Origin of the sequence: Erwinia pyrifoliae DSM 12163, assembly GCF_000026985.1 — a bacterium.
Lineage (GTDB): Bacteria > Pseudomonadota > Gammaproteobacteria > Enterobacterales > Enterobacteriaceae > Erwinia > Erwinia pyrifoliae.
This window is the reverse complement of sequence record NC_017390.1, coordinates 287260-344930: the sequence shown is the minus strand read 5'-3', so window position 1 is coordinate 344930 and position 57671 is coordinate 287260. Positions and strand designations below refer to the sequence as shown.

43 protein-coding genes, 3 tRNA genes, 4 rRNA genes, 1 pseudogene and 1 riboswitch (2 of these 52 only partly in view) are annotated in these 57671 nt (G+C 53.1%); of the genes and pseudogenes, 23 read left to right on the top strand and 28 right to left on the bottom strand.

All coding sequences use genetic code 11. The features are described 5' to 3' along the window. On the bottom strand, positions 1–1868 hold the 5' portion of the coding sequence (csrD, locus tag EPYR_RS01595) for an RNase E specificity factor CsrD (protein WP_012666665.1). Its footprint begins 82 nt before the window's first position; only the first 1868 of its 1950 coding nucleotides appear in the window; its start codon is at positions 1866–1868; the stop codon falls past the left edge of the window. A gap of 224 nt (positions 1869–2092) precedes the next feature. On the opposite strand from csrD, the gene acuI reads away from it, so the two are divergent. From acuI to EPYR_RS01510, 16 genes and pseudogenes are all read left to right on the top strand, one after another. Continuing rightward, positions 2093–3070 (top strand): acrylyl-CoA reductase (NADPH), encoded by a 978-nt coding sequence (acuI, locus tag EPYR_RS01590; protein WP_012666664.1) that lies wholly within the window; start codon positions 2093–2095, stop codon positions 3068–3070. Positions 3071–3121: 51 nt separating this feature from the next. Continuing rightward, positions 3122–4126, top strand: a complete 1005-nt coding sequence (msrP, locus tag EPYR_RS01585; RefSeq protein WP_012666663.1) for a protein-methionine-sulfoxide reductase catalytic subunit MsrP — start codon at positions 3122–3124, stop codon at positions 4124–4126. 4 nt (positions 4127–4130) lie between these two features. Beyond that, positions 4131–4733, top strand: coding sequence for a protein-methionine-sulfoxide reductase heme-binding subunit MsrQ (gene msrQ / locus EPYR_RS01580; protein ID WP_041474077.1), 603 nt, complete (start codon positions 4131–4133; stop codon positions 4731–4733). 222 nt (positions 4734–4955) lie between these two features. Further along, a complete protein-coding gene (gene aroQ / locus EPYR_RS01575; protein WP_012666661.1) occupies positions 4956–5408 on the top strand; it encodes a type II 3-dehydroquinate dehydratase in 453 nt (150 codons plus the stop codon). A gap of 21 nt (positions 5409–5429) precedes the next feature. Beyond that, complete coding sequence (gene accB / locus EPYR_RS01570) at positions 5430–5900, top strand: acetyl-CoA carboxylase biotin carboxyl carrier protein (protein ID WP_012666660.1); 471 nt, start codon at positions 5430–5432, stop codon at positions 5898–5900. Between the two features lie 11 nt (positions 5901–5911). Continuing rightward, the gene (accC, locus tag EPYR_RS01565) at positions 5912–7261 is read left to right on the top strand and encodes an acetyl-CoA carboxylase biotin carboxylase subunit (RefSeq protein ID WP_012666659.1); all 1350 of its coding nucleotides are present in this window, start codon (positions 5912–5914) and stop codon (positions 7259–7261) included. An 82-nt stretch (positions 7262–7343) separates the two neighbouring features. Continuing rightward, complete coding sequence (locus EPYR_RS01560; RefSeq protein ID WP_012666658.1) at positions 7344–7586, top strand: YhdT family protein; 243 nt, start codon at positions 7344–7346, stop codon at positions 7584–7586. After that, a complete protein-coding gene (gene panF, locus EPYR_RS01555; RefSeq protein ID WP_012666657.1) occupies positions 7576–9030 on the top strand; it encodes a sodium/pantothenate symporter in 1455 nt (484 codons plus the stop codon). Before EPYR_RS01560 ends, panF begins: the two co-directional genes overlap by 11 nt. Before the next feature lie 11 nt (positions 9031–9041). Next, a complete protein-coding gene (gene prmA, locus EPYR_RS01550; protein ID WP_012666656.1) occupies positions 9042–9923 on the top strand; it encodes a 50S ribosomal protein L11 methyltransferase in 882 nt (293 codons plus the stop codon). Positions 9924–10229: 306 nt separating this feature from the next. Then, positions 10230–11190 (top strand): annotated as a pseudogene (gene dusB, locus EPYR_RS01540) (tRNA dihydrouridine synthase DusB). Positions 11191–11215: 25 nt separating this feature from the next. Continuing rightward, a complete protein-coding gene (gene fis, locus EPYR_RS01535; RefSeq protein ID WP_000462905.1) occupies positions 11216–11512 on the top strand; it encodes a DNA-binding transcriptional regulator Fis in 297 nt (98 codons plus the stop codon). A gap of 390 nt (positions 11513–11902) precedes the next feature. Then, entirely contained in the window at positions 11903–12823 is a 921-nt protein-coding gene (gene lpxP, locus EPYR_RS01530; protein ID WP_012666653.1) for a kdo(2)-lipid IV(A) palmitoleoyltransferase, read from the top strand. A 341-nt stretch (positions 12824–13164) separates the two neighbouring features. Then, complete coding sequence (locus EPYR_RS01525; protein ID WP_012666652.1) at positions 13165–14190, top strand: amino acid ABC transporter substrate-binding protein; 1026 nt, start codon at positions 13165–13167, stop codon at positions 14188–14190. Between the two features lie 67 nt (positions 14191–14257). Continuing rightward, entirely contained in the window at positions 14258–15436 is a 1179-nt protein-coding gene (locus EPYR_RS01520) for an amino acid ABC transporter permease (RefSeq protein WP_012666651.1), read from the top strand. Between the two features lie 13 nt (positions 15437–15449). After that, positions 15450–16550 carry an amino acid ABC transporter permease gene (locus EPYR_RS01515; RefSeq protein ID WP_012666650.1) on the top strand — a complete coding sequence of 367 codons (1101 nt, stop codon included), beginning with the start codon at positions 15450–15452 and terminating at the stop codon, positions 16548–16550. An 11-nt stretch (positions 16551–16561) separates the two neighbouring features. Further along, complete coding sequence (locus EPYR_RS01510) at positions 16562–17323, top strand: amino acid ABC transporter ATP-binding protein (protein ID WP_014538455.1); 762 nt, start codon at positions 16562–16564, stop codon at positions 17321–17323. A 180-nt stretch (positions 17324–17503) separates the two neighbouring features. Here the strand turns inward: EPYR_RS01510 and rrf (EPYR_RS01505) are convergent. From rrf (EPYR_RS01505) to EPYR_RS01475, 7 genes are all read right to left on the bottom strand, one after another. Further along, positions 17504–17619: ribosomal RNA gene (rrf, locus tag EPYR_RS01505) — 5S ribosomal RNA — on the bottom strand. Between the two features lie 35 nt (positions 17620–17654). Continuing rightward, positions 17655–17730 (bottom strand) — tRNA-Thr (locus EPYR_RS01500). A 48-nt stretch (positions 17731–17778) separates the two neighbouring features. Next, positions 17779–17894 (bottom strand): 5S ribosomal RNA (gene rrf / locus EPYR_RS01495). 233 nt (positions 17895–18127) lie between these two features. Further along, a 23S ribosomal RNA gene (locus EPYR_RS01490) occupies positions 18128–21123 on the bottom strand. A gap of 206 nt (positions 21124–21329) precedes the next feature. Continuing rightward, positions 21330–21405: transfer RNA gene (locus EPYR_RS01485), tRNA-Ala, on the bottom strand. Between the two features lie 151 nt (positions 21406–21556). After that, positions 21557–21633, bottom strand: a tRNA-Ile gene (locus EPYR_RS01480). Positions 21634–21706: 73 nt separating this feature from the next. Then, positions 21707–23246, bottom strand: a 16S ribosomal RNA gene (locus tag EPYR_RS01475). Together the 16S, 23S and 5S rRNA genes with 3 tRNA genes alongside form the textbook arrangement of a ribosomal RNA operon. Before the next feature lie 634 nt (positions 23247–23880). Between EPYR_RS01475 and purH the strand changes: the two genes are divergently transcribed. Next, the gene (purH, locus tag EPYR_RS01470; protein ID WP_012666648.1) at positions 23881–25470 is read left to right on the top strand and encodes a bifunctional phosphoribosylaminoimidazolecarboxamide formyltransferase/IMP cyclohydrolase; all 1590 of its coding nucleotides are present in this window, start codon (positions 23881–23883) and stop codon (positions 25468–25470) included. 14 nt (positions 25471–25484) lie between these two features. Then, complete coding sequence (purD, locus tag EPYR_RS01465) at positions 25485–26765, top strand: phosphoribosylamine--glycine ligase (RefSeq protein ID WP_012666647.1); 1281 nt, start codon at positions 25485–25487, stop codon at positions 26763–26765. 75 nt (positions 26766–26840) lie between these two features. Here purD and EPYR_RS01460 read toward each other — a convergent pair whose 3' ends face one another. From EPYR_RS01460 to nudC, 6 genes are all read right to left on the bottom strand, one after another. After that, a complete protein-coding gene (locus tag EPYR_RS01460; RefSeq protein WP_014538454.1) occupies positions 26841–27509 on the bottom strand; it encodes a DUF1481 domain-containing protein in 669 nt (222 codons plus the stop codon). A gap of 133 nt (positions 27510–27642) precedes the next feature. After that, positions 27643–27915 (bottom strand): nucleoid-associated protein HU-alpha, encoded by a 273-nt coding sequence (gene hupA / locus EPYR_RS01455; protein ID WP_012666645.1) that lies wholly within the window; start codon positions 27913–27915, stop codon positions 27643–27645. Between the two features lie 188 nt (positions 27916–28103). Beyond that, positions 28104–28694 carry a YjaG family protein gene (locus EPYR_RS01450; protein ID WP_012666644.1) on the bottom strand — a complete coding sequence of 197 codons (591 nt, stop codon included), beginning with the start codon at positions 28692–28694 and terminating at the stop codon, positions 28104–28106. Between the two features lie 66 nt (positions 28695–28760). Continuing rightward, positions 28761–29426 carry a deoxyribonuclease V gene (gene nfi / locus EPYR_RS01445; RefSeq protein ID WP_012666643.1) on the bottom strand — a complete coding sequence of 222 codons (666 nt, stop codon included), beginning with the start codon at positions 29424–29426 and terminating at the stop codon, positions 28761–28763. 36 nt (positions 29427–29462) lie between these two features. After that, positions 29463–30530 (bottom strand): uroporphyrinogen decarboxylase, encoded by a 1068-nt coding sequence (gene hemE / locus EPYR_RS01440; protein ID WP_012666642.1) that lies wholly within the window; start codon positions 30528–30530, stop codon positions 29463–29465. Positions 30531–30751: 221 nt separating this feature from the next. Further along, positions 30752–31525 (bottom strand): NAD(+) diphosphatase, encoded by a 774-nt coding sequence (gene nudC, locus EPYR_RS01435; protein WP_012666641.1) that lies wholly within the window; start codon positions 31523–31525, stop codon positions 30752–30754. Positions 31526–31597: 72 nt separating this feature from the next. Here nudC and EPYR_RS01430 point away from each other — a divergent pair, with 72 nt between their 5' ends. The 4 genes from EPYR_RS01430 (at position 31598) to EPYR_RS01415 (ending at position 36722) form a co-directional block, all read left to right on the top strand. Next, positions 31598–32104 (top strand): Rsd/AlgQ family anti-sigma factor, encoded by a 507-nt coding sequence (locus EPYR_RS01430; RefSeq protein WP_012666640.1) that lies wholly within the window; start codon positions 31598–31600, stop codon positions 32102–32104. Positions 32105–32227: 123 nt separating this feature from the next. Then, positions 32228–32328, top strand: a riboswitch (TPP riboswitch). 90 nt (positions 32329–32418) lie between these two features. Continuing rightward, positions 32419–34353 (top strand): phosphomethylpyrimidine synthase ThiC, encoded by a 1935-nt coding sequence (thiC, locus tag EPYR_RS01425; protein ID WP_012666639.1) that lies wholly within the window; start codon positions 32419–32421, stop codon positions 34351–34353. Next, the gene (gene thiE, locus EPYR_RS01420; RefSeq protein WP_012666638.1) at positions 34350–34994 is read left to right on the top strand and encodes a thiamine phosphate synthase; all 645 of its coding nucleotides are present in this window, start codon (positions 34350–34352) and stop codon (positions 34992–34994) included. The genes thiC and thiE overlap by 4 nt, the downstream gene beginning before the upstream one ends. 786 nt (positions 34995–35780) lie before the next feature. After that, positions 35781–36722 carry an omptin family outer membrane protease gene (locus EPYR_RS01415; protein WP_012666637.1) on the top strand — a complete coding sequence of 314 codons (942 nt, stop codon included), beginning with the start codon at positions 35781–35783 and terminating at the stop codon, positions 36720–36722. 149 nt (positions 36723–36871) lie between these two features. Here the strand turns inward: EPYR_RS01415 and EPYR_RS01410 are convergent, their stop codons facing one another. From EPYR_RS01410 to EPYR_RS01375, 8 genes are all read right to left on the bottom strand, one after another. Beyond that, the gene (locus EPYR_RS01410) at positions 36872–37633 is read right to left on the bottom strand and encodes a F4 family fimbrial subunit (protein WP_012666636.1); all 762 of its coding nucleotides are present in this window, start codon (positions 37631–37633) and stop codon (positions 36872–36874) included. A gap of 24 nt (positions 37634–37657) precedes the next feature. Further along, a complete protein-coding gene (locus EPYR_RS01405; RefSeq protein ID WP_012666635.1) occupies positions 37658–38446 on the bottom strand; it encodes a F4 family fimbrial subunit in 789 nt (262 codons plus the stop codon). Between the two features lie 244 nt (positions 38447–38690). After that, positions 38691–39476 (bottom strand): F4 family fimbrial subunit, encoded by a 786-nt coding sequence (locus EPYR_RS01400; protein ID WP_012666634.1) that lies wholly within the window; start codon positions 39474–39476, stop codon positions 38691–38693. 408 nt (positions 39477–39884) lie between these two features. After that, positions 39885–40664, bottom strand: coding sequence for a F4 family fimbrial subunit (locus EPYR_RS01395; RefSeq protein WP_012666633.1), 780 nt, complete (start codon positions 40662–40664; stop codon positions 39885–39887). Between the two features lie 195 nt (positions 40665–40859). After that, positions 40860–41372 carry a DUF5462 family protein gene (locus EPYR_RS01390; RefSeq protein WP_012666632.1) on the bottom strand — a complete coding sequence of 171 codons (513 nt, stop codon included), beginning with the start codon at positions 41370–41372 and terminating at the stop codon, positions 40860–40862. 11 nt (positions 41373–41383) lie between these two features. Beyond that, positions 41384–42154: a fimbria/pilus periplasmic chaperone gene (locus EPYR_RS01385; RefSeq protein ID WP_012666631.1), complete on the bottom strand. Its 771-nt coding sequence runs from the start codon at positions 42152–42154 to the stop codon at positions 41384–41386. Beyond that, a complete protein-coding gene (faeD, locus tag EPYR_RS01380; RefSeq protein WP_231839708.1) occupies positions 42147–44501 on the bottom strand; it encodes a F4 (K88) fimbrial usher FaeD in 2355 nt (784 codons plus the stop codon). The genes EPYR_RS01385 and faeD overlap by 8 nt, the downstream gene beginning before the upstream one ends. Before the next feature lie 83 nt (positions 44502–44584). Next, a complete protein-coding gene (locus EPYR_RS01375; protein ID WP_012666629.1) occupies positions 44585–45139 on the bottom strand; it encodes a fimbrial protein in 555 nt (184 codons plus the stop codon). Positions 45140–46072: 933 nt separating this feature from the next. Here EPYR_RS01375 and EPYR_RS01370 point away from each other — a divergent pair. Next, on the top strand, positions 46073–46672 hold the full coding sequence (locus EPYR_RS01370; protein WP_012666628.1) for a pentapeptide repeat-containing protein: 600 nt from the start codon (positions 46073–46075) through the stop codon (positions 46670–46672). Between the two features lie 202 nt (positions 46673–46874). On the opposite strand, the gene rpoC is transcribed toward EPYR_RS01370, so the two are convergent. The 6 genes from rpoC to rplK form a co-directional block, all read right to left on the bottom strand. Then, positions 46875–51098, bottom strand: a complete 4224-nt coding sequence (rpoC, locus tag EPYR_RS01365; protein ID WP_012666627.1) for a DNA-directed RNA polymerase subunit beta' — start codon at positions 51096–51098, stop codon at positions 46875–46877. Positions 51099–51183: 85 nt separating this feature from the next. Then, entirely contained in the window at positions 51184–55212 is a 4029-nt protein-coding gene (gene rpoB, locus EPYR_RS01360; protein ID WP_012666626.1) for a DNA-directed RNA polymerase subunit beta, read from the bottom strand. 334 nt (positions 55213–55546) lie between these two features. Beyond that, a complete protein-coding gene (rplL, locus tag EPYR_RS01355; protein ID WP_004154989.1) occupies positions 55547–55912 on the bottom strand; it encodes a 50S ribosomal protein L7/L12 in 366 nt (121 codons plus the stop codon). A gap of 67 nt (positions 55913–55979) precedes the next feature. After that, on the bottom strand, positions 55980–56483 hold the full coding sequence (rplJ, locus tag EPYR_RS01350) for a 50S ribosomal protein L10 (protein ID WP_012439923.1): 504 nt from the start codon (positions 56481–56483) through the stop codon (positions 55980–55982). A gap of 359 nt (positions 56484–56842) precedes the next feature. Further along, positions 56843–57547, bottom strand: coding sequence for a 50S ribosomal protein L1 (rplA, locus tag EPYR_RS01345; protein WP_012666625.1), 705 nt, complete (start codon positions 57545–57547; stop codon positions 56843–56845). A gap of 3 nt (positions 57548–57550) precedes the next feature. Beyond that, a protein-coding gene (rplK, locus tag EPYR_RS01340) for a 50S ribosomal protein L11 (protein WP_012666624.1) crosses the window boundary here: on the bottom strand, positions 57551–57671 show its final stretch. 308 nt of this gene lie beyond the right edge of the window; only the last 121 of its 429 coding nucleotides appear in the window; its start codon lies off the right edge, out of view; the stop codon is at positions 57551–57553.

The following is a 57671-nucleotide window of genomic DNA, read 5'->3' as shown; positions in this document are numbered from 1 at the left end:
GTAACGCCCAGCTCTGCCAGCGTTTGCCACTCTTCCCTTGAATGGACTCCTGCAGCAAAAACCTCAGCGCCCGTTTGCCGGCAGCTCTCAAGAAGGCTTTGGACAAACAGCTGATTTTCGGTGCGCTTGTCAATACTGCGCACCAGGCCCGGATGCAGTTTAATCAGCCGAATCTGGAACTGTTTGATATAGGCAGTGCTCACGACCGTCAGACCCGCCTGATTGACCGCCACGCTACAACCAAAACCGTAAAGCAAACGAAAGACGGGAGCCAGGCGATTGATGTGTTGACACACATCGGCTTCCGCAAGTTCAAACAAAATACGTTTTCTTTGCGATTGAGTGCATTGCAACAGGCTATCCCGCAGCCAGCGCAGGAAAGAGCGTTGCAACAGGGAGTCAAGAGTCAGTGGAATGGCCAGCGTTTCTTCCGGCCACCATTCAGTCAGCGTGACGACGCGTTTTACCAGCAGGCGGTCATAGCGTTCTGCCAGACCGAGTTGCTGCACCATAGGCAGATATTCGGCCGACAGCAGCTCTTTTTCTCCGTCATAGATACGCGGCAAAATTTCACGATGATGGACTTCACCCAGGCCATTAACGGCCGGCTTCTGGTACAGGCGCGGGCCGCCCTGATTGACGGTATTCTCCAGCAAAGTGCGCCATTTAACGCTACCGCGCGTCAGATCCTGTTGGCCGCCCTCACCGACTGACCAGTTATTACCGCCCTGCAGCATGGCCTGGCGCGTCGCCAGTTCGACGTTTTCCATCACCTGTTGCGTACTTTGCCCGCTGTGCCAGCCGCTGATACCAATATAGATAATGTCATCACGATCCACCATCCGCGTCGACGGCAGGCTGTCTACTGCGGTGATCAACTGTGAGGCGATGCTATCCGCGTCTTTCACGCTGCGATGCGGCAGCAGGACGGCAAAGTCGCTGCGGAAATAGCGCGCCAGAAGCGCACCGGGGTAACGCAAAACAAAGGTTGACAGCATGTTGACCAGGGCAAACAGATATTCCTGTACCTCGGCATGCCCCCAGCGTTCGCGCAGGGTGTCAAAATCCGGCAGTCGGATCATCATCACCATCCCGTGCGTGCCTACCGCTTCCGGGTCTTCTAACAGGGTAGTCAGTTGATTATCAAAAAACAGGCGGTTATTCAGGCCGGTACGCGCATCTTGCGCGGCGAAGGCCCGGATTAGCGTGTCGATGCGGTTATGCTGCTCTCCCGCCTCTTTTAAATCCGACAGCAGCAAATCGATGGCGCTACTGGCTTTTGGCGGCCATTCATGTACCGAACCCGGCCTGACGGTGGCTCTGTCACCGTTGATCACCGCCCCGGCGCGCGCTTCCAGACGCTCCATTCCCTGCAATTGTCGGTAGAGCCAGCGATGCGCCTGCAACAGCAGCAGCATCATAATCACCACCACGCCGATAATCGCCGACAGACTGGAGGCACCAATCAAAGAGGTAAACCAGGTACGGGTGGAATCGACCCACTGGATACGTAAAGCCATATCCGTATGTTGAGTCAGCGGCAGCACGGTTTGACGATAACGATTAGGCTCATCCTGCAACAGCGGGCGCTGATGGCGAGTGACCTTAAGCAGCGGCCGGTTATCCTGGGATAGTTCGATATGTTCTATGCGCAACGGATTCATCACCTGGCGCAGCCAGGATTCGATCTGTGCGGGCGTCTGAGCAAATAATGCGCTATCAACTTCATCAGCCATCAGCTGAACCCGATACTCTGCCCGCTGGTTGCTAAGATAGAAGAAGCTCAGCACGCAGCCGACCAACATCAACAACATCGCCAGTGAACTGAGCAGGGTAACAATTGCAGAAAGCTTGGTGGTTAATCGCATTCTTATGCCAGTGAAATGCCGTAATGGCCAATGTCATTAACTCAGCATCGCGAGCTGGTTGTTAACGATCGAAAACAACAGGATGCCAGAGTACAGCGCCAGAGGAAAATAACACATCGTGTCCAACAAATGCCGATCTGAGATCGGATCAATGTTCATTTTAGCGCGTATAGTCATGGCCGACCGCTCTCAGAGAATAAATATTCATATTTCAGGAGATCCTTATGCAGGCACTGGTGCTTGAACAGCCAGCAGATAAAACTACCGCAGCCATCAAACATCTGCCTGACGACAGTCTGCCCCAGGGCGATGTCACGGTGGATATTGACTGGTCGGGTATTAATTACAAGGATGCGCTGGCGATAACCGGCAAGGGAAAAATTATTCGCCAATTCCCGATGGTACCCGGCATTGACTTCGCCGGTAAAGTGCACAGCAGCAGCGATGCGCGCTTTCACCACGGCCAGCCGGTACTGCTGACCGGCTGGGGCGTTGGCGAAAACCATTGGGGTGGTCTGGCTGAACGGGCGCGGGTAAAAGCAGACTGGCTGGTGCCGATGCCGCAAGGCATGGATGGCCGTCAGGCAATGATCATCGGCACGGCCGGTTTCACCGCCATGCTGTGCGTCATGGCGCTGGAGGAAGGCGGCGTGACGCCAGACGACGGTGACGTTCTGGTAACGGGTGCCAGCGGCGGGGTCGGCAGTACCGCCGTGGCGCTGCTCAACGCGCTCGGTTACCGGGTGGTCGCCGTTAGCGGGCGCGAATCAACCCACGATTATCTGCATCAGCTGGGGGCCAGTGAGGTGCTGCCGCGCAGCGCGTTCAGCGAACGATCTCGCCCGCTGGAAAAACAGCGCTGGGCCGGAGCGATAGATACCTCTGGCGGAGAGGTGCTGGCCACGGTACTGGCGCAAATCCACTATAATGGCGTGGTTGCCGCGTGCGGGCTGGCGGGGGGCGCCGCTCTGCCCACCAGCGTTATGCCGTTTATCTTGCGCAACGTACGCCTGCAGGGCGTCGATTCGGTGATGACTCCCGTAGCGCGCCGTCATCTCGCCTGGCAGCGTTTGCAGCAGGTGCTGCCCGCGACATTTTATCAGCAGGCGACCAGCGAAGTCGCGCTGACTGAAGCGGTGGCAGCGGCAGAAAAACTGCTGAATAATCAGATGACCGGCCGCACGCTGGTGCGTATCCGTTAACCGTTTGCCCACGCAAAGCGCCATAATTCACTACCAGAGACAGGGCCACAGATGAAAGCCGTTAACCAACTGACAGAAAATGACGTTACGCCAGAGAACCTGTTTCATGCTCGCCGCCGCACGGTGTTGAAAATACTGGGTTTGAGCGCGGCGGCGCTGTCCCTGCCCGGCGCTGCGCATGCCGACCTGCTTTCATGGTTTAAAGGCAACGAGCGTCCGCGTATGGCATCGGGCCGACCGCTGGATTTCAGTCAACCACCGCAGTTCCAGGCCAACCTCCCGCTGACGCCGGAAGATAAGGTGACGGGTTACAATAACTTCTATGAGTTCGGGCTGGATAAAGCCGACCCGGCCGCCCATGCCGGCACGTTGAAAACCGCCGACTGGACGCTTGAGATAGAGGGTGAAGTAGCGAAACCGCTGACGCTAAATATGGATGACATTTTTAAACGCTTTGCGCAAGAACAACGGATTTACCGCATGCGTTGTGTGGAAGGCTGGTCGATGGTGGTTCCCTGGGTTGGCTTCGCGCTGGGCAAACTGCTGCAAGCCGCAGAACCGAGCAGCAATGCCCGCTTTGTGGCTTTCCACACGCTGTACGCCCCGGATCAGATGCCGGGCCAGCAGGATCGCTTTATCGGCGGCGGGCTGGATTATCCTTACGTGGAAGGTCTGCGGCTGGATGAAGCCATGCATCCTCTGACGATGCTAACCACCGGCGTTTATGGTAAAGCCCTGCCGCCGCAAAATGGCGCACCGATCCGTCTGACCGTGCCGTGGAAATACGGCTTTAAGGGCATCAAATCCATCGTGAAAATCAGCCTGGTCAAGGAGATGCCGCCGACCACATGGAACCTGTCCGCCCCGCATGAGTATGGTTTCTACGCTAACGTTAACCCCCACGTCGACCACCCGCGCTGGTCGCAGGCAACTGAACGCTTTATTGGCTCCGGCGGTATTCTTGATGTGCAGCGCCAGCCGACGCTGCTGTTCAATGGTTATGCCGACCGGGTGGCCGCCCTGTATCGCGGTCTCGACCTGCGGGAAAACTTCTGAGATGGTGCGGCTGACCTTAATCCAGATAACCTGGCTGAAGGTGCTGTTGCATCTGGCGGGTTTTCTACCGCTGCTGTGGCTGCTGCTCACCCTCAATCAGGGCGGATTCAGCGCCGATCCGGCGAAAGATATCCAGCATCTTACCGGCAGGATGGCGCTCAAGTTCCTGCTTGCCACGCTGGCGGTGACGCCGCTGGCGCGTTATGGCAAGCAGCCGTTGCTGATCCGCGTACGGCGTCTGCTGGGGCTGTGGAGTTTCGCCTGGGCAACGCTGCATCTGGTGAGCTATTCTCTGCTTGAACTCGGCATCAATCATCTTGGCCTGCTGGGTTCGGAACTGGTTTCGCGCCCTTATCTGACGCTGGGCATCGTCAGTTGGATGATGTTGCTGTCACTGGCGCTGACCTCATTCCAGCGTGCTCAACGCAAACTCGGTAAGCGTTGGCAAACGCTGCATAACGCCATCTACCTGGTGGCGATACTCGCGCCGGTTCACTATCTGTGGTCGGTAAAAACGTACTCGCCCCAGCCGTGGATTTACGCGCTAAGCGCGGCGATCCTGCTGGCATGGCGCTATAAAAAGCTGCGTAAGTGGCTGGCGCGGTAGTCGCGAATCGGGCTTTACTTAAGGCTTCTTCCTGCCAGTCCCTGGTCGCTGATAATCATCTTCGCTGATACGACCGTGACTTACAGGCTAAATGCATTGATATGGGGGCAATCCCCGCCTTTCCCGGATCCCTTATGCCAATTTTCATTTGAAAAGGTGACAAACTGGCTTTAGCCATGTATTTTGTGCGATGCCTAAATTATCGCGGGAGATGGCAGCAAAATGAGCGGCAAGTTGCATGTACTGCTTTTGAACGGCCCCAATCTGAATCTGCTGGGTACGCGTGAGCCGGAAAAGTACGGCCATACCTCGCTGGAAGAGATTGTCAGTGGGCTGACATTGCAGGCCAATGCGCTGGGCGTCACGCTCAGCCATCTCCAGTCCAATGCGGAACATGCGTTGATCGACCGCATTCATCAGGCGAAAGGCAACGTCGATTATATCGTCATTAATCCGGCGGCGTTCACCCATACCAGCGTGGCGCTGCGTGATGCGCTACTGGCCGTCAGCATTCCGTTTATTGAAGTTCACTTGTCAAACGTGCATGCTCGCGAGCCTTTTCGTCATCATTCATATCTTTCTGATATTTCTGCCGGCGTGATCTGTGGACTTGGCGTCGACGGTTATTCCTGGGCATTACAGACGGCAGTTAAACGCCTGTCACCATCTCATTAAACAGAGTACGGAACCACACTCATGGATATTCGTAAGATTAAAAAACTGATCGAACTGGTTGAAGAATCAGGCATTGCTGAACTGGAAATTTCTGAAGGCGAAGAGTCCGTTCGTATCAGCCGTGCACCGGTCAATACCGGCTACCCAATGATGCAGCAGGCTTATGCCGCACCAATGATGCAGCAGCCTGCTCTGGCAGCGGCCGTGGCTTCGGCTACCGCTCCGGCGATGGAAGCGCCTGCTGCTGCCGAGATCGGTGGCCATATCGTGCGTTCTCCTATGGTCGGTACTTTCTACCGTACCCCAAGCCCTGACGCGAAAGCGTTTGTGGAAATCGGTCAGAAAGTCAACGCCGGTGACACTCTGTGCATCGTTGAAGCAATGAAAATGATGAACCAGATCGAAGCCGATAAGTCCGGCATCGTGAAAGCGATTCTGGTCGAAAGCGGTCAGCCAGTTGAGTTTGACGAGCCGCTGGTCGTCATCGAATAACGGGGCAAACCATGCTGGATAAAATTGTAATTGCTAACCGTGGTGAAATTGCGCTGCGTATTCTGCGCGCCTGTAAAGAACTGGGTATTAAAACGGTTGCGGTGCACTCCACGGCGGATCGCGACCTGAAGCATGTGCTGCTGGCCGACGAGACCGTCTGTATTGGCCCGCCTCCGTCAGTGAAAAGCTACCTGAATATCCCGGCGCTGATTTCTGCTGCCGAGATCACCGGCGCGGTGGCTATCCACCCAGGCTACGGCTTCCTCTCCGAGAATGCGGACTTCGCCGAGCAGGTCGAGCGCTCAGGCTTTATCTTTATCGGGCCGAAAGCGGACACCATCCGCCTGATGGGCGATAAAGTGTCGGCGATCACCGCGATGAAGAAAGCGGGCGTGCCTACGGTGCCAGGCTCTGACGGCCCACTGACCGAGGATATGGATAAGAACCGCGCCTTTGCGAAACGCATCGGCTACCCGGTGATTATCAAGGCCTCCGGCGGCGGCGGCGGTCGCGGCATGCGCGTGGTACGCAGCGACAAAGAGCTGGAACAGTCGATAAACATGACGAAAGCGGAAGCCAAAGCGGCTTTCAACAACGACATGGTTTATATGGAAAAGTACCTGGAAAACCCGCGCCATATCGAAATTCAGGTATTGGCAGACGGCCAGGGCAACGCCATCTATCTGGCCGAACGCGACTGCTCCATGCAGCGTCGTCACCAGAAGGTGGTGGAAGAAGCACCAGCACCGGGCATTACCGAAGAGATGCGTCGCTATATCGGCGAACGCTGCTCGAAAGCCTGTATCGACATCGGCTATCGCGGCGCAGGCACCTTCGAGTTCCTGTATGAAAACGGTGAGTTCTATTTCATTGAGATGAACACCCGTATTCAGGTTGAGCACCCGGTTACCGAGATGATCACCGGCGTTGACCTGATCAAAGAGCAGCTGCGCATTGCCGCCGGCCAGCCGTTGTCGATCAAACAGGAAGAAGTGGTTATTCGCGGTCACGCGGTGGAATGCCGTATCAACGCCGAAGATGCGAATACTTTCCTGCCAAGCCCTGGCAAAATCACCCGCTTCCACGCGCCCGGTGGTTTTGGCGTGCGTTGGGAATCCCATATCTACGCCGGTTACACCGTACCGCCGTACTATGACTCCATGATTGGTAAGTTGATTACCTTTGGCGAAAACCGTGATGTGGCGATTTCACGCATGAAAAATGCGCTGGCTGAACTGATCATTGACGGCATCAAGACCAACGTCGAACTGCAGATGAAAATCATGTCGGACGAGAATTTCCAGCACGGTGGGACTAACATCCACTATCTGGAGAAAAAACTCGGTCTGCAAGAGAAGTAAGTGCGCCAGATGCCCGGTTTAACGGGCTGAAGTCGACAGATGCAGGGGCCGATTAGTCGGCCCCTTCTTATTAGGGAAGCGCATGGAAACACGTTTTTTACAGGCTCATCGTGAGGCGCGCTGGTCATTCGCGCTGGCGTTGGCTTATCTGGCCTGCTGGGCGCTGTCAGCCTGGCTGTTGGACGATCAACAGGGGCTGACCGGTTTACCGCACTGGTTTGAAATGGCCTGCCTGCTGGTGCCGCTGCTGTTTATTTTTCTTTGCTGGTTAATGGTGCGCGTTATCTTCCGCAATATCCCTCTGGAGGATCATCGTGAAGCTTGAAGTTATTCTGCCGCTGGCAGGTTATCTGCTGCTGGTCGCCGGGCTGTCGGTCTGGGCGATGCGCAAACGGCGCGAAGGGAATTTCCTCACTGAATACTTTCTCGGCAGTCGCTCAATGGGCGGCTTCGTGCTGGCGATGACGCTGACCACCACCTATATCAGCGCCAGTTCGTTTATCGGCGGCCCCGGTGCGGCTTATAAATACGGCCTGGGCTGGGTGTTGCTGTCGATGGTACAGGTGCCGGCTGTCTGGCTCTCACTGGGGGTGCTCGGCAAGAAGTTCGCTATTCTGGCGCGGCGTTACAATGCCGTTACGCTCAACGATATGCTGTATGCCCGCTATCGTAGCCCGCTGCTGGTGTGGCTGGCCAGCCTTAGCCTGCTGACCGCCTTTATTGGCGCAATGACTGTGCAGTTCGTTGGCGGCGCACGCCTGCTGGAAACGGCGGCCGGCATTCCCTACGACAGCGGGCTACTGATCTTTGGCGGCACCATCGCGCTGTATACCGCTTTTGGCGGTTTCCGCGCCAGCGTGCTCAACGATGCCATGCAGGGGCTGGTGATGCTGGCCGGCACCATCCTGCTGCTGGTTGCCGTCATACACGCGGCGGGCGGATTGCATAACGCGGTGCACACCTTACAGCAGATCGATCCGCAGCTGGTTTCTCCATCAGGCGTGGGCGATATTTTGACGCCGACTTTCCTCGCATCGTTCTCGGTTTTAGTCTGCTTTGGCGTGATTGGCCTGCCGCATACGGCGGTACGCTGCATCTCCTATAAAGACAGCAAGGCGGTACATCTGGCTATCCTGCTTGGCACCGTGGTGGTGGCCGTGCTGATGTTGGGGATGCATCTGGCAGGCGCGTTAGGACGAGCGGTGATCCCGGATTTACAGACCCCTGATACGGTGATCCCAACGCTGATGATCGCCGTGCTGCCGCCGCTGGCGGCCGGGATCTTTCTGGCAGCGCCGATGGCAGCAATCATGTCGACGGTTAATGCCCAGCTGCTACAATCGTCAGCGACCATCGTCAAGGATCTCTATTTGCGGGCATGCCCGCACCAGACAGACAATGAAGCGCGGTTGAAACGGCTCTCTTCGCTGGTCACCCTGGTGCTGGGCCTGCTGCTGCTGCTGGCGGCCTGGCATCCGCCGCAGATGATTATCTGGCTCAACCTGCTGGCCTTTGGCGGGCTGGAGGCGGTGTTCCTGTGGCCGCTGGTGCTCGGCCTGTATTGGGAAAAAGCCAATGCCGCTGGCGCACTGAGCAGTATGATTTGTGGTGCAGCCTGCTATAGCCTGTTGGCCAGCCTGTCGCTACACCCCTGGGGATTCCACCCGATTGTGCCCGCGCTGCTGCTCAGCCTGCTGGCGTTTATTATCGGCAACCGTTTTGGCCGTCCGGTGGTGGCCACAACGTCTGCCTCCACCCTGTTTGAATAAAGAGATTCGCTATGCCCTGGATACAGATGAAAATAAATACCATCGGCGCTCAGGCTGAAGAGCTGGGCGACGCACTGATTGAAAACGGTGCCGTGTCGGTCACCTTCCAGGATACCCACGATAACCCGGTGTTTGAACCGCTGCCGGGCGAGACGCGCCTGTGGGGCGATACCGATGTCATCGGCCTGTTTGACGCTGAAATCGATATGACAGAGGTGATAGCCGGGCTGGAGCAACATCCCCAGCTGGGCCACGGTTTCCTCCATAAGATTGAGCAAATTGAAGATAAGGACTGGGAACGCGAGTGGATGACAAACTTCCACCCGATGCGTTTCGGCCAACGTCTGTGGATTTGCCCAAGCTGGCGCGACGTACCAGACCCGGATGCGGTGAACGTGATGCTCGATCCGGGGCTGGCATTTGGTACCGGCACCCATCCCACGACGGCTCTGTGTCTGGCATGGCTGGATGGCCTGGACCTGACCGGTAAGACGATTATCGATTTTGGCTGTGGTTCCGGCATCCTGGCCATTGCTGCACTCAAGCTGGGAGCCGCCGCCGCTATCGGTATTGATATCGATCCCCAGGCCATTCAGGCCAGCCGGGACAATGCTGAACGCAATGGGGTTTCGGACCGCCTCTCGCTCTATCTGCCGCATCAGCAGCCGGGTAATCTGGTTGCCGATGTGGTGGTCGCCAATATCCTGGCAGGCCCGCTGCGTGAGCTGGCGCCGTTGATTAGCGTACTGCCGAAACAGGGCGGGCATCTTGGCCTGTCTGGCGTGCTGTCCAGCCAGGCGACGGCCGTCTGTGAAGCCTATGCCGACCTGTTCCAGCTTGATGCGGTAGCCGAGAAAGAAGAGTGGTGCCGCATTACTGGCGTACGCCGTTAAACAGGGTGCTTTCACAGCCGGCATACGCGGTGCCAGCTCTGTCGTCACGTCACATGTCTCGTTTAATGCGCAAATTGGCGCGATTTATATTGTTAACTTGCTCACAAAAAAAGAAAATCCCTTGTGAGCAATTTAATTATTCTTTATTAACTCACTGTTATTTATAAACATATAGCAAAAAAACAGGACCACTTCGATATTCACCTGACCTGTTAAGGTGTATTGTTCAAAGTTTGGCCTTTCATCTTCCTGAAAAAATGCGTAATATACGCCGCCTTGCGGACACACTATGGTCACTTTTTTTTCATGCGCATAGGAAATCACCAGCTTCGTAATCGCTTGATTGCGGCACCAATGGCCGGGATCACTGACAGGCCATTCAGAACCCTATGCGATGGGTGCTGGTATGACCGTCTCCGAGATGCTGTCGTCAAACCCTGAAGTCTGGGCAAGCGATAAGTCCCGGTTGCGTATGGTACACAGTGACGAACCCGGTATTCGTACCGTACAAATTGCCGGTTGTGATCCGCAAGAGATGGCAGAAGCCGCGCGCATCAACGCTGCATCAGGCGCGCAGGTGATCGACATCAACATGGGATGTCCCGCCAAAAAAGTGAATCGTAAGATGGCAGGTTCGGCGTTACTGCAACATCCTGAGCTGGTGAAGTCTATCCTCTCAGCCGTGGTCAATGCTGTTGACGTGCCGGTTACCTTAAAGATTCGCACCGGTTGGGACAGCGACAACCGCAACTGCGTAGAGATTGCCCAATTGGCTGAACGCTGTGGTATTCAGGCCCTGACAATTCATGGACGCACACGCGCCTGTTTGTTCAACGGTGATGCTGAGTACGACAGCATTCGGACAGTTAAGCAGAACGTATCCATTCCGGTTATCGCGAATGGAGACATTACTGACCCGCATAAAGCCAGAGCGGTACTCGATTATACGGGGGCTGATGCCCTGATGATAGGACGGGCTGCTCAGGGAAGACCGTGGATCTTCCGGGAAATCCAGCATTATCTGGACACTGGGGAGCTGCTGGCACCGATGCCACTGGCTGAAGTCAAGCGCTTGCTCATCGGGCACTTACGGGAACTGCACGGCTTTTATGGTCAGCGCAAGGGATACCGTATTGCCCGGAAGCACGTCTCCTGGTATCTGCAGGAGAACGCCCCAAACGACCAGTTTCGGCGCACATTCAACGCCATTGAGGATGCCAGCGAACAGCTGGAGGCGTTGGAGGCATACTTCGAAAATCTTGCGTAATTAGAAATAAAGAGCTGACAGAAATATGTTCGAACAACGCGTAAATTCTGACGTACTGACCGTATCAACCGTTAATTCACAGGATCAGGTGACCCAAAAGCCACTGCGTGATTCGGTCAAACAGGCACTGAAGAACTATTTTGCTCAACTGAATGGTCAGGATGTCAATGATCTGTATGAGCTGGTACTGGCTGAAGTTGAACAGCCTCTGTTAGACATGGTGATGCAATACACCCGTGGCAACCAGACCCGTGCAGCTCTGATGATGGGCATCAATCGCGGTACGCTGCGTAAGAAACTGAAAAAATACGGCATGAACTAATAGCTTCTGGTTAACATGTTGTTTTAAAAGCGCTTATTCCCTGGGATAGGCGCTTTTTTATATCCTGGCCGGCAGCGCAATCCTGAGTGGTCAGTCATTTTCAAAGAGTCGGTATCACAAAACACCGTTTTAGGAAAAAACCTGTTAACCTTGTCAGGCAGGATCGCTATTTTAATGCAATATAATCCGTATTGGACATCTCTCCGCACGGTCAGCGCCCTCACCTTATCGACTACGCTGTACGCACGTCCCACGAGTGTAAAGTTTCCGTCAATAGTAGAATGCGGCTAAACCTTAGCCCTTAACAGATGTCCGAGTCATTGTATCGCAGCTGATTGGCTTCATGATGCGCTACAGGTTCTCTAACACTTATCGTCTGAATGAGTATTTATGAAGCAGTCACAAAATTTCCACAGAGGCTTTCTGCGTCCGCGCTACTGGCTAACCTGGTTTGGCGTCGGCATCTTATTTCTGCTGGTCCAGCTCCCCTACCCACTGTTGCACAAACTGGGTACCTGGATGGGTAGAACCTCAATGCGTTTTATGAAACGCCGCGTGTCCATCGCACGCCGTAACCTGGAACTCTGTTTTCCGGAAATGGAAAAAGATCATCTGGAGCGGTGCATCATCGGTAATTTTGAATCGCTCGGCATGGGGTTGCTGGAAACCGGCATGGCCTGGTTCTGGTCCGATCGCCGGGTTAAGCGCTGGTTTAGCGTTAAAGGTCTGCATAACCTTCAGGCTGCGCAGGCAAATGGTCGCGGAGCGCTGATTATCGGCGTGCATTTTATGTCGCTTGAGCTGGGCGGTCGGACTATGGGCCTTTGCCAGCCCATGATGGCGATGTATCGTCCGCATAATAATAAGCTGATGGAATGGGTGCAGACCAAAGGGCGTATGCGTTCCAATAAGGCCATGATAAACCGGCGCGATCTGCGTGGCATGGTTCAGGCATTGAAGCAGGGTGAAGCCGTGTGGTTTGCCCCGGACCAGGATTATGGTCCGAAGGGGAGCGTTTTTGCTCCGCTGTTTGCCGTTCCCCAGGCAGCCACTACCAGCGGAACCTGGATGCTGGCACGGATGGCCAAACCCGCGCTGATTACCGTGGTGCTGGTGCGTAAAGAAAACGGTAGCGGTTACGAGCTGGTGATCCAGCCAGAACTGAAGGATTACCCGATTGAAGACGAGCAGCAGGCTGCCGAATATATGAACCGAGTGATTGAGCGCGAGATTATGCGCGCCCCGAATCAGTATATGTGGCTGCATCGACGCTTTAAAACTCGCCCGACCGGTGCCAGCTCGTTATATTGACCCACCTTTTCACCTTCGCCCCTTCAGCGCCTGCAGGCGCTGAAGCAGCTAAAGTCCCCTAGATATCCTATTCATAGCCCCCTTTCATACGCTGTTTCCAGTCGCTGAAACGATTCGCACCGGTTATGAACTCCCCTCCTGAATTCGCCCTGTATTGGTGCAATCCATCAGGTTAAGCCTCAGGCTGTCTCTGTTGGACAGCTAAGCTTTCCAATAAAATCAGGGTAATGCAACTCTGGCATCCTCCTTGCAAAGCTCTGTATGGCTTCGGCTACAGACAGGCAAAGCGCACCAAAGCGTACGCCAAAAATAACAAATAAATTCGCCACACAGGACGCTTTATGAAAAAGATGATGCTCTCCACGCTGGTTACCGCCGCAGCGCTGTTTACGCTCGCCAACCAGGCACATGCCGGCACCACGCTGGATGCAATAAAGAAGAAAGGCTTCATCCAGTGCGGCATCAGTGACGGGTTGCCTGGTTTCTCTTATGCGGATGCCAGCGGTAAGTTCAGCGGTATCGACGTGGACGTGTGTCGTGCTGCGGCAGCGGCAGTGTTGGGTGATGCCGGGAAAGTGAAATATACCCCGCTGACGGCTAAAGAACGCTTCACTGCCTTACAGTCTGGTGAGGTAGACATTCTTTCACGTAATACCACCTGGACCTCTGCCCGTGATGGCGGTATGGGCTTCATTTTCGCTGGCGTAAACTATTATGACGGCATCGGTTTCCTGACCCACCAGAAAGCAGGGCTGAAAAGCGCGAAAGAGCTGGACGGCGCAACCGTCTGTATTCAGGCCGGTACCGATACCGAACTGAACGTGGCCGACTATTTTAAAGCCAATAAAATGCAGTATACGCCGGTGACATTCGACCGCTCGGACGAATCGGCTAAGGCGCTGGATAGCGGTCGCTGCGACACCCTGGCTTCCGATCAGTCCCAGCTGTATGCGTTGCGTATCAAACTGGGCAAGCCTGACGACTTTATCGTGCTGCCGGAAGTGATTTCGAAAGAGCCACTGGGCCCGGTGGTACGCCGTGATGACGATGACTGGTTCACCATTGTTAAATGGTCGCTGTTCGCCATGCTGAATGCCGAAGAGATGGGGATCACCTCGAAAAATGTCGACAGCATGTCGGCAAAACCGTCAAACCCGGATATGGCTCATCTGCTCGGCGCTGAAGGTGACTTCGGTAAAGATCTGAAGCTGGGCAACAAATGGGCTTATAACATCATTAAGCAGGTGGGTAACTATCAGGAAGTCTTCGATCGCAATGTCGGAAAAGACAGCCAGCTGAAAATTGCTCGTGGCCAGAATGCGTTGTGGAACAATGGCGGTATTCAGTACGCGCCGCCAGTACGTTAACTCCTCTGATTAGCGGGCACCGGAGTTCCGGCGCCCAACTCTGAATTTTCGTTACTGAGGTTTTATCATGTCTCCACGCCCAGCAGTAAAAAGGGATTTTTCCTTTAGTCATCCTGCGGTGCGCGCCTGGCTTTTTCAGATTGTTGCTGTTGTCGCGGTGCTTATCGTTGCAGGATATCTGATCCACAACACCACTAATAATCTTGCCAGCCGTGGCATTACTTCCGGATTTAGCTTCCTTGAACGTAACGCTGGTTTTGGTATCGTCCAGCATCTGATTGATTACTCAGAAGGGGATAGCTATGCGCGCGTCTTTCTGGTCGGGTTAACCAACACCCTGCTGGTATCTGCGCTCTGTATCGTTTTCGCCTCATTACTGGGCTTTTTCGTTGGCCTGGCGCGCCTGTCTGATAACTGGCTGCTGCGTAAATTATCCACTGTTTATGTCGAGACGTTCCGCAATATCCCGCCGCTGTTGCAGATCTTCTTCTGGTACTTTGCCGTGCTGCGCAACCTGCCCGGGCCACGCCAGGCGCTACATGCCTTCGATCTGGCCTTTGTCAGTAACCGTGGACTGTATATTCCGTGGCCTGAATATTCAGCAGGGACCGTGCCGTTCCTGCTTGCCCTGCTGCTGGCGACGGCTATCAGTACAGCCCTGTTCCGCTACAATAAACAGCATCAGCTTAAGACCGGGCGGTTGCGTCGTACATGGCCTGCCACGGTCGCCATGCTGGCCCTGTTTCCGTTGGCAGCCATCCTGCTGGCAGGCAGCCCGATGCACTGGGATATCCCACAGCTGCGCGGTTTTAATTTTCGTGGCGGATTTGTCCTGATCCCGGAGCTGGCCGCACTCACGCTGGCGTTGTCGATCTATACCTCCACGTTTATTGCCGAGGTTATACGTTCAGGGATCCAATCGGTGCCATACGGTCAGCATGAGGCTGCATCTTCTCTCGGTCTGCCGCATACGGTAACACTGCACCAGGTGATTATCCCGCAGGCGTTGCGCGTTATCATTCCGCCACTGACCAGCCAGTATCTGAATATCGTGAAGAACTCCTCGCTGGCAGCAGCTATTGGTTATCCCGATATGGTGTCGCTGTTTGCTGGTACGGTGCTGAACCAGACGGGACAGGCGATTGAAACCATCGCCATCACCATGGGGGTTTATCTCATCATCAGCCTGTCGATTTCGCTGTTAATGAATATCTACAACCGCAAAATCGCCCTGATAGAGCGCTAAAGACGAGATTATTATGACTGTTATCATTGATGAGACGCCAGCGACCAAAACTCATGCATTCTCACGTTCCGTCGCCTGGGCAAGAAAAAATCTTTTCTCTGGCGTCGGTAATTCGTTACTCACGCTGCTTTGCCTGTGGATCATGTGGGAAGCGATTCCGCCTGCACTTAACTGGCTGATATTTCAGGCCAACTGGACAGGTGATACGCGCGCAGACTGCACTAAAGAGGGAGCCTGCTGGGTATTTATTCATGCGCGCTTTGGTCAGCTGATGTATGGGCTTTATCCGCATGAGCTGCGCTGGCGTATTAATCTGGCGCTGGTCATCGGCCTGCTGTCGATCGTTCCGATGTTGGTGAAAAGCCTGCCGCGCCGTGGCAGCTATCTTGTTGGCTGGGCGGTGGTTTATCCTCTGCTGGTATGGCTGCTGATGTACGGCGGCTGGCTGGGGCTGGAGCAGGTGGAAACCCGCCAGTGGGGCGGTCTGACATTAACGCTGATTATTGCTGCGGTCGGTATCGCCGGAGCACTGCCCGCCGGCATTCTGTTGGCATTGGGCAGGCGCTCGCGAATGCCGGTTGTGCGTACCCTGTGCGTGTTATTCATTGAGTTTTGGCGCGGGGTTCCACTGATCACCGTCCTGTTTATGTCCTCGGTGATGCTACCGCTGTTTATGGCGGAAGGCAGCTCTATCGATAAGCTGATACGCGCTTTGGTCGGAGTGATCCTGTTTCAGTCGGCCTATGTCGCTGAAGTAGTGCGTGGCGGGCTGCAGGCGCTGCCGAAAGGTCAGTACGAAGGCGCCGAGTCGCTGGCGTTAGGCTACTGGAAAACGCAGGGACTGGTGATCCTTCCTCAGGCATTAAAGCTGGTTATTCCGGGGTTGGTGAACACCATCATTGCGCTGTTCAAAGATACCAGCCTGGTCATCATCATTGGTCTGTTCGATCTGTTCAGCAGCGTGCAGCAGGCCACGGTCGACCCCGCCTGGCTGGGGATGTCCACCGAAGGCTACGTCTTTGCTGCGCTTATCTATTGGATTTTCTGTTTTAGTATGTCGCGCTATAGCCAGCATTTGGAAAAGCGCTTTCACACCGGGCGTACACCGCACTAAGGTTTAATAAGATGACGAAAATGATGAGCCAGACTAACGACGCGATGATGATAACGCTTGAGAACGTCAACAAATGGTACGGCCAGTTTCATGTGTTGAAGAATATTAATCTGCAGGTTAAACCACGCGAACGTATCGTGCTTTGTGGGCCTTCCGGGTCCGGAAAATCGACGACGATCCGCTGTATTAACCATCTTGAGGAGCATCAACAGGGGCGTATTGTGGTGGACGGAACCTTACTGAATGACGATCTGCGCAATATTGAACGCGTGCGTACTGAAGTCGGGATGGTATTTCAACACTTTAATCTGTTCCCGCATCTGAGCGTATTACAGAACTGTACGCTTGCGCCTGTCTGGGTGCGCAAAACGCCAAAGAAGGAAGCGGAAGAGTTGGCCATGCACTATCTGGAACGCGTGCGTATTGCAGAACACGCGCATAAGTTTCCGGGACAGCTTTCGGGTGGCCAGCAGCAGCGCGTGGCGATAGCCCGCTCGCTGTGTATGAAGCCCAAAATCATGCTGTTTGATGAACCGACTTCCGCACTGGATCCGGAGATGGTGAAAGAAGTGCTCGATACCATGATCGGCCTGGCAGAAGACGGAATGACTATGCTGTGCGTTACCCATGAAATGGGCTTTGCTCGTACCATTGCTGACCGGGTGATCTTTATGGATCGCGGTGAAATCGTTGAGCAGGCTCCGCCACAGCAGTTTTTTGCTAATCCTGAGTCCGAACGTACTCGCGCTTTCCTCTCGCAGGTTATTCACTAACTCTCCCTCTCGTACTGCCATAGCCTACGAAACTCCCACCCAGAAATGGCGGGAGTTTTTATTTGCAGTTAATCACTTATGGCTCTCACTACCGACGAACAGGGCTTTTGAACGGTTTTTTTGGGGGAACTGATAACGCAAAAAGGCCATCCCGGAGGATGGCCTTTTGCTTGATTTNATGCCTGGCAGTTCCCTACTCTCGCATGGGGAGACCCCACACTACCATCGGCGCTACGGCGTTTCACTTCTGAGTTCGGCATGGGGTCAGGTGGGACCACCGCGCTANAGCCGCCAGGCAAATTCTTTATTTGCCGAACTCATGCCATTTTACTGGTGCTGATACCCAGAGTCGAACTGGGGACCTCACCCTTACCAAGGGTGCGCTCTACCAACTGAGCCATATCAGCACACTCAATTTTTAAGGGCGACAAAAATATCGCCCTTATTTATTTGATGCCTGGCAGTTCCCTACTCTCGCATGGGGAGACCCCACACTACCATCGGCGCTACGGCGTTTCACTTCTGAGTTCGGCATGGGGTCAGGTGGGACCACCGCGCTAAAGCCGCCAGGCAAATTCTGGTGCTCTGTCCTTCGTCTTTTACGCCGCTGCCGCGTTGGCTTCCTTCGCTCGCAACGGTCACATACTCGTGTATGCTCCCGCCGACTCGGCTCAGTTGCCGCCTTGCCGCAACGTAAAATACTCGGACACAGAAACGAATCTCGTTCCCGCTAATTCTTTATCCGGTTCAAGCTGAAAATATCTCTTCGTCTCTCAATACTCACCAGAACGCTTCTGGCGTTGTAAGGTTAAGCCTCACGGGTCATTAGTACCGGTTAGCTCAACGCATCGCTGCGCTTACACACCCGGCCTATCAACGTCGTCGTCTTCAACGTCCCTTCAGGACTCTCAAGGAGTCAGGGAAGATTCATCTCGAGGCAAGTTTCGCGCTTAGATGCTTTCAGCGCTTATCTTTTCCGCACTTAGCTACCGGGCAATGCCATTGGCATGACAACCCGAACACCAGCGGTGCGTTCACTCCGGTCCTCTCGTACTAGGAGCAACCCCTCTCAATCTTCCAGCGCCCACGGCAGATAGGGACCGAACTGTCTCACGACGTTCTAAACCCAGCTCGCGTACCACTTTAAACGGCGAACAGCCGTACCCTTGGGACCTACTTCAGCCCCAGGATGTGATGAGCCGACATCGAGGTGCCAAACACCGCCGTCGATATGAACTCTTGGGCGGTATCAGCCTGTTATCCCCGGAGTACCTTTTATCCGTTGAGCGATGGCCCTTCCATTCAGAACCACCGGATCACTATGACCTGCTTTCGCACCTGCCCGAGCCGTCACTCTCGCAGTCAAGCCAGCTTATGCCATTGCACTAACCTCACGATGTCCGACCGTGATTAGCTGACCTTCGTGCTCCTCCGTTACTCTTTGGGAGGAGACCGCCCCAGTCAAACTACCCACCAGACACTGTCCCCACGCCGGATTACGGCGCCAGGTTAGAACATCAAACGTTAAAGGGTGGTATTTCAAGGTTGGCTCCACGCAGACTGGCGTCCACGCTTCNAAGCCTCCCACCTATCCTACACATCAAGGCTCAATGTTCAGTGTCAAGCTGTAGTAAAGGTTCACGGGGTCTTTCCGTCTTGCCGCGGGTACACTGCATCTTCACAGCGAGTTCAATTTCACTGAGTCTCGGGTGGAGACAGCCTGGCCATCATTACGCCATTCGTGCAGGTCGGAACTTACCCGACAAGGAATTTCGCTACCTTAGGACCGTTATAGTTACGGCCGCCGTTTACCGGGGCTTCGATCAAGAGCTTCTCCTTNCGGATAACCCCATCAATTAACCTTCCGGCACCGGGCAGGCGTCACACCGTATACGTCCACTTTCGTGTTTGCACAGTGCTGTGTTTTTAATAAACAGTTGCAGCCAGCTGGTATCTTCGACTGGCTTCAGCTCCGCGAGCAAGTCGCTTCACCTACGCGCCAGCGTGCCTTCTCCCGAAGTTACGGCACCATTTTGCCTAGTTCCTTCACCCGAGTTCTCTCAAGCGCCTTGGTATTCTCTACCTGACCACCTGTGTCGGTTTGGGGTACGATTCGATGTTACCTGATGCTTAGAGGCTTTTCCTGGAAGCAGGGCATTTGTCACTTCAGCACCGTGGTGCCTCGTCATCACGCCTCAGCCTTAAAGAGTTCCGGATTTGCCTGGAACTCAAGCCTGCACGCTTAAACCGGGACAACCGTCGCCCGGCCAACATAGCCTTCTCCGTCCCCCCTTCGCAGTAACACCCAGTACGGGAATATTAACCCGTTTCCCATCGACTACGCCTTTCGGCCTCGCCTTAGGGGTCGACTCACCCTGCCCCGATTAACGTTGGACAGGAACCCTTGGTCTTCCGGCGAGCGGGCTTTTCACCCGCTTTATCGTTACTTATGTCAGCATTCGCACTTCTGATACCTCCAGCAGACCTCACNGTCCACCTTCGACGGCTTACAGAACGCTCCCCTACCCAACGGACGTATCCCGAGGCCCACTCGACTTTNATGGGCGCATTGACGTCGCTGCGCTCCGTCAATCGTTATCCACTATAGTGAATGTGCCTGGGTGATACGTCCGCTGCCGCAGCTTCGGTGCATGGTTTAGCCCCGTTACATCTTCCGCGCAGGCCGACTCGACCAGTGAGCTATTACGCTTTCTTTAAATGATGGCTGCTTCTAAGCCAACATCCTGGCTGTCTGGGCCTTCCCACATCGTTTCCCACTTAACCATGACTTTGGGACCTTAGCTGGCGGTCTGGGTTGTTTCCCTCTTCACGACGGACGTTAGCACCCGCCGTGTGTCTCCCGTGATAACATTCTCCGGTATTCGCAGTTTGCATCGGATCGGTAAGCCGGGATGGCCCCCTGGCCGAAACAGTGCTCTACCCCCGGAGATGAGTTCACGAGGCGCTACCTAAATAGCTTTCGGGGAGAACCAGCTATCTCCCGGTTTGATTGGCCTTTCACCCCCCAGCCACAAGTCATCCGCTAATTTTTCAACATTAGTCGGTTCGGTCCTCCAGTTAGTGTTACCCAACCTTCAACCTGCCCATGGCTAGATCACCGGGTTTCGGGTCTATACCCTGCAACTTAACGCCCGGTTAAGACTCGGTTTCCCTGCGGCTCCCCTATACGGTTAACCTTGCTACAGAATATAAGTCGCTGACCCATTATACAAAAGGTACGCAGTCACACCACGAAGGTGCTCCCACTGCTTGTACGTACACGGTTTCAGGTTCTGTTTCACTCCCCTCGCCGGGGTTCTTTTCGCCTTTCCCTCACGGTACTGGTTCACTATCGGTCAGTCAGGAGTATTTAGCCTTGGAGGATGGTCCCCCCCATATTCAGACAGGATGTCACGTGTCCCGCCCTACTCATCGAACTCACAATAAGTGCCTTTTTGTGTACGGGGCTGTCACCCTTTACTGCGCGACTTTCCAGACGCTTCCACTAAAGCACAAACTGATTCAGGTTCTGGGCTGTTCCCCGTTCGCTCGCCGCTACTGGGGGAATCTCGGTTGATTTCTTTTCCTCGGGGTACTTAGATGTTTCAGTTCCCCCGGTTCGCCTCATGCCACTATGTATTCATGACATGATAGTGCAACGGATTGCACTGGGTTTCCCCATTCGGGTATCGTCGGTTGTTGCGGTTCATATCACCTTACCGACGCTTATCGCAGATTAGCACGCCCTTCATCGCCTCTGACTGCCTGGGCATCCACCGTGTACGCTTAGTCGCTTAACCTCACAACCCACAAGCGTCCCGAAAGACGTCTGTCAGTTGCAGGCATTGAGAGACTCGAACATGTCGTTAACTTCATTCTTATTACGGAGAATGAACACGACACGTCGTTTCAATTTTCAGCTTGTTCCGGATTGTTAAAGAGCATAATACTTCGCAGCATACTGTTAACCAGTACACTCTGAAATATTGAATTCAGAAAAACCATATGGTGGAGCTAAGCGGGATCGAACCGCTGACCTCCTGCGTGCAAGGCAGGCGCTCTCCCAGCTGAGCTATAGCCCCATACGGTCTGACAGAAACCTTTTTCTACCACTCATGAGGAGTCGCATTTTCTTTATAAAGAGAAAATGCAATTTCTTTTCAGGCAAGGCATGCGGGAGGGAAGTTTACTACAGTAAACGACCGAGTGCATAACGCAGCATGAGAAGAAATTTGGTAGGCCTGAGTGGACTTGAACCACCGACCTCACCCTTATCAGGGGTGCGCTCTAACCACCTGAGCTACAAGCCTGTAGAGGTTTTTCTGCTCGTTACTTTTTNATCAGACAATCTGTGTGGACACTGCGCCGGAAGGTATCTTCAGGTAAGGAGGTGATCCAACCGCAGGTTCCCCTACGGTTACCTTGTTACGACTTCACCCCAGTCATGAATCACAAAGTGGTAAGCGCCCTCCCGAAGGTTAAGCTACCTACTTCTTTTGCAACCCACTCCCATGGTGTGACGGGCGGTGTGTACAAGGCCCGGGAACGTATTCACCGTAGCATTCTGATCTACGATTACTAGCGATTCCGACTTCACGGAGTCGAGTTGCAGACTCCGATCCGGACTACGACGCACTTTATGAGGTCCGCTTGCTCTCGCGAGGTCGCTTCTCTTTGTATGCGCCATTGTAGCACGTGTGTAGCCCTGGCCGTAAGGGCCATGATGACTTGACGTCATCCCCACCTTCCTCCGGTTTATCACCGGCAGTCTCCTTTGAGTTCCCGACCGAATCGCTGGCAACAAAGGATAAGGGTTGCGCTCGTTGCGGGACTTAACCCAACATTTCACAACACGAGCTGACGACAGCCATGCAGCACCTGTCTCACGGTTCCCGAAGGCACTTCCGCATCTCTGCAAAATTCCGTGGATGTCAAGGCCAGGTAAGGTTCTTCGCGTTGCATCGAATTAAACCACATGCTCCACCGCTTGTGCGGGCCCCCGTCAATTCATTTGAGTTTTAACCTTGCGGCCGTACTCCCCAGGCGGTCGACTTAACGCGTTAGCTCCGGAAGCCACTCCTCAGGGGAACAGCCTCCAAGTCGACATCGTTTACGGCGTGGACTACCAGGGTATCTAATCCTGTTTGCTCCCCACGCTTTCGCACCTGAGCGTCAGTCTTCGTCCAGGGGGCCGCCTTCGCCACCGGTATTCCTCCAGATCTCTACGCATTTCACCGCTACACCTGGAATTCTACCCCCCTCTACGAGACTCTAGCCTGCCAGTTTCGAATGCAGTTCCCAGGTTAAGCCCGGGGATTTCACATCCGACTTGACAGACCGCCTGCGTGCGCTTTACGCCCAGTAATTCCGATTAACGCTTGCACCCTCCGTATTACCGCGGCTGCTGGCACGGAGTTAGCCGGTGCTTCTTCTGCGGGTAACGTCAATGAAAAAGGTTATTAACCTTTCCCCCTTCCTCCCCGCTGAAAGTACTTTACAACCCGAAGGCCTTCTTCATACACGCGGCATGGCTGCATCAGGCTTGCGCCCATTGTGCAATATTCCCCACTGCTGCCTCCCGTAGGAGTCTGGACCGTGTCTCAGTTCCAGTGTGGCTGGTCATCCTCTCAGACCAGCTAGGGATCGTCGCCTAGGTGAGCCGTTACCCCACCTACCAGCTAATCCCATCTGGGCACATCCGATGGTGTGAGGCCCGAAGGTCCCCCACTTTGGTCCGTAGACGTTATGCGGTATTAGCTACCGTTTCCAGTAGTTATCCCCCTCCATCGGGCAGTTTCCCAGACATTACTCACCCGTCCGCCACTCGTCACCCGAGAGCAAGCTCTCTGTGCTACCGTTCGACTTGCATGTGTTAGGCCTGCCGCCAGCGTTCAATCTGAGCCATGATCAAACTCTTCAATTAAAAGTTCGATTTGCTGAAACCTGCTTTTACAAACAGGACAGCGATGCTCAATCGTAAAACGTCATAATGAATGTCATTATGTGTTCACTCATGAGGCTTGATATTTTTTGCGCCTTGCGGCGCTGATATCAATCCTGCGAGTGCCCACACAGATTGTCTGATAAATTGTTAAAGAGCGGTGCAACAAGTCGCTGAAGCGTACTGTCGCGAGGTGGCGTATANTACGCTTTCCTCCTTCGGAGTCAACCTCTTTTTCAGAGGTTTTTTCCGGCGGTTCAGAACTTCCTGAACNTCTCAACACGCCGGCCTGTAAGCCGTTGTTCCGTGTCAGTGGAGGCGCATTATAGGGAGTTCTCAACGGCTGACAAGGGCTAAATTGCGATAGTTTGACTGACTGCTGCAATCCCCAGCAACCCCCCGCCTTATACCCTGTTATGCACAAACTTATCCACAATGCTCGCATTGCGGCAATTTTGACGAGCATCGCGCAAACGTTTTCGCTACAATGCCCGCGCATAGAATCAGCCCCTTCAGGGGCGTTATCTGAAACTTATCTTCTCTTATATATAGAGGAAAATAACTAAGCTTCATATAACGCTCTTTATATGCGATCCAAAGCCAAGGGATAAACCTCATGCAACAACATCGTCCTGTACGCCGCGCGCTGCTCAGCGTGTCTGACAAAGCCGGTATCCTCGAATTCGCTCAGGCACTTTCCCAGCGCGGCGTCGAGCTGCTCTCCACCGGAGGGACTGCCCGCCTGCTGGCTGATGCCGGTCTGCTGGTTACCGAAGTCTCTGACTATACCGGTTTCCCGGAAATGATGGATGGGCGCGTTAAAACGTTACACCCGAAAGTGCATGGTGGCATTTTAGGACGCCGTGGCCAGGATGATGACATTATGGCTGAACACGGCATATCGCCTGTTGATATGGTGGTCGTTAACCTTTATCCGTTCGCGCAAACCGTAGCCCGTGCAGACTGCTCGCTGGAAGATGCGGTTGAGAATATCGATATCGGTGGCCCTACGATGGTGCGCTCTGCTGCCAAGAATCATAAGGACGTAGCTGTCGTGGTGAAGAGCAACGATTATCAGGCCATTATTGCGGAATTAGATGCCAATGATAATTCGCTGACGCTGGCAACCCGTTTCGACCTGGCGATCAAAGCTTTTGAACACACCGCGGCTTACGACAGTACGATTGCCAACTACTTTGGCAGTATGGTCCCTGCCTATCACGGTGAAACAACTGAACCCGCCGGTCGTTTCCCGCGTACGCTGAATCTGAACTTCCTTAAGAAGCAGGATATGCGCTACGGCGAAAACAGCCACCAGCAGGCTGCCTTCTATATAGAAGATAATGTCAGTGAAGCGTCCGTCGCCACCGCACAGCAGGTGCAGGGTAAAGCACTCTCTTATAACAATATCGCCGATACCGATGCGGCGCTGGAGTGCGTAAAAGAGTTCGACCAGCCAGCCTGCGTCATCGTCAAGCATGCTAACCCGTGCGGCGTTGCCACAGGCAGCTCAATTCTTGAAGCCTACGAGCGAGCTTATCTAACCGACCCCACTTCTGCCTTCGGCGGCATTGTCGCCTTCAACCGTGAGCTGGACGAGGCCACCGCACGGGAGATTATCAGCCGCCAGTTTGTCGAAGTGATCATTGCTCCTTGCGCCAGCGATGCTGCCCTGAAGGTGACCGCTGCGAAACAGAACGTGCGCGTGCTGACCTGCGGCCAGTGGCAACAGCGTCAGACGGGCCTCGACTTCAAGCGTGTTAGCGGTGGTTTGCTGGTGCAGGACCGCGATCTCGGCATGGTGAATAATAGCCAGCTGCATGTTGTCAGTAAGCGCCAGCCGAACGAGCAGGAATTGCGTGATGCGCTTTTCTGCTGGAAGGTAGCTAAATTTGTTAAGTCGAACGCCATTGTCTATGCGCGTGACAATATGACTATCGGTATAGGTGCCGGCCAGATGAGCCGCGTTTACTCAGCTAAAATCGCCGGCATCAAAGCCGCCGATGAAGGTCTGGAAGTGAAAGGTTCAGCGATGGCCTCTGATGCTTTCTTCCCGTTCCGTGACGGTATTGATGCCGCCGCCGCCGTTGGCATTACCTGTGTTATTCAGCCAGGTGGCTCGATTCGCGATGATGAAGTGATTGCAGCAGCAGATGAACACGGCATTGCGATGATCTTTACCGGCATGCGCCACTTCCGCCATTAATTACGGAGTCCCAGATGAAAATATTAGTGATTGGTAACGGTGGCCGTGAGCACGCGTTAGCCTGGAAAGCCGCTCAGTCCCCGCTGGCTGACCGCGTATTTGTTGCTCCGGGCAATGCCGGCACCGCGCTGGAGCCTGCCTTACAGAACGTGGCTATCAGCCCCACCGATATTCAGGGGCTGTTGAACTTTGCCCTGAATGAAAAAATCGACCTGACGATTGTCGGCCCGGAAGCGCCGCTGGTTATTGGTGTGGTAGACGCATTCCGCAGCGCCGGGCTGAAAATCTTCGGCCCGACTCAGGCTGCCGCGCAGCTGGAAGGATCTAAAGCCTTTACCAAAGACTTCCTCGCCCGTCATCAGATCCCGACTGCCGAATACCAGAACTTCACCGAAGTTGAACCTGCCCTTGCGTATGTACGTAAGAAAGGCGCACCGATTGTGATTAAGGCCGATGGCCTGGCTGCGGGTAAAGGGGTAATCGTTGCCATGACGCTGCAGGAAGCGGAAGACGCCATCCAGGATATGCTGGCGGGCAACGCGTTTGGCGACGCCGGGCACCGCATCGTGGTGGAAGAGTTCCTTGACGGCGAAGAAGCCAGCTTTATTGTTATGGTCGATGGCGAAAACGTGCTGCCAATGGCTACCAGCCAGGATCACAAGCGCGTGGGCGATGGCGATACCGGTCCGAATACCGGCGGTATGGGGGCTTACTCTCCGGCACCGGTAGTCACCGATGAAATCCACCAGCGCGTGATGGACGAAGTGATCTGGCCAACCGTGCGGGGCATGGCTGCCGAGGGTAATGTCTATACCGGGTTCCTGTATGCCGGTTTGATGATTAATAAAAGCGGCCAGCCAAAGGTGATCGAATTTAACTGCCGCTTTGGCGATCCGGAAACCCAACCGATCATGCTGCGTCTGCAATCCGATCTGGTCGATCTGTGCCTGGCTGCGGTAAACGGTAATCTTGATCAAAAAGACTCCGTCTGGGATCCTCGCCATTCGTTGGGCGTGGTACTGGCAGCCGGTGGCTATCCTGGAGACTATGTCAACGGTCAGCCGATCCAAGGCCTGCCATCAGAAGAAGTGGCGGATGGGAAAGTGTTCCATGCGGGCACAACGCTGCAGGACGATCGGGTAGTCACCAGCGGTGGCCGCGTGCTGTGCGTAACCGCGCTGGGCGAAGACGTTGCCGCAGCACAGCAGCGCGCTTACCAGTTGGCAAAGCCGATTTCCTGGCATGGCAGCTTCTGCCGCACGGATATTGGCTATCGCGCAATAGATCGTAAATAACTGCGCGCGGCGGGTCATTGTTCTCGCATTAAACGATCTGACAAAGGGGCGATCTTCAATCGCCCTTTTTTATGCTCAGAAGCCGTCTTCTTTTGGCTCGTTTTGACACAGATCGGTGGCGGTGATCATCAGCAGCTCCGTGCCCGCAGGCGCCTCCAGCCACGCAATGTCGGGAAGGCCGGATACGTCACGCTGATGGCGGGCAATACGGCCCAACTCCGTGCTATCCAGTTGAGGTCGCACGCGCCCGCCCTTACAGCTGGCGACCGTACCATCTGGCTGCCATTTCCCTTGTTTTAGCAAAACCCTTCCTGACAGCAGGTCGTCGCTTATTTTCAGCATACGCTGGCCATCAAACTGATATAGCGCAACCGCATCCGCAGAGAGCGCTTCACGCCGCCCGACAAGCTGCCGCTGCATAAAACTGATATTGCCATCCTGATCGAAGCGCAGGGTCACATTATCAGGTTGTCCCCCGATGACACGGCGCTCTATCGACATCAGTTTCCCCTGCTGCCAGAGATAGTCGCTGGTTTCCACGGCTGCGCCGCTAAATGGCGTATACTCCGTCATCAGGCGTACCACCTGCTGCTGATGATTTTTACGCCAGATACGTACGGCACCGCCATCGGCAAGATATCCGCTGGCAGTCAAGTCTGGCAGATCGGAGCGAGTGCTACAGCCAGCTAACAGCATCAGCAAGGCGAAGGAGATGATTGGAGTAAATGAGGTCAATGTCATCATGATAAAAGTATCAAAAAATCAATGCCTTACTTCAGCTTCTGCGAAGCTGAAGCCGGAGGGCATACGCCAGGAAAACAGGCTAAACAAAAGGGGCGAAATCGCCCCTCTGTTTAAACTTTTCACCGTCAGACGATTACTTAACAGCTTCTTTCAGAGCTTTACCCGATGTAAATGCCGGCACGGTTGAAGCAGCAATTTGGATTTCGTTGCCAGTCTTTGGGTTGCGGCCGATACGCCCAGCGCGCTGATTAACTTTAAAAGTACCAAAACCAACCAGTTGTACTGCATCACCTTCTTTCAGAGACTCAGTAATCGCTGTCAGGGTGGATTCCAGTGCAGCTTTAGCCTGGGTCTTAGACAGGTCCGCTTTGTCCGCAATTATATCAATCAGTTGAGTCTTGTTCATAAGTTATCCTTACAGTGTATTTATCGCTTGCTAAGCATCGAGTGCGAGGGAAAAACCAGATTCTGGCACTCTCCTGCATACACGCACCGATAGCAACATTTTTCAGCCTCACAAATGTAGACCAGACAGGGTGCTTATGTGAAGCCCAAAGGCGCTACAATTCAGAGTTGAAGTCACGTTTTATCGTCTTACTGCCGAAAATTTATACCGATATTACTTATCCCTGATTCTCGCAGGTCAGATCGCAGCCCTTTTATCAGTTCCACATCTCGCTCTTCGCAGGCCGCAAGCAGGCGGAATATCTCCCACTGAATGTCCCATTCCTCTTCCACAGCGGGGTTAACCTTTAGCTCTTCTTCGGTCATTTCACGGCCTGCCTGGGTCATCTCCAGCATCGCAACGGTAGTGATCGAGGTCTCACTGACGGCAATAGCGTGCGCCAACGTTTCACCACTAAGGCGCGAGTGCAGCAGTTCACTGAGCGCCACGCAGGCATCAATCGCCGGGTAAACACCGTACAGATCGTAGTTATCCGCCGAGGGAATCGCCTCTTCCAGCTTCTCCAGCTGACTGTCGAAGTTCACCTTCGCGTCTTTCACCACCAGGGTTTCCCACAACAGGTCAAGAATGCGGCGATATATCTGCCCGTCACCAAATCCCGTTTTCTGGCAAAACTCGCGATAATTGGGGACCATGCGCTCACACAGGCAGGCCATAAAAGTAACGTGCTGCCAGCTTTCCAGCTTTTCCAGCCGTAAATGAATTGGATTACGTAACATATCGGGATCTCAGAATAAATGCGCTTGCCGCAGTGTACCTGAAAAGCCACGAGGCAGCACGGGGGGTTAACCGCGCAATAGCGGGGCGGAAGCCGGACGCCGCGAGGCAACGGCATCTGCCCAGCGCGTTGGTTCCGGCAAACGATAGCCATGCAGGCATTTTCGCACCCAGTCCCGCACCGTTGCCTGACTAACCCGATGGCCAGGGGAAATAAACAAGGGGTTGCAGCGTGCCTTGCTGCGCAGTACCCATCCCAGCTGCTGCTCTTTATCCATCAGTGGCTGACAGCTACCGGGATCCGCATCGGGCGGCGTGAACTGACCGCATAAGCGTTTCTTGGCAACGCCGATGGTTGGCACATCCACCAGCAGGCCGAAATGGCTGGCAACGCCAAGACGGCGTGGATGGGCAATACCATGACCATCCACCAGTAAAAGATCGGGGCGCTGCGCCAGCTGCTGCCATGCGGCTTCCAGCGCCGGAACTTCACGAAATGACAAAAAGCCCGGAATATAGGGCATAGCGGTGGCAATACGCGCCACCTGGTGTTCGATAAGTTGTAAGGAGGGATACTCAAGGACAACCAGTGCGGCGCGCGTCACCTCGCCTCCCTGTTCAAACCCGACGTCTGCACCACCGATAAAGCGCGGCGGCATAACATCGAAATCATCCTCAGTCACAATCTCTGCGGCATGCTGCCGCTGCTGATCGCGTAATGCGGCAAGATCCATACAGCCCCTCCCGGGCACCTTGATGACCAGAAAACGTTATCCGAGATGATAGGGACGCGAGAGCCTGTGTACTGCCTCAACAAATACGCCCGCGTGTTCTGGCGGCACATCCAGATGGATGCCGTGGCCGAGGTTAAAGACATGCCCGTTGCCATGACCATAACCAGCAAGGATGCCCGCGACTTCCTGTACGATACGCGCGGGGGAGGCGTACAGCATGGACGGATCCATATTGCCCTGCAGCGCGACCCGGTCGCCAACGCGACGGCGGGCATCAGCCATATCCGTGGTCCAGTCCAGGCCCAGCGCATCACAGCCGGTGGCAGCCATGGCTTCCAGCCACTGCCCGCCGCCTTTGGTAAACAGCGTGACCGGCACGCGACGCCCTTCGTTTTCATGCAGCAGTCCGTCGACAATTTTATGCATGTAGTGCAGCGAAAATTCCAGGTAATCACGCCCGGTCAGCACCCCACCCCAGGTATCAAAAATCATCACCGACTGCGCCCCGGCGCGGATCTGCGCATTAAGGTACAGCGTGACGCTGTCCGCCAGCTTATCCAGCATCAGGTGCAGGGTTTGCGGCTCCGCATACATCATCTTTTTCAGCTTGGTAAAAGCCTTACTACTGCCGCCTTCGACCATATAAGTTGCCAGCGTCCACGGGCTGCCGGAGAAGCCAATCAGCGGCACTTCGCCGTTAAGGTTTTTCCGAATGGTGCGCACCGCGTTCATCACGTAGCCCAGCTCCTGTTCGGGATCGGGGATCGGCAGCTTTTCGACATCGGCACGGCAAGTCACGGGGCAGGAAAAACGCGGGCCTTCGCCCGTTTCAAAATAGAGTCCGAGTCCCATTGCATCAGGAATGGTCAGAATATCGGAGAACAGGATCGCCGCATCCAGCGCGTAACGCCGCAGCGGCTGCAGCGTGACTTCGCAGGCCAGTTCAGCATTTTTGCACAGCGACATAAAGTCACCGGCAACGGCGCGGGTGGCTTTGTATTCTGGCAGGTAACGCCCGGCCTGGCGCATCATCCACACCGGGGTAACATCAACTGGCTGGCGCAGCAGGGCGCGCAGATAACGATCGTTCTTCAGTTCACTCATCACAGGACTCTCTCTCCAATCAGGCCTGTAGTGTAACATTCATTCATTGCAATTTGCGGTGGTTCGGCGCTCAAAAAAATGCCTTTCTCCGGTACGTAACAAGCCGTAACAATGCTGTTACTTATCATCCCCGGACCGCTGATTTTCCCCGCCCACCTTCATCCGTCGCGGGTAGTACGGCTAACAAAAATCCACTGTATTTATCCGGCAAGTCAGCGCTGTTATTCTTCGTTGGCACGACACAGTGCCACCGTATCTTCGATAAGGCGGCGTGCAACCGTACCGTAAGGTGGCAAAAGCGGTAATGCGTCGTAACGATACCAGCCGGCATCCAGCAGCTCTTTTTGATCAATATTGATTTCACCATCGGCATAATCAGCCATAAACGCCACCATCAACGACTGCGGAAAAGGCCACGGCTGGGAGGTGACATAGCGCAGATTTTTGACCTGGATGCTGCTCTCCTCCATCACTTCGCGTGCTACCGCCTGCTCCAGGGTTTCTCCTACTTCGACAAAACCCGCCAGCACGGTATAAATTCCATTACGATGGCGGGTATGCTGCGCCAGCAGGATCTCCGGTCCGCGTCGAATGGCAACAATGATGCACGGAGCAATCTGTGGATAGTAGCGCTGGCGGCAATGATGGCATAAACAGGCCCATTCCGTTTTGCTGCTGTGCATTTTATGGCCGCAATAGCCGCACCACTGATGCGAGCGAAAGAACTCTGCCAGCTGAATGCCGCGCCCGGCCAGCTGAAACAGGCCGCTATCCCGATCGAGCAGTTGACGTAACGATCCCATCCCTTCAGACCGCGCGCCCCGGATCAACCACACCGCTTCCCCTTGCCACTCGCCAATGCGCGATCCTGACGATCCTGTCAGGCCCAGCGAAGCGGCATCGCCATGCGGCAATTCGCCTCCCGGTAACCAAATTTTATGTTCCTCGCTGACAACCCACCAGCCTTCGTCTATGCTTTGAATCTCTCGTACCATAATTTACTCATCGTCCTCAGCTTAGAGACTGAATTGAGGTCAGGGGTTAAAATTATATTCCCGGAGCAATACATGCTTAACCAGTTAGAAGTCCTCACCGCCCGCTTTGGCGGATGCAGTGAGCTGGTAGACTTTTGTCTGCTTTCACGCAGACAGCTACTGGTTGCGTATTATCAGATGGTTGGCATAAAGCCTAACAAGGAATCGCTGACTGCGCTTGATGAAAATGCCCTTGACGCGTTCTGCCAGAATCTGGTTGACTACCTTTCCAACGGTCACTTCACCATTTACGAGCGCTTTATTAAAGAGCTGGAAGGAACCGAACTGCTGGCTAAAGCGGCGCTGATTTATCCTTCTTTACAGGAAAATACCGCGCAAATTATGCAGCTGTACGATACGCATTTCGAGGCCGCTATCGACCATGGTAATGACCTTCACTTCCAGCATGCGCTCTCCGTAGTCGGCGAAGCGCTTGAAGCGCGCTTCACGCTTGAAGATAAATTTATTCAACTGGCACTAAAAAAAAATGCCGGGTTACAGACGGCCGCCAATGATCCCTCCCTCGCCCGTCCCGCCTGACGAGTGAACAGAATGTGAATTTCTTGTAGTTTCCTGAAAGCCCCTTTATGCTGACCGGGTTGAGGTGAAATTTCCTCACCCTATTTCCGGATTGAATTTCTGGCTAGTCGCTGGAAATCATTCATTATCTTGTCGGAGTGCCCTTAGGGGCTGAGACCGTTAATTCGGGATCCGCGGAACCTGATCAGGTTAGTACCTGCGAAGGGAACAAGAGTAAATCAGTGGTAACGGTGTGAAATCCTTTTCTCTTACATCGTTCTCATTACTCCCGCCTCCAGGCAAGCCAATTTCCGTTCCATTATCAGGAAGTTGCTATGTCTATCGTTGAAAAAAAAACCACCCGCCGTGAACAACGCGCCCAGGCGCAGAAGTTTATCGACTCCTTACAAGGTAGCGCTTTTCCCAACTCAAAACGCATCTGGCTCACCGGATCGCAGCCCGATATTCGTGTACCGATGCGCGAAATCCAGCTTAGCCCCACCGTAACAGGTGGCCGCAAAGATAATCCAACGCTGGTCGAAAATGAGCCGGTGCCGGTCTATGACACCGCCGGTCCCTATGGTGACCCGGAAGCCAGCATTGATGTTCATGCCGGACTGGCCAAACTGCGTCGTGACTGGATTGTCAAACGCAATGATACCGAACAGATCGCCGAACTGAGTTCCGCCTATACCCAGGAACGCCTGGCCGATGAGGGGCTGGATCACCTGCGTTTCGACAACCTTCCGCGCCCACGCAGCGCCCGTGCCGGGCGCTGCGTGACTCAGATGCACTACGCGCGTCTTGGGGTGATTACGCCGGAAATGGAATTTATTGCCATCCGCGAGAATATGGGGCGCGAGCGCATTCGCGGCGAAGTGCTGTTACAACAGCACCCGGGTAACAGCTTTGGTGCCAGCCTGCCGGAAAATATTACCCCCGAATTTGTCCGCCAGGAAGTCGCAGAAGGACGCGCCATTATTCCCGCCAATATCAACCATCCGGAATCGGAACCGATGATTATTGGCCGTAACTTCCTGGTGAAAATCAATGCGAATATCGGCAACTCGGCGGTCAGCTCCTCTATCGAAGAAGAGGTGGAGAAGCTTGTATGGTCGGCGCGCTGGGGCGCAGATACGGTGATGGACCTGTCAACCGGGCGTTATATTCATGAAACACGCGAGTGGATCCTGCGTAACAGCCCGGTTCCCATTGGCACAGTACCAATCTATCAGGCACTGGAGAAAGTGAACGGCATAGCAGAGGATCTCAACTGGGAGATCTTCCGCGATACCTTGCTGGAACAGGCTGAACAGGGCGTCGACTACTTCACCATCCATGCCGGCGTGCTGCTGCGCTATGTGCCGATGACCGCCAAACGGCTGACCGGCATTGTTTCACGCGGAGGATCGATCATGGCGAAATGGTGTCTGTCGCATCATCAGGAAAGTTTTCTCTATCTGCATTTCCGTGAAATATGCGAAATCTGCGCCGCTTACGACGTATCCCTGTCGCTCGGTGACGGCCTGCGTCCAGGCTCGATTCAGGACGCTAACGATGAGGCCCAGTTCGCCGAGCTGCGCACGCTGGGTGAACTGACCAAAATCGCCTGGGAATACGATGTGCAGGTGATGATTGAAGGCCCCGGTCATGTACCCATGCAGATGATCCGCACCAATATGACGGAACAGCTGCAACACTGCCACGAAGCGCCCTTCTATACGCTCGGCCCGCTGACCACTGATATCGCACCGGGTTACGACCATTTTACCTCCGGAATTGGTGCCGCGATGATTGGCTGGTTTGGCTGCGCCATGCTGTGCTACGTCACACCCAAAGAACATCTTGGCCTGCCGAACAAAGAGGATGTTAAGCAGGGACTGATTACCTACAAAATCGCTGCCCACGCCGCCGACCTGGCCAAAGGCCATCCCGGCGCGCAGATCCGCGACAACGCCATGTCAAAAGCGCGCTTTGAATTCCGCTGGGAAGACCAGTTTAATCTTGCCCTTGACCCGCATACTGCCCGCGCTTATCACGATGAAACCCTGCCCCAGGAATCGGGCAAGGTGGCGCACTTCTGTTCGATGTGCGGACCGAAGTTCTGTTCAATGAAAATTACCCAGGAAGTGCGGGAATACGCCGCACGACAGGAAGCGGAAGCAAAGCCGGTCGAGATTGGCATGGCACAGATGTCGCATGAATTCCGCCGTCGGGGAGGCGAGCTTTATCACCGCGCCGATAGCCTGAAGCCGGAGGAAAAAGTATGAGTCGTGGGGCATTCCCAACAACCGCAGCACGGCTGGGACTTTATCCGGTGGTTGATAACGTGCAATGGATTGCGCGCCTGCTGGATACTGGCGTACGCACCCTTCAGTTGCGCATTAAAGACCGGGCGGAACAGCAAGTCGAGCAGCAGGTCGCCGAGGCGATTGCCCTCGGCAAGCGCTATCAGGCACGTCTGTTTATCAACGACTACTGGCGGCTGGCCGTGAAGCATCAGGCATACGGCGTGCATCTGGGACAGCAGGATCTTGATATTGCCGATCTGGACAGTATCCATGCCGCCGGGCTGCGCCTGGGGCTGTCGACCCATGATGATGCCGAGCTGGATCGCGCACTGGTCGAGCGGCCATCGTACATTGCACTTGGCCATGTCTTTCCGACTCAAACCAAATATATGCCTTCAGAACCACAGGGGCTGGCCGCGCTGACCCGCTATGTTAAACGGCTATCGGGCATCCCTACTGTGGCGATTGGCGGCATCAGCCTTGCGCGCGCACCTGCGGTTCTGGCCACCGGCGTGGGCAGTATTGCCGTGGTAAGCGCTATTACACAGGCCAGCGACTGGCAGGCCGCAACGCGTCAGCTGCTGGCGCTGGCAGAAGCGCAGCGCCCGGCGAGAGTTTAGCCATGCAGACCGGATTATCGCAGACGATATCTGGAATGGATGGCACAGATAAATGTCATTTAAGGTAACACCGAAAAGAAGTTATGGAAGCATTGCGCAGCCCCGCTGCTGCACACTTTTCATCCTGACTGAAGCTTTTATAGTGGTGCTGCCGGTGACAATGATGCCGCCGGCCAGGGTCAGTCATTTTCCCTTAGGCTGGCCCTGCTTTCCCTATTTTTCAGTACCGGGGCCTACCCATCCGCGCTGAGCCAGGCAGCATTGCCTGCCCGACCGCTATCCGATCGCTTAACCGGCAAAATATCGGGCCAAATCCTCAATTAAATCACTTTTTGAAAATAACCAAGGAAGCAGAGAGCATAAAGAAATCGAGAGATAAACAATTAAGTAAATGGGACTGATTAGAATCGCCCGTATGTATGTGAACCTTGGCGATATCAATTTTGGCTACCAATAATTTGTGAGCATTTGATTAGTTTTTTAAATGCCTCATGTCTTGTTTTTTCGCAAATAATCCATCAATATTACACGGTATTTTTCATTACTTCTTTAATTACACTGCCATTTTAATCGCCTGAAAAATATCATTTAGTGGCTTTAAATATTAAAATAGCCAATGAATAGCCAGGAGATAAAAAGAGTCAAACGCGTATTAATCCGTTCTTGATCTTTATTTAACCCCGAACCATATATAAACACTCACCGATTAAATATTGACTGCCTGTGTTATTGCAAGGATATTAATTGCCGGATTAATTAACGTTAAATGATAAGGATATAAAGGTTATGCGTTTCAAACTTTTAGCTTTGGTTCTTTCCTCGCTGCAGGCTTATACGGCTATAGCCGACACCGCAAACAATTTTTTTACTCTTGATAAAGTGAGCGCTGAAATGGCTTCAGGTGCTTTGAGCGGCAAAACGAAGGTGCGTGTTTACGATTCACAATCTGCCGACAAGATGAGCCAGCTCAACTGGAATTACAGTAATGCAGCAGTCGTTACAGGTTCTCTTTATTGGGATTTAACACCGTGGGTATCGCTCGGTGCTTCAGGTTGGACAACCATCGGCAGCCGTGGCGGTTATATGGATGATACCGACTGGTTGAACGGAAGCTCGCAAGGGTGGACACATCAAAGTCAGCATCCTGACACACGCCTGAACTTCGCGAATGAATTCGATCTCAACATCAAAGAGTGGTTATTAAACGAACCTGATTATCGCCTCGGCGTAATGGCAGGTTATCAGGAAAACCGCTATAGCCTAAAATCTACCGGCGGCTCTTACAACTACACTGATGAAGAAACAGGCTCACCTGTAATTGGGTCTTTCCCGGCGGGCACTACGGGAATCGGCTACAAGCAGCGTTTTAACATGCCATATATTGGTCTCACAGGTCGCTACCGCTATGAGCGTTTCGAATTCGGCGGCACCTTTAAATTCAGTGGATGGGTAAGTGCATTTGACAATGACGAACACTATCTGAGAAATACCACCTTTAAGGTGAATACGGCAAACCAGAATTTCTACTCTCTCGCAGCAGACATCGGTTATTACATGACGCCGAACGCTAAAATTTACCTGAATGGGATCTGGAGCCGCACAACAAATAAAAAAGGTAACATGTCCGTCAACGACCACGACGAAGGTAACGTGGTAAACCTTGCAGACGCTGGCGGTATTGAAAACTACAACTATATGACATCGGTTGGCCTGAAATACGCTTTCTAAATCAGTTAGCCGGACGTTTTGTCCGGCTTTTATTTTGTATGTATCCACCACAACATGGCTGCCTGAGCATACCATATGCCCTATGCCTTATTCGGGTCTAACGCTCTCAGGATAGCTTAAGCCTGAGTCGAATTTGGCCAGTGGCTCCCTTACTGATACTCAATACTGACCGGCAGGGACACATGCCAGTGCCGGGGAAGCTCTCCTTTCAGGCGCAGCTCGCCACTTCCCGCCACCACTTGCGCACCGTACACGCCGTCAATCTGACGAAGTTCCGCATTCGCAAACTGACTCAGTCCGATCGTATCACTGGCCGCCGCGCCCTGAAGCCATGCAGGACCATCACCGGCAAACATTGTCGACAGCAGCCGTCCTGTCTGTTCCGGGCCCACTACCAATGCCTGCTCCGGCAGCCCATTCCCCTTCAGGTCGTCATACACTCCGGCAACCACCGCCTGTCCACCAGAACTATTACGCAGCAGCGCTGCCGCCGTCATGCGGAAACTGAAGAGGCCAGCCTGAAGGTTTCCCTCCCCCGTCACGGGCAAGATCACCTGCGCTATCCCCGGCTCTTCCCAGGTCAGCGAAAATCCTTCCGCTCCCCGTCCAAATATCACCCTGGGCACTAAGCCTTCCCGCCCTGTTGGTGTGCTCCTGGTTGTTTTACCCAGTAATATTTTCAGCGCAGGAATGGCGACCGTAATCACCTGTTCATGCCCCCGGGAAGCTAGCGTTTTCACATCCAGGTCTTCCGACCTTTCGCTTAACTGCCACTCCCAGGGGTTGCGGGTGCTGGTCACTATTCCCGCCAGATTCAGTTCGCCGCTGAAATTCTGCCCGGGGGTATTCCAGGCTGGGGCAACCGTCGGCAACAGACTGGCTGTCAGCAACAAACACGTTAGCTTCTTCATTCTGTTTCTCTCCCTGTTCAGCGATTACTGCACCGTTACGGTCACATTCAGCCCGGCATGCCACCGTGCTGGTGTGCCTTCTGCCGGCAGGCGCAGCTCAAAACCGGATACGGCCGAGGCATACGCAGCGGCCAGATCCATCACCCGCCCATCAGCCAGCACGCTCTGGCTGACCACCTGACCATTACTGGCGGTACTCATGCCATGACTGAATCCGCTATTCATTAATAACAAAGCAGGAAGACGGCTCATCACTCCCTGGGGTAAAGTCGCCGTCTGAACCGCCGTCACGCTTTCTCCACTGACCAGTGACATGCCTGCAGGAAGCATGACTCCCTCTTCCTGATAACCTGTACTCACCGCCAATGCCTGATCAAGGTTGAAAGAGAGCTGCCCCACCGTGTTATCGCTATCTGGATCGCGCACCGGAACAGCAGCCCGAAATCGTTGTGAGCGGGTGCTATCGCCTTTGACGATTAACAATGGTTGACCTCCACTGCTGAAGGTTATTAGGGGCGTTAAACCTGGGCCACCGCGCTCCGCCACCTCATGCAGATGGCCTTCAAGAAATGGCAGAGGGCCTTTATCGTGCAGGTCAAAAACAAGCTGTCCGTTCTCGTAGCGGGCATCGGCAGTGTCCACCGCCCAGCTCTGATCGGGTGAAGCTACCTGCCATGTCCATTTGGGAGCCTCGTCAGTCACGAAGCCCTGAAACTGAATTTCACCACCATCGAGAATTTCGGCCTGGGACAGTACTGAAAAAAACAAGGCCAGAATAAACAGGGAAGAAATAAAGTATCTTTTATTACTCATGATATTCTCTCGCTTTATTTCTTTTTATTAAGAATAAAAAAACAGAAATACATAATGGCTAGAAAAAACATCAATAAATTAAACCCGGCTCCAGTAGTTATTGGCAAAGTCCATTGCGGTGCAACGCTCCTCAAATACAGAAATGCCGGGCTTACAGATAGGCTAACGCGTCGAAGAAAAATAACCTGTATTTTAACAGAGAAAAATTTCTTTGATGTTGTCAGTTACTTAACCAACATGGGTATTACATATAGACCACAGTAACCGGCAACGAAGCTTTCCACTGAACTGGAACATCAGCTGATGCAGGGGATTCAAGAGCGATCCGGACTGCCTTACCGGCTTCAATTCCAGAGGCATAGAAACCACTATACAGAAGTTTTGAAACATTGAAACTGACCTTGTCCATCTCCTTTTCTAAAGTGAAACCTTGCGGGTCCAATTTATCTGCAATATCAGGCATCAATTTTATCGCAGCTCTAACATTATCAGCTGGATTTGATTGGTCATCAATGGTTCGTAAACCACCGAAGAATCCATCCCCGGGACTGGAGGCGTACATCCCGGCAGAACCACCGTTTTCACTATTCGTATTCTTCCAGGACATAAAGCCAGCAGCGAAGAATGGCGCTGTCATGGTTCCGATTTTAGCGCCATCCAGACCTTTAACCGCCAGAGTCAATTTGAGATCCCCCGAAATTAAATCGCCCATATCAATAGCATCACCGAAATCAATTTGTGGGCTGTATCCTGACTTACCCGCAAAAGCCTTTTTTACCTTAGTACGAATGCCCAGAATTGGAATTGCATTATTGAGCTTAATTTCAACCATCTTCTGACCTTTCTGAACCTCAGCGTCCAGGCCGGTAATAGCATCACCCACCTTCACTTCCCACGGTGTTTCAGGGGTAAAAGGATTCAGTGAACCACCCAGTTCAAAATTACCACCTGAGCCATTTGCCGTCCACGCCATGGCAGAACCTGAGGCTACCGTTGCTGCCAGCGCTAGCGATATTAGCGTTCTTTTCATTACAATCATTACAACATTCCTTATTTAAAAGAGGTTTAATCTTTTCCTGGCCAGTCCTTCTGGACTTGCCGAAAAGTCATTTCCTACAGTTTTATTTCCTATATGCATTCGCTTATTCATAATATTAAAGAGTATTTATTTATATTTTACTTAGTGAAAATATTATTATAAATAGCTCACAATAATTGGCAATGAGGCATGCCACTTCAATATCCCCCAGCTCAGCCCCCCCCCNTATATCCTTAACAGAGCCAACGACTGCCGAGGAGAAATGCGTACTCAAGGAACAGATCACTTCGCCATCTGTTATGGTAGACCAAAATACCGGGATTATATACATTAGCCAGCTGACCAAAGTCAGGTATGCTGTATTTTATTAACCCTGTTACCTTCTTGGCCAAGGCACGATCAGCTATAGGTCACGACAATCGGCAGCGAGGCTTTCCACTCAACTTCTCCTGACGGTAATAAGGCATTCAGCTCGAACTGGATTTTCGAATCACTTGTAATACCGGATACATAATACGCACTATAATCATACTCGCTTGCCGTAAAATCCATCGATGCATAACCAGTTATTTCAGCACCACTATGCGAGAAATTACTGCTAACACCAGGTATCAACATGTTTGCTGTAGCCTCAATCTTATCAATAGGATACGTATGCTGCATACTTTTTGGCAAACCACCAAAAAAACCCTTCCCGCTTGAATAGCTAGCTAAAGCACTTACAGAACCTGCACCATCGCGAGGCTTCCGATACCCCACGCCTATCATGGTAAAAGGGGCCTTAAGGGTACCGATTTTATTGCCATCCATTCCTGTCACCGCGAGAGTCAGTTCGCCAACCCCTTTACTCACTTTGTCAGTACCAACATCACCATTAAAGTCGATCTGCGGATTGAACCCTGCCCCGCCTGTAAACAAGTCTGTGCTCTTAGTACGAATACCGAGAATTGGGATTGCTTTCGTAATTTCAATTTCAGTCACCTTCTGACCGTTCTGAACTTCACCAATCAAATTGGCTGAACCAGAACCTGCCATCACTTCCCATGGCGTTTTCTTCACAGCAGGTTTAAATTTACCACTTAGTTCAATATGACCACCAGCGCCGCTTGCCGTCCATGCCATAGCAGAACCGGAGGCTACCGTTGCTGCCAGCGCTAATGTCATTAGTGTCTTTTTCATTACGATCATTCCTTTTAAAAGAGATTTAATATCTTCCTGGCAAGTCCTTCCGGATTTACCGCAAAGCCACCTCGTACAGTTTTATTTCATATCTTTATTCGCTTATTCATAATATTAAAAATATCTCTGCGTTATATCCGATAAATAATGGTGTACCCTTTCATCTCAGGGTCTTTAATCCCGCTGACTCTGTTTTCAAGAAGCCCGTTCGCCCTCCACCTGCAGCGCTACCTGCAGATTGCCCCGAAAATTCGCCGGAACCTCCAGTTCCGCCGGGGTGTCAGTCCTCAGCTCCACGCTTTCCGCCGCCGCCGGCAACGCTATCACTACATCCACTCCCCGCTGCGTGACGCTGAACGGTACTTTTTTCCCATCAACTACCAGCAAGGCCTTCAGCGTAATCCGCGCCTCCTGTCCGCTTTCCGGCTGTAACTGCTTAATGGTCACCCAAACTGTACCGCCAGATGCTGGCCGACCTTCGGCATTGCTGATAATCAGGCTGTCCGGCAGCCTGTCTGAGGATTCTGCCCGGAACAGTATTGGCTCCGGCAGCGTGCGCGTGACCTTCACCACGCTGTTGCCCTGCACCTGGCCATTCAGCACGCCCAGGTACATCTCCTTTTCTTTGTCGCGGTTGGCCTGCGCTGATGGTGCTGTGCTCAGTACCACCAGCACCATCAGCGTGAACCGGGCTATCTTGTCTTCCATGCGACCACTCCTCATGCTCCGGCCATTTTTTCTTCTGCCTTCTCAGCCGTTTTTACCGGCTGCTTCTGGTTAATTGTCCAGGACTGCAGCTCACCGTAATCATTCAGCGAATTCACCTTCACCACATTAACGTTTACCGCCACTTTGTCCCCCGGCATAAACATCAGCAGCTTCTGTGCCGTATCGCTGTTCACATCCAGCGTCTTACCTGCCGCATCCTGCAGGCTGCCGATGGCATAGATGTAGGGCGTGGTATTCACCAGCATGGTTTTCCCGTCTGGCTGACGCTGCAGGCTAATGCCTTCTTCCGCCCCCTTACGGCCTTCCAGCAGGGCTTTCGGCCGATAGAAGAGTTTCAGTTTAGTGCGCAGTGCAATGGCAATACCACTTCCTTCCAGCGCCGGTGGGATATCCTGCAGGTTAAGCCAGTATATGGACTCCTTATCCCTGGGCAGATGGTCTGACGCCATGATGATACGCAGCGCCTGTTGGCCATTTGGTTTTACTTTAAAAAACGACGGCGTAGCCACAAACGTCGGACGTGTATCTTTCTCCACGATGTTATCCACCCACGCCTGCCCACCGAACATACGCTTCTTGTCGTTGTTCATTATGGTAATGGACAGTGAATCCCTGTCTCCGCGAAAGATATACCGCGTCTGGTCTGTTGCCAGCGATGCCAGCGCGCTGTGGGTCGTCATTGCCAACGCCAGCGTCAATCCCAGTGCGTTCACCCGCTTATCGCAGAAAAGCTGCTTTAATACTGCACCATACTTATTCACACGTTACCTCCTGTAACTTCTCTGTCTCTTGCAGCTTCGCTGCCGGTATTCGGCACTGCCCAAGCATGATATCGCCGGGCACGTCAACCGCGTTAATCATCAGTACACCGTTATTGGCGACAAAACCCAGCGGCGTGGTTTTGCTGTCACGCGCCCAAGTCCCGCCCGCGACGAACGCTCCATCCTTCTGTTTCACCTGTAGCAGGTAGCGGCGCACTTTCAATGCTTCAAAAGGCATCCACACCACCGCCTTGTCCGACGGAACTACCTTCTGACTGGTGGTGTTCAATTCGGTATTTAACGGCAAAGTTCCCGCTTCGACAGTGACCGTGTTCCAGTCATAGCTGCTCAGCGCAACCACCAGGTTGCCGTTGCTATCCGTTTCACCATTAGCAGAAGTCACCTTCACGCCCGGGGTATCTTTCACATTCACCACAGCCACCGTGTCACCCGTGGTGCGACTGAGCACGAAGCCGCCTGCAGCCGGCATGCCCATCACAGAACCATTGGCTGATACCGACCCGCTGGTGCCTCCTGAAGCAGAGTGGTTCAGCGCCCCACTCATCCAGGCTCGCTCACCTGCATAGGAGGCATTCAGATAACTTCTGCTCCCACCGTCACTGTCGCGACCGCCCCCCAAACCGTAGCTGAATCTGTCGCTCAATGACCCAGAGACGCCGCTACTGATGCCTGCTCCGCCCCCGCGACTGCTGCTTATCGACGTACTGCTGCTGTATTTTCGCTCTGACAGCGTAAACGGAATTGAGATCGAAGCAGACAGCGCCCAATTGTTCTCTCCCTTTGAGTTTCTGGAGCCAGAGGTTCCAATGTTCAGGCTTGCCCCTTTAATCTGAGTACCCAGCGTAGCGGTGACTCCCGTCTCCCGACCGTCATTCTCCGCATTGCTGTAACGACCGCTTTGCGGGTAATAGCTCCTTTGCCAGCCCGACATTGAGAGACTAAACATTCCGCCTATTGGCTGGCTGATGCCCCCGTTCCACTCATCCTTGACGCGGCGTCCCGTATTTCCTTCAAGCAACAGCTTCATCGGTTCAAAAGAAGACATCATCTCAAAGGCTTCATCCTGCCTGGACCAGCTCAGCCGCAGCCCGGTGTGGGTCATTTCCAGCTGTTTTGTCCACGCCAGCTGGACTTTATTACCACTGTGGATCGGCTGGTTTTTGTATTTAGCCACCACAGATGCCCCATCTGCTGATATCGCGCCGAGGTGCCCCAATCCAACCACTGCACCGACGCTGCCACCGTGCCAGCGCTGATTAAGCACCCCACCAGCCTGTAGCGTCAGACCGTTAAAACCGTAACCATAAGACGCGGCAAACACTCCACCGTTGAAATGACTGTTAGCGTCCGGTAACCCGGCTGCAATATTGAATTCGTGCTGTCCAGGGCTAAGCTGTCCGCCGATCACCGAGAGAGGGAATACCTGTGTCTGTTCCCTGCCATTCTCGCCTGCTATCTTCATGGTGACGTCCCCACTGTTATACAACGGGACATTCGCAACGGAGAATGGCCCGGCCGGCACCATCTCCGAGTACAACGTGCGGCCGTTCTGGGTCAAAGTCACTCGCGATGGTCCGTTCGCAATTCCCGAGAAGACAGGGGCGTAACCCAGGTTGCCCGGCTTCATGCCGTTATTACGCGAAAAGGACACGCCATACGTTCCCGTGCTGCCCAACAGGCTATTACCGGTCTGAGTTTTACCGACCGCGAGGTCTGCACTGAGCGACCGGATAGCCCGGGTGGCGGTGAACATGTCAATGGAGGTCGCACTGACTCCGCTGTCCCCGCCACTCGCCGTGGCCGTTGAATTAACTACCCAGCGACCGATATTGGCTTTCAGGTCTGCCGAACCGAACGCAGAAGTGTTGCTTCGCCCGGTGTTGGCGTTGGCGTTGTAATTCACCCGAAATGCTGAAGACCCGTAGTCCCACTCCACATTTTCCGGTATTTTCGTCAGCCCTTTCTGCGGAATAGCTAGCGACAAGCTTTGGGTGGAAATATCAAAATCCACCTGCACTGACGGTGCTTTCGACAAGACATAGCACTGTCGGCTCACGTCATACTCTTCGCGAAAGTAATCACGGTTCAGGTATATGCCAGATTTTTCAAGCCAGCTTTGCGCAATGCACAGCGCCTCGGTTTCCTGCGGCGAAACGTCCAGTATCTGCTTTCCGACGTCCTTACTGTTCAACGAGACATCCACCAGATAACGCCCTGGAACATAAGTTCCATTCAACGCAGCCCAAGCTTCCCTATCAATGCCAGCCCCACCCTGAATAAAAGACATGTCCAGCCGATCTTCGGCACGAGCCGCACCACAACCCATAGCCGTTGCGATAGCAAGAGTCAGGCAGAAAGCTCCGTTAAATCGCATATCCTTCTTCACGACAGGCATCATCCTTGAATTCCTTATTGATAAATAACCACAAAGGAGAGTGATCCGCTGTACTCTCCAGACTTAACTTCATGCGGAATAACGGGTTGCGCCCGGAAAGAAAATTGCCCCTTTGCAGCGAAATCCACCGGGTAATTAACTCTGTGTTTTTCCTGCGTCAGGTGCTCCCGGAAATCAGCCTGGGCATCCAAAGCCCGAACCTCCACCCGAATCCCATCCCCGGCACCGCGAGTTACCACGCCTCCGGCGTCAAGCTGCCCCGGGTTACCAAAATCCAAAAAGGCAATTTTACCGGACATAAAGGCGGAGCAGCCCTGTACGGTAGCGCCGGTTTCATACAATCGCACGATGAAATCCCGAGGTGGCACCGAAGCCGCAATGGATTTACGGTAGGTATCAAATAACAGGTGGCTGCCTCTGCCACCTACGGCTTCGACGACCACATGACAGGCAGAAGACACAACATCAGCACTAAATAGCGTGCGTTGTACCATCGTGCCGGGTGCAATAGCGCAGGCTTCACCCGCACCTGCCATCAGCAGAACAATAAATGTGATTGTTTTTTTCATATACCACCCAGAACATCTTAATATTGCATTCCAGTGATTAGCGGCGATTGACGTAATATGGAAAAAATTTGAGAACCTTATGCTAATACAGCCAGATGCCCAAGACCTGTTCCAAAATAGCCCTCATTCAACTCTTGATGTTAACTGACATCCTTTGTTGGCCCCAATAACACTCGTTAATCCCTTAAGTCATAACATAATCTACCGTGACACCCCTTTACTGAAATAATAAAAAATCGTTAGGACGCTATAATTGACCGGTAACTCTGTTCAAGGATGACAAAATATATCAAGCATTATTTTCTTTACGCTTTTTTCGAGGAGCATCATCAGATGCCAGATTGAGACGCCAGGCTTGGATAGCACCCTGAAAAAAACATATTATATAATGCAAATATCACAGACCGGCTTCATCACTCTATATCTCAACACATCTACATCGCTGCCCGCGCACGCTGTGAAACACCTGAAAAATTGAACCTTACTTATTTTTCAAAAAATGAATATCTGTAATATTTCAGTAAATAGATTATTTACTAAACTCACAAGAATGCTACATGAACACCTGTTAAATAAAAAGATATAAAAACTGATCAATGAATCACGTAAAAATTAAAAAACAGATAAAAACATGAAAATTAAAAAAACAATAAGCAGATATATATATCGAAAAAAACATGAACCAGCAGAGATGGGAATATTTTAAATAGAACGGAGGGATGGCGCGACTCACCACTCCTGGTGAGAAGGGTAATAATCGGCAGTTGCTAAACGCCGGAAATAACGTATGGAGAGAGAATTGATAAATACTATTGAAGAATACTGACACATATTATCTGCGATTAGTGAAAACATGCAAATTACATTAAACTGACTCATCGTTGGTTTATGGCTCACTCCAAGCCATGCTTTAGGTGTGAATAAAGGTTCAAGATGACACAACTGATAAGTGATAAGGAATTTTTAGCGAAAGCCTTCAAAAAGCTGGATCTGCCATCCTTCTGTATTGAGAACAGCGTTTTCGAAGAGTGTGTATTTGACCATTGCAACCTTACTTCTGCTCATTTTTTGCACTGCAAATTTACCGAATGCGACTTTCGTTACTGTAATCTGAGCCTGATGGAGATCTCCGCATCGCGCTTTCACCAGGTCAGTTTCCATGAGTGCAAGCTAAGTGGCGTAGACTGGACGCGCGCTTACTGGCCCACCTTCAATCTCGATCCCGGCTTACATTTCAACAAAAGTATTTTAACTGATGCATCCTTTTTTGGTCTGAAGTTACCCGGCGTAAAAATGAATGAGTGCAAACTGCATGAAGTTGATTTCAGAGAGTGCGATCTGGCGGGTGCTGAGATCACGGAGTGCGACCTGTACGGCAGCCTTTTCAATCATACTGACCTGAGCGCAGTGGATCTTACCGACTCATGGGATTTTCGTATCGACGTGCTCAATAACTCTGTCGCAGGCGCTAAATTTTCTCGTCAGGAAGCCGTGACCTTATTGGAAAGTCTGGGTATTGAGCTGGTTGATTGATGTGTGATGGCGTTGGCGCAACCTGGCATCAGTAGTGCTTTTTGCGCCGGGGCGGGATCAAGTCGTGGGGCAAGAAAACGGATATGCAACAAGAGGTATCAGTGAAGGGATATCGGTTCAATAAATAAAACAGAAATGAAGAGGCCTGAGTCCGGTGAAGTACCGAACTCAGGCCCAACTGGCTCATTAACGCAGTTAGCGATTAATCGTTGTCGCGACCACCGAGACCGGCATTCAGCAACTCAGCCAGGCTGGCAGAAGCTTCGTCCGCAGTAACCTGCGGCACCACTGGCGCTTCACCCGCTGCTTTACGACGCATACGATCCTGATGATAAGCGTAGCCGGTACCGGCTGGGATCAGACGGCCAACGATAACGTTCTCTTTCAGGCCGCGCAGTTCGTCGCGTTTGCCCGCAACGGCTGCTTCGGTCAGTACGCGCGTGGTTTCCTGGAACGAGGCCGCAGAGATAAACGACTCGGTTGCCAGAGAAGCCTTGGTGATACCCAGCAGATCGCGTGCAAAGGTCGCTGCGATTTTGCCGTTGGATTCCAGATCGCGGTTAGAGATCTTAACGCGAGAGAATTCAACCTGCTCACCGTCGAGGAAGTCAGAGCTTCCCGCGCTTTCGATGGTTGCTTTACGCAACATCTGACGCACGATAACTTCGATGTGCTTATCGTTAATCTTAACGCCCTGCAGGCGGTAAACTTCCTGCACTTCGTTAGTGATATAACGCGTCACCGCATGCACGCCACGCAGACGCAGAATGTCATGTGGGGATTCCGGGCCATCGGAAACCACGTCACCGCGCTCTACGCGTTCACCTTCGAACACGTTCAGCTGACGCCATTTCGGGATCATCTCTTCGTAATGATCGCTTCCGTCGATCGGCGTGATCACCAGGCGACGCTTCCCTTTGGTTTCTTTACCGAAGGAAATGATGCCGCTGATCTCAGCCAGGATTGCCGGCTCTTTCGGACGACGGGCTTCGAACAGGTCAGCAACGCGTGGCAGACCACCGGTAATATCCTTAGTACCGCCTGATTCCTGAGGAACACGCGCCAGGGTATCACCCGAACTGATCTTGATGCCATCTTCCAGCTGGACAATCGCTTTACCCGGTAGGAAGTACTGAGCAGGCATATCGGAGCCTGGGATCATCACATCATTGCCGTTAGCATCAACGATTTTCAGCGCCGGACGCAGATCCTTACCGCCGGCAGTACGTTCCGCACTGTCCAGAATCACCAGAGAAGACAGACCGGTCAGGTCATCCGTCTGGCGGGTAATGGTCTGGCCATCAATCATGTCGGTGAAGCGAATGAAACCGCTCACTTCGGTGATAACCGGCATGGTGTGTGGATCCCAGTTGGCGACGGTTTCGCCCGCTGCAACCTGCTCGCCGTCACCTTTCGCCATGGTAGAACCATAAGGAACTTTGTAGCTCTCTTTGGTACGACCAAATTCGTCGATCATTTTCAGTTCAACGTTACGCGAGGTGATCACCAGCTTGCCAGCGGAGTTGGTTACCGACTTGGCGTTGATCAGCTTCAGGGTACCTTTGTTCTTCACCTGAATGCTGGATTCAGCTGCCGCACGCGATGCCGCGCCACCGATGTGGAAGGTACGCATCGTCAGCTGTGTACCCGGCTCACCGATGGACTGTGCTGCGATAACGCCGATAGCCTCACCTTTGTTGATGATGTGGCCACGCGCCAGGTCACGACCGTAGCAGTGTGCGCACACGCCGAAGTCAGTTTCGCAGCTTACTACGGAGCGGACTTTCAGGCTGTCAACCGAGTGCTCTTCCAACAGGTCACACTGCTGTTCGTGCAGCAGGGTGTTACGTGGCAGCAGGATATCAGCAGTGCCCGGCTTGAGAACGTCTTCTGCGGTCACACGACCCAGTACGCGCTCGCGCAGCGGCTCTTTCACGTCGCCACCTTCGATAACCGGAGTCATCATGATGCCTTCGTGCGTACCACAGTCATCTTCAGTCACCACCAGGTCCTGCGCAACGTCAACCAGACGACGAGTCAGATAACCGGAGTTCGCCGTTTTCAGTGCGGTATCCGCCAGACCTTTACGCGCACCGTGCGTGGAGATGAAGTACTGGAGTACGTTCAGACCTTCACGGAAGTTCGCGGTGATTGGCGTTTCGATGATCGAGCCATCTGGCTTCGCCATCAGACCACGCATACCTGCCAGCTGACGGATCTGCGCCGCAGAACCACGCGCACCGGAGTCGGCCATCATAAAGATGCTGTTGAAGGAAACCTGACGCTCTTCCACGCCGTCGCGGTTGATGACCACTTCGGTAGAGAGGTTTTCCATCATCGCTTTAGCAACGCGTTCGTTGGCCGCAGCCCAGATATCGATCACTTTGTTATAGCGCTCGCCAGCGGTAACCAGACCAGACTGGAACTGCTGCTGGATCTCAGCCACTTCCGCTTCCGCTTCGGTGATGATTTCCACTTTCTTCTCTGGGATAACCATGTCGTCGATACCAACAGACGCGCCCGAGCGTGCCGCATAGGCAAAGCCGGTGTACATGGTCTGGTCAGCAAAGATAACGGTCGGCTTCAGCCCCAGGATGCGGTAACAGGTATTCAGCATCCTGGAGATAGCTTTCTTGCCCAGCGCCTGGTTGACGATAGAGTAAGGCAGACCTTTTGGCACGATCATCCACAGGATAGCGCGGCCGATAGTGGTGTCGACGATGCTGGTCCTGGCAACCCACTCATCCTGCTCGTTTTTCTCGTGTTCGGTGATACGCACCTTAACGCGAGCGTGCAGCGAAGCGAGGCCGGCGCGGTAAACGCGTTCAGCTTCTTTCGGCCCGGTCAGCACCATGCCTTCGCCTTTGGCGTTAACACAGTCGCGGGTCATATAGTACAGACCCAGTACCACGTCCTGAGAAGGAACGATGATTGGCTCACCGTTCGCAGGAGACAGGATGTTGTTGGTAGACATCATCAACGCACGCGCTTCCAGCTGGGCTTCCAGCGTCAGCGGTACGTGAACAGCCATCTGGTCACCATCGAAGTCGGCGTTATAGGCCGCACAAACCAGTGGGTGCAGCTGGATAGCTTTACCTTCGATCAGTACCGGTTCAAACGCCTGGATACCCAAACGGTGCAGGGTTGGTGCACGGTTCAGCAGTACCGGGTGTTCGCGGATCACTTCATCCAGGATATCCCAGACGACGGATTCTTCGCGCTCAACCATTTTCTTGGCGGCTTTAATGGTGGTAGCAAGACCACGCAGCTCCAGCTTGCCGTAGATAAACGGTTTGAACAGCTCCAGCGCCATTTTCTTCGGCAGACCACACTGGTGCAGACGCAGGTATGGACCTACGGTGATAACCGAACGACCGGAATAGTCGACACGTTTACCCAGCAGGTTCTGACGGAAACGACCCTGCTTACCTTTGATCATATCGGCCAAAGATTTCAGCGGACGCTTGTTAGAACCGGTGATCGCACGACCGCGACGGCCGTTATCCAGCAGCGCATCGACCGCTTCCTGCAGCATACGTTTTTCGTTACGTACGATGATATCTGGCGCAGCCAGATCCAGCAGGCGTTTCAGACGGTTGTTACGGTTAATAACGCGGCGATACAGATCGTTCAGATCCGATGTTGCGAAACGACCGCCGTCCAGCGGCACCAGCGGACGCAGATCCGGTGGCAGTACCGGCAGCACGGTCAGGATCATCCACTCTGGCTTGTTACCAGATTGAACGAACGCTTCCAGCAGCTTGATACGCTTGGTCAGCTTTTTACGCTTGGTTTCGGAGTTAGTTTCGTTCAGCTCTTCACGCAGCTGCTCGCACTCCTGCTCCAGGTCCATGTTTTTCAACAGGGCCTGGATCGCTTCCGCACCCATTTTCGCGTCGAATTCATCACCAAACTCTTCCAGCGCGTCGAGATACTGCTCTTCAGTCAGGATCTGGCGCTTTTCAAGGTTGGTCATACCGCCTTCAATCACTACGTAAGACTCGAAGTACAGCACGCGTTCGATGTCACGCAGCGGCATATCCAGCAGCAAACCGATGCGCGAAGGCAGCGATTTCAGGAACCAGATGTGCGCAGTTGGCGAGGCCAGCTCAATGTGACCCATGCGCTCACGGCGAACTTTGGTCTGCGTGACTTCAACGCCACACTTCTCACAGATCACACCGCGATGCTTCAGGCGCTTGTACTTACCGCACAGGCACTCGTAGTCTTTTACCGGCCCGAAAATACGCGCACAGAAAAGGCCGTCACGTTCAGGCTTGAACGTACGGTAGTTAATGGTTTCCGGCTTTTTAACTTCACCAAAAGACCATGAACGGATCATATCTGGTGATGCCAGAGCGATCTTGATCGCATCAAACTCTTCAGTCTTAGTTTGCGCTTTCAGAAACTTAAGTAAGTCTTTCACGGATTAGCTCCCGTCGGAGTGAGACTTCTCAGAGACGCCCGGAGTGACCCGGGCATCCTGTAACCAGTACAGCAGATGCGAGTAATTACTCGTCTTCCAGCTCGATGTTGATACCCAGCGAGCGGATCTCTTTCAACAGTACGTTGAAGGATTCCGGCATGCCCGGTTCCATCTGATGGTTACCGTCGACGATGTTTTTATACATCTTCGTACGGCCATTGACGTCATCAGACTTCACGGTCAACATTTCCTGCAGGGTATACGCGGCACCGTATGCTTCCAGTGCCCATACTTCCATCTCACCGAAGCGCTGACCACCGAACTGCGCTTTACCACCCAACGGCTGCTGAGTAACAAGGCTGTAAGAACCGGTAGAACGTGCATGCATTTTGTCATCAACCAGGTGGTTCAGTTTCAGCATGTACATGTAGCCAACGGTAACCTGGCGTTCGAACTGCTCACCGGTACGACCATCGAACAGGGTGATCTGACCGGAAGAAGGCAGGCCGCCAAGCTGTAACAGCTCTTTGATTTCGCTCTCTTTCGCACCATCAAACACCGGAGTGGCGATTGGCATACCTTTTTTCAGGTTTTCTGCCAGACGCAGCACTTCGTCGTCAGTGAAGGTGTTCAGGTCAACTTTCTGGCGCACGTCGGTACCCAGATCGTAAGCACGCTGAATAAACTCGCGCAGCCTGGACACGTCTTCCTGCTTCTTAAGCATGGCGTTGATTTTCTCGCCGATGCCCTTAGCAGCCATACCCAGGTGGGTTTCGAGGATCTGACCGATGTTCATACGTGAAGGTACGCCCAGCGGGTTCAGTACGATATCGACCGGCGTACCGTTCTCATCGTAAGGCATATCTTCGATCGGGTTGATCTTGGAGATAACACCTTTGTTCCCGTGACGACCTGCCATTTTGTCACCAGGCTGAATCTGACGTTTAACCGCCAGATACACTTTAACGATTTTCAGCACGCCTGGTGCCAGGTCATCGCCCTGAGTGATTTTGCGGCGCTTGGCATCAAGTTTTTTCTCAAACTCGTGCTTCAGCTCATCGTACTGCTCGGCCAGCTGTTCCAGCTGGTTTTGCTTATCTTCATCGGTCAGGCCCAGTTCCAGCCAGCGCTCGCGTGGCAGCTTGTCCAGTTTTTCCGCTTCAATACCGCCTGAAACCAGCAGGTAGTTGATACGGCTGAACAGGCCAGCTTCGAGGATCTGCAATTCTTCAGACAGGTCTTTCTTCGCCTGCTTCAGCTGCATCTCTTCGATTTCCAGCGCGCGTTTGTCTTTTTCCACACCGTCACGGGTGAAGACCTGAACGTCGATAACGGTACCTGAAACGCCGTTCGGTACACGCAGAGAAGAGTCCTTAACGTCAGACGCTTTCTCACCGAAAATAGCGCGCAGCAGTTTCTCTTCTGGCGTCAGCTGGGTTTCACCTTTCGGCGTTACCTTACCGACCAGAATGTCACCACCGGTTACTTCAGCACCGATATAGACGATACCGGACTCATCCAGTTTGGAGAGCGCGGCTTCACCCACGTTCGGGATATCAGCGGTGATCTCTTCCGGCCCCAGCTTGGTGTCACGCGACACGCAGGCCAGTTCCTGAATGTGGATAGTGGTAAAGCGATCTTCCTGTACCACGCGCTCGGAGACTAAGATGGAGTCTTCGAAGTTGTAGCCGTTCCACGGCATGAACGCCACGCGCATATTCTGACCCAGTGCCAGTTCGCCAAGGTCGGTTGAAGGACCATCAGCCAGCACGTCACCGCGTTCAATCGGTTCACCCAGGTTGACACACGGCATCTGGTTGATGCAGGTGTTCTGGTTAGAACGGGTGTATTTGGTCAGATTGTAAATGTCGATACCGGCTTCGCCCGGGTACATTTCGTCTTCGTTAACTTTAATAACGATACGCGATGCATCAACGTACTGAACGGTACCACCACGTTTCGCTACGGCAGTGACGCCGGAGTCGACCGCTACCGCGCGTTCCATACCGGTTCCTACCAGCGGCTTATCAGCACGCAGAGTAGGTACCGCCTGACGTTGCATGTTTGCACCCATCAATGCGCGGTTGGCGTCATCGTGTTCCAGGAACGGGATCAGTGACGCACCGACGGAAACCACCTGCTGGGTGGAAACGTCCATGTAGTCAACCTGATCGCGGCTGAACAGGCTCGATTCGCCTTTGCTACGGCAGGTCACCAGGTCGTCTACGAAGTGGCCTTCGTCGTCGAGGTTGGTGTTTGCCTGAGCGATAACGTAGTTACCCTCTTCAATGGCAGAGAGGTAATGAATTTCGTCGGTCACCACGCCATCGCGCACGCGGCGGTATGGGGTTTCCAGGAAACCGTACTCGTTGGTCTGTGCATACACAGACAAGGAGTTGATCAGACCGATGTTTGGACCTTCTGGCGTTTCGATTGGACATACGCGACCGTAGTGAGTCGGGTGTACGTCTCGCACTTCGAAGCCTGCACGCTCACGCGTCAGACCGCCCGGGCCGAGTGCAGAGATACGACGTTTGTGCGTAATCTCAGACAACGGGTTGTTCTGGTCCATAAACTGTGACAGCTGGCTGGAACCGAAGAACTCTTTCACTGCCGCAGAAATTGGCTTGGCGTTGATCATGTCCTGAGGCATCAGGGTATCCAGATCGCCCAAAGACAGACGCTCTTTCACCGCACGCTCTACGCGCACTAAGCCAACACGGAACTGGTTCTCGGCCATTTCGCCAACGGAACGGATACGACGGTTGCCGAGGTGATCGATATCATCCACTTCGCCAATACCGTTACGGATACCGATGAGCTTCTTCATCACCTGAATGATGTCGTCTTTGCTCAGGATGCCGGAACCTTCGATCTCGTCACGCAGCAGAGAACGGTTGAACTTCATACGACCCACCGCAGACAGATCGTAGCGGTCTTCAGAGAAGAACAGGTTCTCAAACAGGTTTTCAGCCGCTTCACGCGTTGGTGGTTCACCAGGACGCATCATGCGGTAGATCTCGACCAGTGCGCTCAGGCGATCGCTGGTTGGGTCGACGCGTACGGTTTCAGAGATGTACGGGCCGTGATCCAGGTCATTGGTGAACAGCGTTTCGATGCGCTTGTGGCCTGACTGGCTCAGTTTGGCCAGCAGATCCAGCGACAGCTCCATGTTTGCTGCAATCAGCAGCTCACCGGTGCTCTCGTCGATATAGTCTTTAGCAACAACTTTACCTGCGATGTACTCAACCGGAACTTCGATATGAGCAACAGCATCTTTTTCCAGCTGGCGAATATGACGCGCGGTAATACGACGACCTTTTTCGACGTAAACGGTGCCGTTCGACTCAATGTCAAATGACGCAGTTTCACCACGCAGGCGCTCCGGAACCAGTTCCATCTGCAGCTTGTTGTCGCGAATTTGGTAAACCACTTTTTCGAAGAACAGATCGAGGATTTGCTCAGTGGTGTAATTCAGCGCGCGCAGAATGATGGTCGCAGGCAGTTTGCGGCGACGGTCAATACGGACGAACAGGTTGTCTTTCGGGTCGAACTCGAAGTCCAACCATGAACCACGGTAAGGGATGATACGTGCGTTATAAAGCACTTTACCCGATGAGTGGGTTTTACCCTTATCGCTGTCGAAGAACACACCAGGACTACGATGCAGCTGAGAAACGATAACGCGTTCTGTACCATTGATGACAAAGGTACCGTTATCGGTCATGAGTGGAATTTCACCCATGTATACTTCTTGTTCTTTGATGTCTTTAACGGTGCCTTCCGGCGCTTCGCGCTCGTAGATCACCAGGCGCAGCTTAACGCGCAGAGGGGCAGAGAACGTGACGCCACGAATCTGACACTCTTTAACATCAAATACAGGTTCGCCTAAACGGTAGCTGACGTACTGCAGCTCAGAATTACCGCTATAGCTTTGGATCGGGAATACGGAACGGAATGCCGCTTCCAGTCCATGTTGACCTTCCGGATCTTGCTCGATGAACTTCTGGAACGAGTCAAGCTGGATAGAAAGGAGATAAGGAATGTCCAGAACTTGTGGACGTTTTCCAAAATCCTTACGAATACGTTTTTTCTCGGTATAGGAGTAAACCATGGGGTTCCTCAGCTCGCTGAAAAGTAGAACCTTTCTGTCCGTCCAGCGGGGACAGTTCATGCAACGCTGTTTTGTCTAGTGCGAAGGGCAAGACGCCTTTCGTAATACCTCTTTCTATCACGCTTAAATCATTTCATTGCCGTTGTCTGGGCAGGGAACCCATGCAGGAGGGCAGTATATTAAGTCGTCGATAGAGAAAGATATTAAGCTAATCAATGACTAAACAGTGTGAAAGATCATTGATGCTGTAGAGCGCAAAAAGGCTGGTGACCAAAAAGTCACCAGCCATCAGCCTGGTAAATACTACAACCAGGCTGCAACCTGAAAGGTTGGCTTATTTAACTTCAACTTCTGCGCCAGCTTCTTCCAGTACTTTCTTCAGTGCTTCTGCGTCGTCTTTGCTGATGCCTTCTTTCAAGGCAGCAGGTGCAGACTCAACCAGATCTTTAGCTTCTTTCAGGCCCAGACCGGTTGCGCCACGTACTGCTTTGATCACGGCAACTTTGTTAGCGCCGATAGCTTTCAGTACCACGTCGAACTCGGTTTTCTCTTCTACAGCTTCAGCAGCAGCAGCAGGACCTGCAACAGCAGCAGCCGCTGACACGCCGAATTTCTCTTCCATAGCGGAGATCAGTTCAACGATTTCCATTACAGACAGAGCTGCAACGCCTTCAATGATTTGGTCTTTAGTGATTGACATTTCGTGTTCCTAAATTCAGAAAGTAATTTGTACGTAAGCAAGTGAACGGAAAAGAAAGGCCTGCTGATTAAGCAGCAGTAGCTTCTTTCTGATCGCGTACAGCAGCCAGAGTGCGAACCAGTTTGCCGGCAGCGGCTTCTTTCATGGTTGCCATCAGGCGTGCGATTGCTTCATCGTAAGTAGGCAGAGTTGCCAGGCGGTCGATCTGAGCCGCACTGATCAGCTCGCCTTCAAAGGCTGCAGCTTTAACCTCGAATTTTGCATTCGCTTTCGCGAACTCTTTGAACAGACGAGCAGCAGCGCCCGGGTGTTCCATAGAGTATGCAATCAAGGTTGGACCGGTTAACGTGTCTTTCAGGCACTCAAACTGAGTACCTTCAACGACGCGGCGCAGCAGGGTGTTACGAACAACACGCATGTATACGCCAGCTTCACGACCTGCTTTACGCAGTTCGGTCATTTTATCTACGGTAACGCCACGAGAATCCGCAACTACCGCAGACAGCGCGCCTTTGGCTACTTCGCTGACTTCAGCAACAATCGCTTGTTTGTCTTGAAGATTTAAGGCCATTAGCTTGTGCTCCTGGATTTTTGGCCGGGGATGGATTTCCCCGGAACTCACTTCACCTGAACCCTGTTGCCAGAGACAGGCGCTAAAACACGGTGAGCAGAATCCAGCAAAGACTATTAAAATATTCTTTTGGTTCTGTCACCGTCTACGCAGGAGATTAAGCTTCAAGTTAATGAAACACCTGCGGTCTTGGACGGAGGCCTGGATAAGGCCAGGCTCCAACCTAAAATTTGTGCTAATGCGTGGTCACTTAATAGCTGCTTTATTACAACGTGAATGACCCGATTAGAGGTTCTGTATATTTACAGAACAACGGGCGTAAGATTCTAGGTGAAAAATACGCCCGAGTAAAGCACAGATTAGGCAGCAGAAGCGTTCAGGCCAGCCTGATCGACTGCAACACCTGCACCCATAGTGGTGGAGATGCTCACTTTCTTGATGAAAACGCCTTTCGCCTGTGATGGTTTCGCTTTTTTCAGCGCAACCAGCAGGGATTCCAGGTTCTCTTTCAGTTTATCTGTGTCGAAATCAACCTTACCGATAGTGGTATGGATGATGCCGTTTTTGTCGTTACGGTAACGAACCTGACCGGCTTTAGCATTTTTCACTGCTTCAGCAACGTTAGGTGTTACGGTACCGACTTTCGGGTTTGGCATCAGACCGCGTGGGCCAAGAACCTGGCCCAGCTGGCCAACAACGCGCATTGCATCTGGAGATGCAATCACAACGTCGAAGTTCATTTCGCCTTTTTTGATCTGGTCTGCCAGATCTTCCATACCTACCAGTTCAGCGCCGGCTGCTTTAGCAGCTTCAGCGTTTGCGCCCTGGGCAAATACGGCAACGCGAACAGAACGGCCAGTACCGTGTGGCAGTACGGTTGCACCGCGTACGTTCTGGTCAGATTTACGGGCATCAATTCCGAGGTTTACCGCTACGTCAACGCTTTCAACGAACTTGGCAGTAGCCAGTTCCTTCAGCAGAGCAACAGCTTCGTTGATGTCATACTGTTTAGTTGCATCAACTTTGTCACGGATCACGCGCATGCGCTTGGTCAGCTTAGCCATTTCTTAGTCCTCTACTACCAGGCCCATGGAACGAGCAGTACCTTCAATTGAGCGAGTCATCGCTTCAATGTCAGCACCAGTCATGTCCGCAGCTTTGGTTTCTGCGATTTCACGTACCTGAGCA

Bases quoted from the DNA above. Each gene is read 5' to 3' on its own strand.
- accC (WP_012666659.1), top strand. From the start codon at position 5,912: ATGCTGGATAAAATTGTAATTGCTAACCGTGGTGAAATTGCGCTGCGT.
- rplL (WP_004154989.1), bottom strand. From the start codon at position 55,912: ATGTCAATCACTAAAGACCAAATCATTGAAGGCGTTGCAGCTCTGTCT.
- purD (WP_012666647.1), top strand. From the start codon at position 25,485: ATGAAAATATTAGTGATTGGTAACGGTGGCCGTGAGCACGCGTTAGCC.
- EPYR_RS01515 (WP_012666650.1), top strand. From the start codon at position 15,450: ATGACTGTTATCATTGATGAGACGCCAGCGACCAAAACTCATGCATTC.
- EPYR_RS01510 (WP_014538455.1), top strand. From the start codon at position 16,562: ATGACGAAAATGATGAGCCAGACTAACGACGCGATGATGATAACGCTT.
- hemE (WP_012666642.1), bottom strand. From the start codon at position 30,530: ATGAGTGAACTGAAGAACGATCGTTATCTGCGCGCCCTGCTGCGCCAG.
- thiE (WP_012666638.1), top strand. From the start codon at position 34,350: ATGAGTCGTGGGGCATTCCCAACAACCGCAGCACGGCTGGGACTTTAT.
- rplA (WP_012666625.1), bottom strand. From the start codon at position 57,547: ATGGCTAAGCTGACCAAGCGCATGCGCGTGATCCGTGACAAAGTTGAT.
- EPYR_RS01415 (WP_012666637.1), top strand. From the start codon at position 35,781: ATGCGTTTCAAACTTTTAGCTTTGGTTCTTTCCTCGCTGCAGGCTTAT.
- EPYR_RS01410 (WP_012666636.1), bottom strand. From the start codon at position 37,633: ATGAAGAAGCTAACGTGTTTGTTGCTGACAGCCAGTCTGTTGCCGACG.
- EPYR_RS01525 (WP_012666652.1), top strand. From the start codon at position 13,165: ATGAAAAAGATGATGCTCTCCACGCTGGTTACCGCCGCAGCGCTGTTT.
- EPYR_RS01370 (WP_012666628.1), top strand. From the start codon at position 46,073: ATGACACAACTGATAAGTGATAAGGAATTTTTAGCGAAAGCCTTCAAA.
- EPYR_RS01400 (WP_012666634.1), bottom strand. From the start codon at position 39,476: ATGAAAAGAACGCTAATATCGCTAGCGCTGGCAGCAACGGTAGCCTCA.
- lpxP (WP_012666653.1), top strand. From the start codon at position 11,903: ATGAAGCAGTCACAAAATTTCCACAGAGGCTTTCTGCGTCCGCGCTAC.
- acuI (WP_012666664.1), top strand. From the start codon at position 2,093: ATGCAGGCACTGGTGCTTGAACAGCCAGCAGATAAAACTACCGCAGCC.
- faeD (WP_231839708.1), bottom strand. From the start codon at position 44,501: ATGGGTTGTGGTGCGGCTCGTGCCGAAGATCGGCTGGACATGTCTTTT.
- aroQ (WP_012666661.1), top strand. From the start codon at position 4,956: ATGAGCGGCAAGTTGCATGTACTGCTTTTGAACGGCCCCAATCTGAAT.
- prmA (WP_012666656.1), top strand. From the start codon at position 9,042: ATGCCCTGGATACAGATGAAAATAAATACCATCGGCGCTCAGGCTGAA.
- purH (WP_012666648.1), top strand. From the start codon at position 23,881: ATGCAACAACATCGTCCTGTACGCCGCGCGCTGCTCAGCGTGTCTGAC.
- nudC (WP_012666641.1), bottom strand. From the start codon at position 31,525: ATGGTACGAGAGATTCAAAGCATAGACGAAGGCTGGTGGGTTGTCAGC.
- EPYR_RS01560 (WP_012666658.1), top strand. From the start codon at position 7,344: ATGGAAACACGTTTTTTACAGGCTCATCGTGAGGCGCGCTGGTCATTC.
- hupA (WP_012666645.1), bottom strand. From the start codon at position 27,915: ATGAACAAGACTCAACTGATTGATATAATTGCGGACAAAGCGGACCTG.
- EPYR_RS01395 (WP_012666633.1), bottom strand. From the start codon at position 40,664: ATGAAAAAGACACTAATGACATTAGCGCTGGCAGCAACGGTAGCCTCC.
- thiC (WP_012666639.1), top strand. From the start codon at position 32,419: ATGTCTATCGTTGAAAAAAAAACCACCCGCCGTGAACAACGCGCCCAG.
- msrP (WP_012666663.1), top strand. From the start codon at position 3,122: ATGAAAGCCGTTAACCAACTGACAGAAAATGACGTTACGCCAGAGAAC.
- EPYR_RS01450 (WP_012666644.1), bottom strand. From the start codon at position 28,694: ATGTTACGTAATCCAATTCATTTACGGCTGGAAAAGCTGGAAAGCTGG.
- accB (WP_012666660.1), top strand. From the start codon at position 5,430: ATGGATATTCGTAAGATTAAAAAACTGATCGAACTGGTTGAAGAATCA.
- EPYR_RS01405 (WP_012666635.1), bottom strand. From the start codon at position 38,446: ATGAGTAATAAAAGATACTTTATTTCTTCCCTGTTTATTCTGGCCTTG.
- nfi (WP_012666643.1), bottom strand. From the start codon at position 29,426: ATGGATCTTGCCGCATTACGCGATCAGCAGCGGCAGCATGCCGCAGAG.
- rplJ (WP_012439923.1), bottom strand. From the start codon at position 56,483: ATGGCCTTAAATCTTCAAGACAAACAAGCGATTGTTGCTGAAGTCAGC.
- EPYR_RS01460 (WP_014538454.1), bottom strand. From the start codon at position 27,509: ATGATGACATTGACCTCATTTACTCCAATCATCTCCTTCGCCTTGCTG.
- EPYR_RS01390 (WP_012666632.1), bottom strand. From the start codon at position 41,372: ATGGAAGACAAGATAGCCCGGTTCACGCTGATGGTGCTGGTGGTACTG.
- fis (WP_000462905.1), top strand. From the start codon at position 11,216: ATGTTCGAACAACGCGTAAATTCTGACGTACTGACCGTATCAACCGTT.
- EPYR_RS01375 (WP_012666629.1), bottom strand. From the start codon at position 45,139: ATGAAAAAAACAATCACATTTATTGTTCTGCTGATGGCAGGTGCGGGT.
- EPYR_RS01520 (WP_012666651.1), top strand. From the start codon at position 14,258: ATGTCTCCACGCCCAGCAGTAAAAAGGGATTTTTCCTTTAGTCATCCT.
- rpoB (WP_012666626.1), bottom strand. From the start codon at position 55,212: ATGGTTTACTCCTATACCGAGAAAAAACGTATTCGTAAGGATTTTGGA.
- EPYR_RS01430 (WP_012666640.1), top strand. From the start codon at position 31,598: ATGCTTAACCAGTTAGAAGTCCTCACCGCCCGCTTTGGCGGATGCAGT.